Origin of the sequence: Pseudomonas mosselii (assembly GCF_003205295.1) — a bacterium.
Classification (GTDB): Bacteria; Pseudomonadota; Gammaproteobacteria; order Pseudomonadales; family Pseudomonadaceae; genus Aquipseudomonas; species Aquipseudomonas mosselii_B.
In genome coordinates, this window is sequence record NZ_QJRP01000016.1 from 57,084 (window position 1) to 111,930 (window position 54,847).

General features: G+C 63.9%; 58 protein-coding genes and 3 tRNA genes (1 of these 61 running past the window's edge). 42 read left to right on the forward strand and 19 right to left on the reverse strand.

The annotated features are described in order from the left end of the window. The 5 genes from truD to rpoS form a co-directional block, all read left to right on the forward strand. Positions 1 to 28 carry the 3' portion of a tRNA pseudouridine(13) synthase TruD gene (gene truD / locus DMX06_RS16260; protein ID WP_110738414.1) on the forward strand. The gene continues 1,031 nt to the left of window position 1, outside the view, so only the last 28 of its 1,059 coding nucleotides appear in the window; its start codon lies off the left edge, out of view; it ends in the stop codon at positions 26 to 28. Beyond that, on the forward strand, positions 16 to 765 hold the full coding sequence (surE, locus tag DMX06_RS16265) for a 5'/3'-nucleotidase SurE (RefSeq protein ID WP_110738415.1): 750 nt from the start codon (positions 16 to 18) through the stop codon (positions 763 to 765). The genes truD and surE overlap by 13 nt, the downstream gene beginning before the upstream one ends. A gap of 38 nt (positions 766 to 803) precedes the next feature. Beyond that, entirely contained in the window at positions 804 to 1,442 is a 639-nt protein-coding gene (locus tag DMX06_RS16270; RefSeq protein WP_162175259.1) for a protein-L-isoaspartate(D-aspartate) O-methyltransferase, read from the forward strand. 184 nt (positions 1,443 to 1,626) lie between these two features. Then, positions 1,627 to 2,481 (forward strand): peptidoglycan DD-metalloendopeptidase family protein, encoded by an 855-nt coding sequence (locus DMX06_RS16275; RefSeq protein ID WP_110738416.1) that lies wholly within the window; start codon positions 1,627 to 1,629, stop codon positions 2,479 to 2,481. Positions 2,482 to 2,586: 105 nt separating this feature from the next. After that, complete coding sequence (gene rpoS, locus DMX06_RS16280; RefSeq protein WP_011535249.1) at positions 2,587 to 3,594, forward strand: RNA polymerase sigma factor RpoS; 1,008 nt, start codon at positions 2,587 to 2,589, stop codon at positions 3,592 to 3,594. A 600-nt stretch (positions 3,595 to 4,194) separates the two neighbouring features. On the opposite strand, the gene fdxA is transcribed toward rpoS, so the two are convergent. Then, positions 4,195 to 4,518: a ferredoxin FdxA gene (fdxA, locus tag DMX06_RS16285; protein ID WP_050704429.1), complete on the reverse strand. Its 324-nt coding sequence runs from the start codon at positions 4,516 to 4,518 to the stop codon at positions 4,195 to 4,197. Positions 4,519 to 4,658: 140 nt separating this feature from the next. Beyond that, positions 4,659 to 7,232, reverse strand: coding sequence for a DNA mismatch repair protein MutS (gene mutS / locus DMX06_RS16290; protein ID WP_110738417.1), 2,574 nt, complete (start codon positions 7,230 to 7,232; stop codon positions 4,659 to 4,661). A gap of 151 nt (positions 7,233 to 7,383) precedes the next feature. Here mutS and DMX06_RS16295 point away from each other — a divergent pair, with 151 nt between their 5' ends. The 27 genes from DMX06_RS16295 (at position 7,384) to recX (ending at position 29,163) form a co-directional block, all read left to right on the forward strand. Beyond that, entirely contained in the window at positions 7,384 to 8,130 is a 747-nt protein-coding gene (locus DMX06_RS16295) for a LexA family transcriptional regulator (protein WP_110738418.1), read from the forward strand. A 463-nt stretch (positions 8,131 to 8,593) separates the two neighbouring features. Further along, a complete protein-coding gene (locus tag DMX06_RS16300; RefSeq protein ID WP_110738419.1) occupies positions 8,594 to 8,941 on the forward strand; it encodes a phage holin family protein in 348 nt (115 codons plus the stop codon). Positions 8,942 to 8,966: 25 nt separating this feature from the next. Next, entirely contained in the window at positions 8,967 to 9,155 is a 189-nt protein-coding gene (locus tag DMX06_RS16305) for a Com family DNA-binding transcriptional regulator (RefSeq protein WP_110697792.1), read from the forward strand. Between the two features lie 10 nt (positions 9,156 to 9,165). Next, positions 9,166 to 9,996 (forward strand): putidacin L1 family lectin-like bacteriocin, encoded by an 831-nt coding sequence (locus DMX06_RS16310; protein ID WP_110738420.1) that lies wholly within the window; start codon positions 9,166 to 9,168, stop codon positions 9,994 to 9,996. Positions 9,997 to 10,058: 62 nt separating this feature from the next. Continuing rightward, positions 10,059 to 10,556, forward strand: a complete 498-nt coding sequence (locus tag DMX06_RS16315; RefSeq protein WP_110738421.1) for a hypothetical protein — start codon at positions 10,059 to 10,061, stop codon at positions 10,554 to 10,556. Then, on the forward strand, positions 10,553 to 11,113 hold the full coding sequence (locus tag DMX06_RS16320; RefSeq protein ID WP_110738422.1) for a phage baseplate assembly protein V: 561 nt from the start codon (positions 10,553 to 10,555) through the stop codon (positions 11,111 to 11,113). Before DMX06_RS16315 ends, DMX06_RS16320 begins: the two co-directional genes overlap by 4 nt. Before the next feature lie 19 nt (positions 11,114 to 11,132). Then, a complete protein-coding gene (locus DMX06_RS16325) occupies positions 11,133 to 11,777 on the forward strand; it encodes a hypothetical protein (protein ID WP_110738423.1) in 645 nt (214 codons plus the stop codon). Between the two features lie 137 nt (positions 11,778 to 11,914). After that, positions 11,915 to 12,247 carry a hypothetical protein gene (locus DMX06_RS16330; protein WP_110738424.1) on the forward strand — a complete coding sequence of 111 codons (333 nt, stop codon included), beginning with the start codon at positions 11,915 to 11,917 and terminating at the stop codon, positions 12,245 to 12,247. Between the two features lie 103 nt (positions 12,248 to 12,350). Then, positions 12,351 to 12,677: a GPW/gp25 family protein gene (locus DMX06_RS16335; RefSeq protein ID WP_028690641.1), complete on the forward strand. Its 327-nt coding sequence runs from the start codon at positions 12,351 to 12,353 to the stop codon at positions 12,675 to 12,677. Then, on the forward strand, positions 12,674 to 13,555 hold the full coding sequence (locus DMX06_RS16340; protein WP_110738425.1) for a baseplate assembly protein: 882 nt from the start codon (positions 12,674 to 12,676) through the stop codon (positions 13,553 to 13,555). The genes DMX06_RS16335 and DMX06_RS16340 overlap by 4 nt, the downstream gene beginning before the upstream one ends. 1 nt (position 13,556) lies before the next feature. Beyond that, the gene (locus DMX06_RS16345) at positions 13,557 to 14,168 is read left to right on the forward strand and encodes a phage tail protein I (RefSeq protein ID WP_110738426.1); all 612 of its coding nucleotides are present in this window, start codon (positions 13,557 to 13,559) and stop codon (positions 14,166 to 14,168) included. Then, positions 14,161 to 17,145, forward strand: a complete 2,985-nt coding sequence (locus DMX06_RS16350; RefSeq protein ID WP_110738427.1) for a phage tail protein — start codon at positions 14,161 to 14,163, stop codon at positions 17,143 to 17,145. Before DMX06_RS16345 ends, DMX06_RS16350 begins: the two co-directional genes overlap by 8 nt. Continuing rightward, positions 17,142 to 17,522, forward strand: a complete 381-nt coding sequence (locus DMX06_RS16355) for a phage tail assembly chaperone (protein ID WP_110738428.1) — start codon at positions 17,142 to 17,144, stop codon at positions 17,520 to 17,522. Before DMX06_RS16350 ends, DMX06_RS16355 begins: the two co-directional genes overlap by 4 nt. Further along, positions 17,519 to 18,403: a phage tail protein gene (locus DMX06_RS16360; protein ID WP_110738429.1), complete on the forward strand. Its 885-nt coding sequence runs from the start codon at positions 17,519 to 17,521 to the stop codon at positions 18,401 to 18,403. Before DMX06_RS16355 ends, DMX06_RS16360 begins: the two co-directional genes overlap by 4 nt. A 120-nt stretch (positions 18,404 to 18,523) precedes the next feature. Beyond that, complete coding sequence (locus DMX06_RS16365; protein ID WP_110738430.1) at positions 18,524 to 19,690, forward strand: phage tail sheath subtilisin-like domain-containing protein; 1,167 nt, start codon at positions 18,524 to 18,526, stop codon at positions 19,688 to 19,690. A gap of 13 nt (positions 19,691 to 19,703) precedes the next feature. After that, positions 19,704 to 20,213, forward strand: coding sequence for a phage major tail tube protein (locus DMX06_RS16370; protein ID WP_023628885.1), 510 nt, complete (start codon positions 19,704 to 19,706; stop codon positions 20,211 to 20,213). A 12-nt stretch (positions 20,214 to 20,225) separates the two neighbouring features. Further along, positions 20,226 to 20,528: a phage tail assembly protein gene (locus tag DMX06_RS16375; protein WP_110738431.1), complete on the forward strand. Its 303-nt coding sequence runs from the start codon at positions 20,226 to 20,228 to the stop codon at positions 20,526 to 20,528. A 125-nt stretch (positions 20,529 to 20,653) separates the two neighbouring features. After that, positions 20,654 to 22,942 carry a hypothetical protein gene (locus tag DMX06_RS26150; protein WP_146232213.1) on the forward strand — a complete coding sequence of 763 codons (2,289 nt, stop codon included), beginning with the start codon at positions 20,654 to 20,656 and terminating at the stop codon, positions 22,940 to 22,942. Positions 22,943 to 22,951: 9 nt separating this feature from the next. After that, positions 22,952 to 23,797, forward strand: coding sequence for a phage tail protein (locus tag DMX06_RS16385; RefSeq protein ID WP_110738432.1), 846 nt, complete (start codon positions 22,952 to 22,954; stop codon positions 23,795 to 23,797). Then, entirely contained in the window at positions 23,772 to 23,978 is a 207-nt protein-coding gene (locus DMX06_RS16390; RefSeq protein WP_110738433.1) for a tail protein X, read from the forward strand. The genes DMX06_RS16385 and DMX06_RS16390 overlap by 26 nt, the downstream gene beginning before the upstream one ends. 15 nt (positions 23,979 to 23,993) lie before the next feature. Further along, the gene (locus DMX06_RS16395) at positions 23,994 to 25,028 is read left to right on the forward strand and encodes a phage late control D family protein (RefSeq protein ID WP_110738434.1); all 1,035 of its coding nucleotides are present in this window, start codon (positions 23,994 to 23,996) and stop codon (positions 25,026 to 25,028) included. Positions 25,029 to 25,246: 218 nt separating this feature from the next. After that, positions 25,247 to 25,798 (forward strand): glycoside hydrolase family 19 protein, encoded by a 552-nt coding sequence (locus DMX06_RS16400; protein WP_110738435.1) that lies wholly within the window; start codon positions 25,247 to 25,249, stop codon positions 25,796 to 25,798. A gap of 32 nt (positions 25,799 to 25,830) precedes the next feature. Beyond that, a complete protein-coding gene (locus DMX06_RS16405; protein WP_110738474.1) occupies positions 25,831 to 26,292 on the forward strand; it encodes a lysis system i-spanin subunit Rz in 462 nt (153 codons plus the stop codon). Positions 26,293 to 26,416: 124 nt separating this feature from the next. Next, positions 26,417 to 26,989, forward strand: coding sequence for a hypothetical protein (locus DMX06_RS16410; RefSeq protein ID WP_110738436.1), 573 nt, complete (start codon positions 26,417 to 26,419; stop codon positions 26,987 to 26,989). A 30-nt stretch (positions 26,990 to 27,019) separates the two neighbouring features. Then, entirely contained in the window at positions 27,020 to 27,502 is a 483-nt protein-coding gene (locus tag DMX06_RS16415) for a CinA family protein (RefSeq protein WP_110738437.1), read from the forward strand. Between the two features lie 104 nt (positions 27,503 to 27,606). Beyond that, positions 27,607 to 28,683, forward strand: coding sequence for a recombinase RecA (gene recA / locus DMX06_RS16420; RefSeq protein WP_028690616.1), 1,077 nt, complete (start codon positions 27,607 to 27,609; stop codon positions 28,681 to 28,683). Between the two features lie 9 nt (positions 28,684 to 28,692). Next, the gene (gene recX / locus DMX06_RS16425) at positions 28,693 to 29,163 is read left to right on the forward strand and encodes a recombination regulator RecX (RefSeq protein WP_110738438.1); all 471 of its coding nucleotides are present in this window, start codon (positions 28,693 to 28,695) and stop codon (positions 29,161 to 29,163) included. A 52-nt stretch (positions 29,164 to 29,215) separates the two neighbouring features. Here recX and DMX06_RS16430 read toward each other — a convergent pair whose 3' ends face one another. Next, positions 29,216 to 30,334: an LOG family protein gene (locus tag DMX06_RS16430; RefSeq protein WP_110738439.1), complete on the reverse strand. Its 1,119-nt coding sequence runs from the start codon at positions 30,332 to 30,334 to the stop codon at positions 29,216 to 29,218. A 303-nt stretch (positions 30,335 to 30,637) separates the two neighbouring features. On the opposite strand from DMX06_RS16430, the gene DMX06_RS16435 reads away from it, so the two are divergent. Next, positions 30,638 to 30,844: a hypothetical protein gene (locus DMX06_RS16435; protein ID WP_110738440.1), complete on the forward strand. Its 207-nt coding sequence runs from the start codon at positions 30,638 to 30,640 to the stop codon at positions 30,842 to 30,844. 1 nt (position 30,845) lies between these two features. Here DMX06_RS16435 and DMX06_RS16440 read toward each other — a convergent pair whose 3' ends face one another. Then, positions 30,846 to 31,265 (reverse strand): quorum-sensing-regulated virulence factor family protein, encoded by a 420-nt coding sequence (locus tag DMX06_RS16440; protein WP_110738441.1) that lies wholly within the window; start codon positions 31,263 to 31,265, stop codon positions 30,846 to 30,848. Positions 31,266 to 31,479: 214 nt separating this feature from the next. On the opposite strand from DMX06_RS16440, the gene DMX06_RS16445 reads away from it, so the two are divergent. From DMX06_RS16445 to DMX06_RS16455, 3 genes are all read left to right on the forward strand, one after another. Beyond that, positions 31,480 to 32,190, forward strand: a complete 711-nt coding sequence (locus tag DMX06_RS16445) for a tRNA-uridine aminocarboxypropyltransferase (RefSeq protein ID WP_110738442.1) — start codon at positions 31,480 to 31,482, stop codon at positions 32,188 to 32,190. Between the two features lie 257 nt (positions 32,191 to 32,447). Continuing rightward, the gene (gene erdR, locus DMX06_RS16450; protein WP_110738443.1) at positions 32,448 to 33,098 is read left to right on the forward strand and encodes a response regulator transcription factor ErdR; all 651 of its coding nucleotides are present in this window, start codon (positions 32,448 to 32,450) and stop codon (positions 33,096 to 33,098) included. Positions 33,099 to 33,176: 78 nt separating this feature from the next. After that, a complete protein-coding gene (locus DMX06_RS16455) occupies positions 33,177 to 33,542 on the forward strand; it encodes a diacylglycerol kinase (RefSeq protein ID WP_110738444.1) in 366 nt (121 codons plus the stop codon). A 4-nt stretch (positions 33,543 to 33,546) separates the two neighbouring features. Here the strand turns inward: DMX06_RS16455 and finR are convergent, their stop codons facing one another. Further along, positions 33,547 to 34,473, reverse strand: a complete 927-nt coding sequence (gene finR / locus DMX06_RS16460; RefSeq protein WP_110738445.1) for a LysR family transcriptional regulator FinR — start codon at positions 34,471 to 34,473, stop codon at positions 33,547 to 33,549. A gap of 120 nt (positions 34,474 to 34,593) precedes the next feature. Here finR and fpr point away from each other — a divergent pair, with 120 nt between their 5' ends. Continuing rightward, positions 34,594 to 35,373, forward strand: coding sequence for a ferredoxin-NADP reductase (gene fpr / locus DMX06_RS16465; RefSeq protein WP_110738446.1), 780 nt, complete (start codon positions 34,594 to 34,596; stop codon positions 35,371 to 35,373). A gap of 171 nt (positions 35,374 to 35,544) precedes the next feature. Here the strand turns inward: fpr and tsaA are convergent, their stop codons facing one another. The 5 genes from tsaA to rimO form a co-directional block, all read right to left on the reverse strand. Beyond that, a complete protein-coding gene (gene tsaA, locus DMX06_RS16470) occupies positions 35,545 to 36,240 on the reverse strand; it encodes a tRNA (N6-threonylcarbamoyladenosine(37)-N6)-methyltransferase TrmO (protein ID WP_110738447.1) in 696 nt (231 codons plus the stop codon). A gap of 6 nt (positions 36,241 to 36,246) precedes the next feature. Next, positions 36,247 to 36,708 (reverse strand): DUF1456 family protein, encoded by a 462-nt coding sequence (locus tag DMX06_RS16475; protein WP_110738448.1) that lies wholly within the window; start codon positions 36,706 to 36,708, stop codon positions 36,247 to 36,249. Positions 36,709 to 36,758: 50 nt separating this feature from the next. Continuing rightward, the gene (locus DMX06_RS16480) at positions 36,759 to 37,469 is read right to left on the reverse strand and encodes an rRNA pseudouridine synthase (protein WP_110738449.1); all 711 of its coding nucleotides are present in this window, start codon (positions 37,467 to 37,469) and stop codon (positions 36,759 to 36,761) included. A gap of 121 nt (positions 37,470 to 37,590) precedes the next feature. Beyond that, positions 37,591 to 38,049 (reverse strand): GNAT family N-acetyltransferase, encoded by a 459-nt coding sequence (locus tag DMX06_RS16485; protein WP_110738450.1) that lies wholly within the window; start codon positions 38,047 to 38,049, stop codon positions 37,591 to 37,593. An 85-nt stretch (positions 38,050 to 38,134) separates the two neighbouring features. Further along, positions 38,135 to 39,466, reverse strand: a complete 1,332-nt coding sequence (gene rimO, locus DMX06_RS16490) for a 30S ribosomal protein S12 methylthiotransferase RimO (protein WP_110738451.1) — start codon at positions 39,464 to 39,466, stop codon at positions 38,135 to 38,137. A 235-nt stretch (positions 39,467 to 39,701) separates the two neighbouring features. Between rimO and DMX06_RS16495 the strand changes: the two genes are divergently transcribed. Beyond that, the gene (locus DMX06_RS16495; RefSeq protein ID WP_110738452.1) at positions 39,702 to 41,600 is read left to right on the forward strand and encodes a potassium transporter Kup; all 1,899 of its coding nucleotides are present in this window, start codon (positions 39,702 to 39,704) and stop codon (positions 41,598 to 41,600) included. A 102-nt stretch (positions 41,601 to 41,702) separates the two neighbouring features. On the opposite strand, the gene DMX06_RS16500 is transcribed toward DMX06_RS16495, so the two are convergent. The 5 genes from DMX06_RS16500 to DMX06_RS16520 form a co-directional block, all read right to left on the reverse strand. Continuing rightward, positions 41,703 to 42,995, reverse strand: a complete 1,293-nt coding sequence (locus tag DMX06_RS16500; protein ID WP_110738453.1) for a virulence factor family protein — start codon at positions 42,993 to 42,995, stop codon at positions 41,703 to 41,705. After that, entirely contained in the window at positions 42,995 to 45,637 is a 2,643-nt protein-coding gene (gene mprF, locus DMX06_RS16505) for a bifunctional lysylphosphatidylglycerol flippase/synthetase MprF (RefSeq protein ID WP_110738454.1), read from the reverse strand. Before mprF ends, DMX06_RS16500 begins: the two co-directional genes overlap by 1 nt. Before the next feature lie 259 nt (positions 45,638 to 45,896). Further along, positions 45,897 to 45,973, reverse strand: a tRNA-Met gene (locus DMX06_RS16510). Between the two features lie 125 nt (positions 45,974 to 46,098). Beyond that, positions 46,099 to 46,175: transfer RNA gene (locus DMX06_RS16515), tRNA-Met, on the reverse strand. A 134-nt stretch (positions 46,176 to 46,309) separates the two neighbouring features. Further along, positions 46,310 to 46,386 (reverse strand) — tRNA-Met (locus DMX06_RS16520). 209 nt (positions 46,387 to 46,595) lie between these two features. Between DMX06_RS16520 and dinB the strand changes: the two genes are divergently transcribed. Beyond that, positions 46,596 to 47,654 carry a DNA polymerase IV gene (gene dinB / locus DMX06_RS16525; RefSeq protein WP_181427845.1) on the forward strand — a complete coding sequence of 353 codons (1,059 nt, stop codon included), beginning with the start codon at positions 46,596 to 46,598 and terminating at the stop codon, positions 47,652 to 47,654. Between the two features lie 114 nt (positions 47,655 to 47,768). On the opposite strand, the gene DMX06_RS16530 is transcribed toward dinB, so the two are convergent. From DMX06_RS16530 to DMX06_RS16540, 3 genes are all read right to left on the reverse strand, one after another. Further along, positions 47,769 to 48,722: a hypothetical protein gene (locus DMX06_RS16530; RefSeq protein WP_110738456.1), complete on the reverse strand. Its 954-nt coding sequence runs from the start codon at positions 48,720 to 48,722 to the stop codon at positions 47,769 to 47,771. Between the two features lie 21 nt (positions 48,723 to 48,743). Continuing rightward, positions 48,744 to 50,459, reverse strand: a complete 1,716-nt coding sequence (locus DMX06_RS16535; protein WP_110738457.1) for a proline--tRNA ligase — start codon at positions 50,457 to 50,459, stop codon at positions 48,744 to 48,746. 157 nt (positions 50,460 to 50,616) lie between these two features. After that, a complete protein-coding gene (locus DMX06_RS16540) occupies positions 50,617 to 51,921 on the reverse strand; it encodes an OprD family porin (protein WP_110738458.1) in 1,305 nt (434 codons plus the stop codon). Positions 51,922 to 52,683: 762 nt separating this feature from the next. Between DMX06_RS16540 and DMX06_RS16545 the strand changes: the two genes are divergently transcribed. Together DMX06_RS16545 and DMX06_RS16550 are read left to right on the forward strand one after the other, a co-directional pair. After that, positions 52,684 to 53,103, forward strand: a complete 420-nt coding sequence (locus tag DMX06_RS16545; protein WP_110738459.1) for an HIT family protein — start codon at positions 52,684 to 52,686, stop codon at positions 53,101 to 53,103. A gap of 2 nt (positions 53,104 to 53,105) precedes the next feature. Beyond that, positions 53,106 to 53,318 (forward strand): SlyX family protein, encoded by a 213-nt coding sequence (locus DMX06_RS16550; RefSeq protein WP_050704471.1) that lies wholly within the window; start codon positions 53,106 to 53,108, stop codon positions 53,316 to 53,318. A 19-nt stretch (positions 53,319 to 53,337) separates the two neighbouring features. On the opposite strand, the gene DMX06_RS26675 is transcribed toward DMX06_RS16550, so the two are convergent. Beyond that, entirely contained in the window at positions 53,338 to 53,931 is a 594-nt protein-coding gene (locus tag DMX06_RS26675) for a cold-shock protein (protein WP_110738460.1), read from the reverse strand. 267 nt (positions 53,932 to 54,198) lie between these two features. Here DMX06_RS26675 and DMX06_RS16560 point away from each other — a divergent pair, with 267 nt between their 5' ends. Next, positions 54,199 to 54,672: a Dps family protein gene (locus tag DMX06_RS16560; protein WP_110738461.1), complete on the forward strand. Its 474-nt coding sequence runs from the start codon at positions 54,199 to 54,201 to the stop codon at positions 54,670 to 54,672. The last annotated feature ends 175 nt before the right edge of the window (positions 54,673 to 54,847 follow it).

A 54,847-nucleotide genomic window follows, 5' to 3' on the forward strand; every position in this document is an offset into this window, starting at 1 on the left:
GCAGACGGACAGCCCATGCGTATTCTGATTTCGAATGACGACGGTGTTACCGCACCCGGCATCGCCGCGCTGCATGAAGCGCTGGCGGATTACGCCGAGTGCGTGGTGATTGCCCCGGATCAAGACAAGAGCGGCGCCAGCAGTTCGCTGACGCTTGACCGGCCGCTGCACCCGCAGACCCTGGCCAACGGCTTCATCAGCCTCAACGGCACGCCCACCGACTGCGTGCACCTGGGGCTCAACGGCCTGTTGCCGGACACCCCCGACATGGTGGTGTCCGGCATCAACCTGGGCGCCAACCTGGGGGATGACGTGCTGTATTCCGGCACGGTCGCCGCCGCGCTGGAAGGGCGCTTCCTCGGCGGCACCTCGCTGGCCTTTTCGCTCTTGTCGCGCCTGCCCGACAACCTGCCGACCGCTGCCTATATCGCCCGGCGTCTGGTCGAGGCGCAGTCACGCCTGGAGCTGCCGCCGCGTACCGTGCTCAACGTCAACATCCCCAACCTGCCGCTGGAGCACATCCGTGGCATCCAGCTTACCCGCCTGGGGCACCGGGCGCGTGCTGCGGCGCCGACCAAGGTGGTCAACCCGCGGGGCAAGGAAGGCTACTGGATTGCCGTGGCCGGCGATGCCGAGGACGGCGGGCCGGGCACCGATTTCCATGCGGTGATGCAAGGCTACGTGTCGATCACGCCGTTGCAGCTGGACCGCACCTTCAACGATGCCTTCGAGCGCCTCGACGGCTGGCTGGAGGGCCTGCTCTGATGCGTGAACAGGACGATCTGCAGCGTCGCGGCATCGGCATGACTTCCCAGCGTACCCGGGAGCGGCTGATCCAGCGCCTCTACGAAGAAGGCGTGTCGAACGCCAAGGTACTCGAGGCCATTCGCCGCACCCCGCGCCACCTGTTCGTCGATGAAGCCCTGGCCCATCGTGCCTACGAGGACACGGCGCTGCCGATCGGCCACAACCAGACGATCTCCCAGCCGTTCATGGTCGCTCACATGAGCGAGCTGTTGCTGGAGGCCGGGCCCCTGGACAAGGTGCTGGAGATCGGCACCGGCTCGGGCTATCAGACGGCGATCCTGGCCCAGCTGGTGGAACGGGTGTTTTCGGTGGAGCGGATCAAGGTCCTGCAGGACCGGGCCAAGGAGCGCCTGGTCGAGCTCAACCTGCGCAACGTGGTGTTCCGCTGGGGCGACGGCTGCGAAGGTTGGCCGGCGCTGGCGCCTTACAACGGCATCATCGTTACCGCGGTCGCCCCGGAGGTGCCCCAGGCACTGCTCGACCAGTTGGCGCCGGGCGGGCGCATGGTGATCCCGGTCGGGCCGGCGGGGGAGACCCAGCAACTGATGCTGATCGTGCGTGAGGAACATGGCTTCTCGCGCCGGGTGCTCGGGGCCGTGCGCTTCGTGCCCCTGCTCAACGGCCCGCTGGCCTGAGCGGCGCAACGGAATATTTGCGCCGGCGACGAATTCTTGCGCCTGGCCCCTGTCTATCTGGCGTGGCGTTTTTCGTACACCAATCAGGCCAATTGCGAGTCACCCCTGGCAGGGTGGCTCGGTTATAATTGAAACAATATTGCATTTTGTATCGTCATTATTTGACAGCATGAGGGGAGCGCGGGTGGGTCACACAGGCATGCGGCAGCGCAAGGATCGGTCGGTATTGAAGCTTCTGGTGATTGCGCTGGCCATGGGGACCCTGCTGGCTGGCTGTTCCAGCACCAGCTCCAACGGCGCCCGCGTGGTTGATCGCAACAACGCCGCGCCCAAGCGCCCGACCGTTACCTCGGGGCAGTACATCGTCAAACCCGGTGACACATTGTTCTCCATCGCCTTCCGCTATGGCTGGGACTACAAGGAGCTGGCGGCGCGCAACAACATTCCCGCTCCCTACACCATTCGCCCAGGTCAGCCGATTCGTTTCAGCAGTGGCGCGGGGGGGAGCACCACGGTCGTCAGCAGCCCTTCTTCGTCGAGCAAGACCACCGTCATCCGCCGACCGGTTGCGACCACCGCGCCGGCGACCGGTAATGGCAAAAGTGCCACTACTGCCCCTTCCACCACCTCGCAAACGGTTGCCCAGGTGCCCGCCGCAGAGCGCGCCGTCGGCGGTTGGACATGGCCGGCGAGCGGCGTGCTGATTGGTAAATTCGCTTCAAACGGTAGTTTGAATAAAGGCATTGATATCGCCGGTGATTTGGGACAGCCTGTTTTTGCTGCGTCTGATGGAGCGGTGGTCTACGCCGGCAGTGGCTTGAGGGGCTATGGCGAGCTCATCATCATCAAACACAGCGATACCTACGTCAGTGCCTACGGTCACAACCGCAGGCTTTTGGTTCGGGAGGGGCAGCAGGTCAAGGCAGGGCAGACGATCGCAGAAATGGGGTCCACGGGCACTGATCGGGTGAAGCTGCATTTCGAGATTCGCCGCCAGGGCAAACCCGTCGATCCTCTCCAGTTCCTGCCACGCCGTTGATCATTGTCCCGGCCTGTTCCTTGGATGTAGAGGGGACAGGCTCCAGCGCTGCCATGGAAGGGTGACGCTCGAGTCTGAGTTCGAACTCAGCAAAGGACTATAACAATGGCTCTCAGTAAAGAAGTGCCGGAGTTTGACATCGACGATGACCTCCTTCTCATGGAGACTGGCATCGTTTTGGAAACGGATGTGGTGTCAGACGAACCTGCTGTACCTTCGGTTCGGACCAAGTCGAAACAGGGCGCGTCGCTCAAGCAGCACAAGTACATCGACTACAGTCGCGCACTTGATGCCACTCAACTCTATCTGAATGAAATCGGCTTCTCGCCCCTGCTTTCGCCAGAGGAAGAAGTGCATTTCGCGCGCCTGTCGCAAAAAGGCGACCCGGCTGGTCGCAAGCGCATGATCGAAAGCAACCTGCGCCTGGTGGTCAAGATCGCCCGCCGTTACGTCAATCGTGGCCTGTCGTTGCTCGACCTGATCGAGGAAGGCAACCTGGGCCTGATCCGTGCGGTGGAGAAATTCGACCCCGAGCGGGGCTTCCGCTTCTCGACCTACGCGACCTGGTGGATCCGCCAGACCATCGAACGGGCGATCATGAACCAGACGCGCACCATCCGCCTACCCATCCACGTGGTCAAGGAGCTCAACGTCTACCTGCGCGCTGCCCGCGAGCTGACGCAGAAACTCGACCACGAGCCATCGCCGGAAGAAATCGCCAGCCTGCTGGAGAAACCGGTGGCCGAGGTCAAGCGCATGCTCGGCCTGAACGAGCGGGTATCCTCGGTGGATGTCTCGCTCGGCCCTGACTCCGACAAGACGCTGCTCGACACGCTCACCGACGATCGCCCCACCGATCCGTGCGAATTGCTGCAGGATGACGACCTGTCGCAGAGCATCGACCAGTGGCTGGGCGAGCTGACCGACAAGCAGCGCGAGGTGGTAGTGCGGCGTTTCGGCCTGCGCGGGCATGAAAGCAGCACCCTCGAGGATGTCGGCCTGGAGATCGGCCTGACCCGCGAGCGCGTGCGGCAGATCCAGGTCGAAGGCCTCAAGCGCCTGCGCGAGATTCTCGAGAAGAATGGCCTGTCCAGCGAGTCGCTGTTCCAGTAGTCACTGACGTGCACCAGGCAAACGCCCCGACTTGTTCGGGGCGTTTGCGTTTTAGATTGGCTGATCTGACGCCATCGCGGGGCAAGCCCGCTCCCACGCTGCTTTTGCGGGCTGGACGCGAAACCTGTAGGAGCGGGCTTGCCCCGCGAAGGTGTCCTCAATCCCAACCCCATAGCCTGCTCCCCTGCGAAGTATTTATTTCTCCACCCTCGTAGCATCGCGTGTAAGCATTTGCTCACTCGTCATGTAAGTGATCGCTGTAGGGATCAGTAAATCAATGTCGTTTCCAGTGGCGTATTTTTTCTAACTGCATGAAACATATAGGTTTTATAAATGCAAAAAGATGTGTCACCTGAATCATCCTGAGATATTCGCCGCTTGTTCCCTACCGGGGAATCGCTAGTATTCGAACTGTGTCAAGGGACAGACACAGGCCTTCAAGGATGACGGCCAGGGACATCGCGGGACGCGATTCATCAGGATGATGATTGGGACATACAGGGACTACGGAAAAAATGTGGGCGGGTCAAACCGCCCCTTTTTTTTGCCTGGCGAAAATGAAAAAAGGCCCTTTCGGGCCTTTTTCGCAACTGGGCGCGATCAGCGCTCCAGGTCGGCAATCTTGCCCGTCTTGCCATCCCACTCTTCGGCGTCCGGCAGGGCGTCTTTCTTCTCGGTGATGTTCGGCCAGATCTCCGCCAGCTCGGCGTTCAGCTCGATGAAGTTCTCCATGCCGGACGGCACTTCGTCTTCCGAGAAAATCGCCTGGGCCGGGCACTCCGGCTCGCACAGCGCACAGTCGATGCACTCGTCCGGGTGAATCACCAGGAAGTTCGGGCCTTCGTAGAAGCAGTCCACCGGACAGACTTCCACGCAGTCGGTGTACTTGCATTTGATGCAGTTGTCGGTGACGACGAAGGTCATTTCTAATTCTCTCCTCAGGCGACGGCAGCTTGCCCTTCCTTACCAGGGCAGCGCGGTTCACGGTGCTGGCTGCAGGCCAGGCTAATAACCTGCAGTGCTCGCAAACCGCGCCGGATTCTACCAGCTTGCGCGGTGGGCCGTTATAACAGGTTTTTCAGTTGATATAGCATTTCGATAGCTTGGCGCGGCGTCATGTCGTCCAGGTCCAGCTTGCCCAGCTTCTCGATGGCCGGGTGTGGCAGGCTGGCGAACAGGTCGCTCTGGTGCGGCACGTGAGGCATGTTGTCGCGGGCTGGCGTGACCGGCGCTTCGTGGGGCAGGCTGGCGGTCTCCAGCCGGCCCAGGTGCTCGCGGGCACGCTGGATCACCGTCGCCGGCACGCCCGCCAGCTGCGCCACGGCCAGCCCGTAGCTCTGGCTCGCAGGGCCCGGCAGGACGTGGTGCAGGAACACGATGCGTTCGTTGTGCTCGGTGGCGTTCAGGTGCACGTTGGCCACCAGCGGCTCGCTGTCCGGCAGCACGGTCAGTTCGAAGTAGTGGGTGGCGAACAGCGTGTAGGCGCGCAGCTGGGCCAGGCGCTCGGCGGCGGCCCAGGCCAGCGACAGGCCGTCGAAGGTGCTGGTGCCGCGGCCGACTTCGTCCATCAGCACCAGGCTGCGGTCGGTGGCGTTGTGCAGGATGTTGGCGGTCTCGCTCATCTCGACCATGAAGGTCGAACGCCCGCCGGCCAGGTCATCGCTGGAGCCGATACGGGTGAAGATGCGGTCGACCGGCGACAGTTCGCAGGCGGCTGCCGGGACGAAGCTGCCGATATGCGCCATCAGCACGATCAGCGCGGTCTGGCGCATGTAGGTGGACTTACCGCCCATGTTCGGGCCGGTGATGATCAGCATGCGCGTGCTGTTGTCCAGGCCCAGGTCGTTGGCCACGAACGGCGTGGTCAGCACCTGTTCGACCACCGGGTGACGGCCCTGCTCGATACGCAGGCACGGCTCGTCGACGAAGCTTGGGCAGTTCAGGTCCAGGTTCAGGGCGCGCTCGGCCAGGTTGCTCAGCACATCCAGCTCGGCCAGGGCGGCGGCGCTGTCCTGCAGCGGCGCCAGGTGTTCGATCAGGGTTTCGAGCAGGGCGTCGTAGAGCATTTTCTCGCGGGCCAGGGCGCGGCTCTTGGCCGACAGTGCCTTGTCCTCGAACGTCTTGAGCTCGGGGGTGATGAACCGTTCGGCACCCTTGAGCGTCTGCCGGCGGATGTAGTCGGCGGGCGCCTGCTCGGCCTGCTTGGTCGGCAGCTCGATGAAGTAGCCGTGCACGCGGTTGTAGCCGACCTTGAGATTGGCCAGGCCCGTGCGGGCCTTCTCGCGGGCTTCCAGGTCGATGAGGAACTGGCCGGCGTTCTCGCTGATCGCCAGCAGCTCGTCCAGTTCGCTGTCGTAGCCGGTCTTGAGCACGCCACCGTCGCGGATCACCGCCGGTGGGTTGTCGATGATCGCCCGCTCCAGCAAGCCGGCCAGCTCCGGGTAGGTACCGGTGATCGCGGCCAGGCGCGCCAGGTGAGGGGCTTCCAGCTCGGCCATGGCGTTCTGCAGCTCGGGCAGGGCGCCGAGGGCATCGCGCAGGCGCGCCAGGTCACGGGGACGGGCGTTGCGCAGGCCGATCCGCGCGAGGATCCGCTCGATATCGCCGATTTCCTTGAGCTGCGGCTGCAGCTTCTCGAAGCGGTAGCCGTCGAGCAGGCAGCGGATCGAATCCTGGCGAGCCTTGAGCACCTTCAGGTCGCGCAGCGGACGGTTCAGCCAGCGGGTCAGCAGGCGGCTGGCCATGGCGGTCTGGCAACGGTCGATGACCGATTGCAGGGTGTTGTCGCGGCCACCACCCAGGTTGATGTCCAGCTCCAGGTTGCGGCGGCTGGCGGCATCGAGGATGACCGTGTCGTCCATGCGCTCGTGGCGCAGGCTGCGAAGGTGGGGCAGGGCGGTGCGCTGGGTTTCCTTGGCGTAGGTCAGCAGGCAGCCGGCGGCGCCGATGGCCAGGGTCAGCTTGTCGCAGCCAAAGCCCTTGAGGTCCTGGGTGGCGAACTGCTGGCAGAGGCTCTTGCGCGCCGTGTCGCGGTCGAAGTCCCACGGTGCGCGGCGCCGGGCGCCGGGGCGCTTCTCGGCCGGCAGGCCCTGCGGCCAGTCGTCGGGGATCAGCAGTTCCACCGGGTTGATGCGCTCGAGCTCGGCCAGCAGGTTCTCCCAGCCCTTGATCTCCTGCACGCTGAAGTTGCCGCTGGTGATGTCCAGCACCGCCAGGCCGAACAGCCGCTCGTCACCCAGCAGGGCGGCGATCAGGTTGTCGCGGCGCTCGTCGAGCAAGGCCTCGTCGCTGATGGTGCCCGGGGTGATGATACGCACCACCTGGCGCTCCACCGGGCCCTTGCTGGTGGCCGGGTCGCCGATCTGCTCGCAGATCACCACCGACTCGCCGAGCTTGACCAGCTTGGCTAGGTAGCCTTCCAGCGAGTGGAAGGGAATCCCGCACATGGGAATCGACTGGCCCGCCGACTGCCCGCGGGCGGTCAGGGTGATATCCAGCAGTTTCGCGGCTTTCTTCGCATCTTCGTAGAAGATCTCGTAGAAATCGCCCATGCGGTAGAACATCAGCTGGTCCGGGTGCTGGTTCTTCAGCTTCCAGTACTGCTGCATCATCGGGGTGTGTGCGGAGAGATCAGACATTCAGGGCCTTACAGCGGGTGGTCTGGTGGCAAATTTCGAAACCGCTAATGGTACAGGCTTTTTCCAGCCGACGCAGGCCGGATGGGTGGGGCAAATCTGCGCAGGTTGACTGTTGCAGGGACCATTGCATTTTCGTTTCCACGGTTGCATTATGCGCATTATGCAAAAACGCAACGTAGCCTCCGTACTCAGAGAACTGCTCGCCCGCCACGGCCTGTCCCCCACAGAGCTGCATCGGCGCACGGGCGTGCCTCAATCCACCCTGTCGCGGATTCTCAGCGAGAAGATCGTCGATCCTTCGGACAAGCACGTCTCGAAGATCGCCGAGTACTTCGGCGTGAGCACCGACCAGTTGCGCGGCCGCGTCGAACTGGGCGAGTCCCGTGACGCGGCTCCGCTCGTCCAGGGCCACGCGGCCCTGAGCGATATCAGCCTGTGGGACGATGAAACCCCCGTCGAGGATGACGAGGTCTCCGTTCCTTTTCTTCGTGAGGTCGAGTTGGCAGCAGGATCAGGAAGATTCGTCATCGAGGAAAGCGAGAACGCTCGCTTGCGCTTTGGCAAACGCAGCCTGCGCCACAATGGCGTGCAGTTCGACAACGCCAAGTGCGTGACGGTACGTGGCAACAGCATGCTGCCGGTGCTGCGCGATGGCGCCACGGTCGGGGTCAATACCGGTAAAAGCACCATCGGCGACATCATCGACGGTGACCTTTATGCCATCAACCACAATGGCCAGCTGCGGGTGAAACAGGTGTACCGCCTGCCTACCGGCATTCGCCTGCGCAGCTTCAACCGCGACGAGCACCCCGACGAGGACTACAGCTTCCAGCAGATGCAGGAAGAACAGATCAGCCTCCTTGGCCACGTCTTCTGGTGGGGCATGTACGCCCGTTGATCCCCAGCCCTCGATAAAAACCCGCCTCGGCGGGTTTTTTTTCGCCCTCAGAAACCCCCTACAGCCACGTCAGATCAGGCCTTCCATGCATAGAAGCAAAAGCTGATGCATAGAAATTTGAATTTGTGCATTGACTGCATATGCATGAATGCATAAAATGTATCCCAAGCCGGACGCAAACCGGTCGAGATACAGGCAGCGATGAACAGGCCTCGACTGTTCAGAGGGTTGGCAACTGGCCCGGGTGTGCAGCGTAAAGCACCACGATCAGTTATCCGGCGGGCAGGCGGCCGCGGTCGGAGTCACCAATTTGAAGCGCAACCGCACGGCGTCACCAGTCGTGGCCGGCGGTTACACCGCGCATTACTGAAAAGCCTGCAGGGCGGGCTTTTTGGAATGCCGAGTCAAGCCAATCACGATCCGCCGGCATGTCGCCGGCGGGCAACACACAGGAGGCAGGAATGTGACGAACGAGCAACAGGCGTTGCTGGAGATGCCGCTCTGGCTGGTGATCCTCCTGGCATTGCTGGGCGGGCTTTCCGGCGAGATGTGGCGCGCCGACAAGGCCGGTGCCCGTGGCTGGGGGCTGCTCAGGCGGCTGGCGCTGCGCTCCGGGGCCTGCATGGTCTGCGGGGTGTCGACGGTCATGCTGCTGTACGCCAGCGGCATGTCGATATGGAGTGCCAGTGCCTTCGGTTGCCTTACCGCCATGGCCGGCGCCGACGTAGCCATCGGCCTTTATGAGCGCTGGGCCGCTCGGCGGCTGGGGTTGGGCGAGCAGCCTGCAGCTGTACGCCAGGACGAAGAATGAACGCGGTAACAAGGAAGAAAAGCGGATGTTCAACGAGTTTCGCTGCGGTAAATGCAACCGCTTGCTGGCCCGCATCGGCGGGTCGGCGCTGGTCCAGATCAAGTGCTCGCGTTGCGCGACCTTGAACCACATGAAGGCCACGGGCCTCGACAACGTGCCGACGAGCGATCAGGACGGGCCGCAGAGCCCGGCTCCCCTTCAATCGATCCAGTAGGAGAAATACCATGGCAGGTCGTACCCGCATTCCTTTCAACGGCGTCGGCACTTCGGTGCTGCCCGCCTACCAGACCCTGTCGGCAGGCCAGTACCTGCTGTCGCCCAACCAGCGCTTCAAGCTGCTCCTGCAGGGCGATGGCAACCTGGTGATCCAGGACAACGGTGCCACCGTCTGGGTCGCCAATGAACAGCAACCCTTCAGCTCGACCATCCCCCTGCGCAACAAGAAGGCCCCGCTGGCTTTTTACGTGCAGTACGGCGCATTCCTCGACGACTACTCGCGGCGCCGGGTGTGGCTGACCAATAACAGCACCTTTACCAGCAACGACCAGTGGAACCGCACCCATCTGGTGCTGCAGGACGACGGCAACATTGTGCTGGTCGACTCGCTGGCGCTGTGGAACGGCACGTCGGCCATCCCGCTGGTGCCTGGCGCGGTCGACTCGCTGCTGCTGGCGCCCGGTACCGAGCTGGTACAGGGCGTGGTGTACGGCGCGGGCGCCTGCAAGCTGGTGTTCCAGGGCGACGGCAACCTCGTGGCCTATGGTCCGAACGGCGCGGCCACCTGGAGCGCCGGCACTCAAGGCAAGGGCGCTGTGCGCGCAGTGTTCCAGGGTGACGGCAACCTGATGGTCTATGGTGCCGGCAACGCGGTGCTGTGGCATTCGCACACTGGTGGCCATGCCAGCGCGGTACTGCGTCTGCAAGCCAACGGCAGCATCGCCATCCTCGACGAGAAACCGGTATGGGCGCGTTTCGGCTTCCAGCCGACCTATCGCCATATCCGCAAGATCAACCCTGACCAGAAGCCAATCGACATCTGGACCTGGCACTTCTGAGCCGGGCGCCGGGCTTTCTCGGGCCCGACCTTCGCCGAACCGAGCGTTCAAGGAGCACAAGCATGAGCGAACTGGCCCAGTTGTACGCGGCCGTCACCTCCACCCTGCGGGCGGCGTTGCCGGCCTTCGCCACGGTCGCCACGGAGGGCGACGTCACGCTTGAGCCAGCCCTGCCGGCCTTGGTGCATGGCGTGTTGCGCATGCGTGGCGATGAGGCGCTGCGTGACGGTCGCTCATTGCTGATGGCGACCTTCGAGGCCCGCGTCACCGCCCAGGGCGCCCCCGCGCAGGCACGGACGCAGGCCGGCGTGCTGGCGGCGCAGCTGATCGATGTGCTGCGTCAGCAGTCCTGGGGCCTCGATTACGTCGAGGGCGCACGGGACATCCTCGCCGAAGCCGAGGGCACCACCTGGCGGGTGCAATGGGAACAACCGGTCCTGCTGGGGACTGTCCATTGGCCATGGCCCGACCAGCCGCCGGGCAGCCTGATGCTGGGCTTCGCCCCGGACACCGGGCCCGGCAACGAGGGCAAGTACCTGTCACCGGAGGACCTGGCATGAGCTACGCCAGTGCCATGCACGATCGCATGCTGGCGAGCCTGGTGATCCCCTGTCGGGTGGTCGCGGTCGACCTGGCAGCAGCCCGGGTGCGGGTGTCCGACGGCGGCGGCTGGACCAGCGCCTGGGTGCGCTGGCATGCCCAGGCTGCCGGCAAGGCCCGCCACTGGCGGGTACCGAGCCTGGACGAGCAGGGCGTGCTGATCAGCCCCAGCGGCGAACCCGCCCTGGGCACCTTCGTCCCAGGGTTGTACGGCAATGCCGGGACAGCGCCGGACAACCGCGACCATGTCGAGGTCTGGCGCTTCGACGACGGCGGCTCGCTGGCCTACGACTGGCAGGCCAAGCGCTATGACATCCAACTGCCCAGCGGCCAGGCCACGGTCAAGGTCGGCGCCAGCACCCTGGTGGTCAGCGACAACGCCATCACCCTCGACGCTGCGTCGATCACCTTGACCGGCACGGTTGCCATCAACGGTCCGCTGACGGTCAGCGGCGACATCAACGGCGGTGGCCGGATCATCGACACGGCCGGCAACACCGCCAATCACAAGCACTGAACAAGGAACTGATCAGACCATGAAAAAGCTCAAACCTACCTTAGTTGCGCTCACCCTGCTGTGCAGCGTCATGACCCCTGCAGCCTGGGCGGCGACTGCCCAATCGTGGAATCTCGCCCGGGACATGTATATCGCCACCCAGAGTGCTGCAGTCGACTCCCCCTGGACGTTCATGCAGAACAAGACTGGGGTCAACGTGCCGGCCAACTACACACCACTACCGACGTTCGTTGCCGATAACTGCAGTGGCGCCAACGTCACTTGCTGGCGCGATGACACCAATAGCGCGTACGTGAGTGTCATCAAGAAGAGCTTCACCTTCAGCGGCTCGGGTGGCAGCTTCGTCTTCAAGCAGGGCGATGTGGCCACCCATCCGGGCGGCGACAGCCAGAGTATCGTGCGCTGGGCCAGCCCGATCAGTGGCCGGGTCAACGTGCTGGGCCGGGTCAACGATCTGCACAGCGCGTGCGGCGACGGCATCGCCTGGTCGCTCAACCTGGGGGACCGCGTGGTGCAGTCGGGCGACCTGGCCAATGGCGGTAGTGCGGTCATCAAGGCCAATGACATCGAAGTGAGCGCTACCTCGATGCTCTATCTGGTCATCGACAAGAAGACCAGCAACGCCTGTGACGCCACCAGTCTGGATCTGCTGATCACCAACTGATCTCTGCCCCCGAGCAGTGCCTGGACGTGCGCCTGCGTCATCGCACCGGGTGTCTCCAGCGAAACGCGATCGCCTGTGAGCGACATGTCTTGCGCAATGGTGCGCATCTGATCATTCGACTCAAAAGGTATAGCAACATGGAAGCAGTAAAAGTCGGCAAGCATTTCTTCAACGCCCACCCAACCGCTGTCAGCCAGGTTTTCAGCGCGGCGGACAACAAGGATGGCGTGTACCTGCGCACCGCCACCCTGTGCACCGGCGGCGGCATCCTCAACCTGTACACCGGCCCGAAGGCGCCGGCCTACATTGGCGACATGAGCGTCCACGCCATCATGGGCGGGATCAACGGCGGCATCGACTCGCAGTACACCCTGCCTTATCCGCTGTTCATCCCGGCGGGTTACGGCCTGTGGACCGTCGCCAACAACGCCACGGCGGCCATCGCCCTGACCTACGACTTCGTCTCCTGAAGCGGCTGCCCGGCTTGTCCGGGCAACTCACTCCTGCCTGCGAGGTGATAACCATGCGCTATCCGAACAGGCTACCTGGAGCCTCAATTCCAGGAGGTGCCCCATGATCGGCATGGACCGCCGCACCGGCCAGCCCCTGTCGGGCGTGGCCCACCTGCGTCAATCCATCGAGGATATCCTCACCACGCCGCTGGGCAGCCGGCGCATGCGCCCGGAGTACGGCAGCCAGCTGCGCCGCTACGTCGATCTGCCGGTCAACGAAGGCTGGAAGAGTGCGGTGCAGGCCGAGGTGGCCCGAGCCCTGGGGCGTTGGGAGCCGCGTCTGAAGCTGGAGCGGGTCAAGGTCGTCGCCGTGCTCGACGGCCAGGTCAGCCTGGCCTTGAGCGGCCGTTACCTGGGGGATGACGCCCTGGTGGAGGTGACCGTATGAGCCAGGTCGACCTGTCGAAACTGCCCGTCCCGCAACTGCTCGAAGACCTCGACTTCGAGGCACTGTACCAGGAAGACCTGGGCAGCTTCCGCGCCCAGTTGGGCGACGGCTGGACCGCCAACCTGGAAAGCGACCCAGTCACCAAGCTGATCGAGGTTGGCGCCTACCGCAAACTGCTCAACCGGGCACGGATCAACGACGCGGCCAAGGCCCTGTTGCTGGCCTATGCCCAAGGCAACGACCTCGACCAGCTGGCGGCCAACGTCAGCCTGCAACGCCTGGTGATCCAGGCCGCGGACCCGGGCACGATCCCACCGACCGAAGCCGTGCTCGAATCCGACGACGCCCTGCGTGAGCGGGTGCAACTGGTCTACGAAGGCCTGACCACCGCCGGCCCGCGCAACAGCTACATCCTCCATGCCCGCAACGCTTCGGGGCGGGTCGCCGACGCGACCGCCGAAAGCCCTTCGCCGGCGGTGGTGGACGTCACTGTGCTGAGCCTGGACAACGACGGTGTGGCCAGCCCCGAGCTGCTGGCGCAAGTAAACGCGTACCTCAACGACGATGATATCCGTCCGGTCGCCGACCGGGTCAATGTGCGCAGCGCCGAGGTGTTGCCCTACCGCGTCGAGGCGGTGCTACACATGGCCGACAACGGCCCGGAGTTCGAGGCGATCCTCAGCGAGTGCCGGCGCCGTCTCCAGGCCTGGGTCAATCCACGCCGACGCCTCGGCGTCGAGGTCGCCCGCTCCGGAATCGACGCACAGTTGCACATCGATGGCGTGAGCCGTGTCGAGCTGGTCGGCTGGAGCGACATTCGCCCGAGCAAGGCCCAGGCGGCCTGGTGCACCGGCATCGAACTGCGGCGGGGTGGCTGACATGCACAGCCTTCTGCCGCTCAACCGCACGCCGCTGGAACGGGCCATCGAGGTGGCGGCCGACGAGGACCTCAAGGTCTCGTTGCGCACCCTCTACAACCCCGACACCTGCCCGGCGCACCTGCTCTACCAGCTGGCCTGGGCCTGGTCGGTTGACCGCTGGGACGACAGCTGGAGCGAGGCGATCAAGCGCTCGGTGATCCGCTCGGCATTCTTCGTCCATGCCCACAAGGGCACCCTCGGCGCCCTCAGGCGGGTGGTCGAGCCATTCGGCTACCTGATCGAGGTGCAGGAATGGTGGCAGACCCAGCCTGCCGGGGTGCCGGGGACCTTTGCCCTGAAGGTCGGGGTGGCGGACAGCGGCATCGACGAACAGACCTACCAGGAGCTTACCCGCCTGATCGAGGACGCCAAGCCGGTAAGCCGGCATCTGGTCGGCCTCGACATCAGCCTGGAAAGCCTCATCCCCGCGTATCAGGCTGTTGCTCTCTATGAAGGTGAGCTGCTGGAGGTGCATCCCTGGCAGGCATCGGACATCGATGTGCATGTGGCCGCCTACAACCTGGTGAGCGACCAAACTCTGGACATACTGGACATCTACCTCAATGGCTAACTCAACCACGCAATTCGGTGGGTTCCTGACCAACGTGGGCATTGCCCAGCAGGCCAATACCGCCGTGCTGGGGCTGCCCTGGAACATCACCCACATGTTGATCGGTGATGCCGGTGGCGAGCCTTCGCAAACGCCGGACCCTACACCGAAACCTACCCAGACCGCGCTGGTGCGCCAGGTCTACCGGGCGCAACTGAACGCCCTCTATCAATCGCCTGCCGATCCCGGCGTGCTGGTCGCCGAACTGGTCTTGCCGCCGGAAACCGGCGGCTGGTGGATCCGCGAGCTGGCGCTGGAGGATGCCAGCGGCAACTTCATCGCCGTGGCCAAACCGGCGCCCAGCTATAAGCCACTGCTGGCGCAAGGTTCCGGACGTACCCAGACCATTCGCATGCACGTGGTGTTCGGCAACCTCGCCAATGTCACGTTGAAAGTCGACCCGAGCATCGTCCTTGCGACACGTGACTATGTGGACAAGGCCCGCGAAGCGGCCGAGCTCTACGCTCGCAACCAGCTCAAGGCGCACGTGGAGGCCGCCGACCCGCACCCGCAGTACCTGCGCCGCGCCGATGCGGCCAAGGACGTCGGACCGCTGGCGTGGCTGGGTGTCGCCACTGGCACCGCCGATGCCCTGACGCTGAAGCTCAAGAGCGGTGAGTCGGCCCTGGCGGCCTATGCCCCTGGCCAGCGCTTCCAGTTCCAGGCAAGCGCCACCAACACCGGCGCCGTGACGGTGCGTATCAATGGTTTGGCTGCCGTGGCAGTGAAGAAGTCCGGCAATAGCGGCCTGGTCGACCTAGTGGGTGGTGACATTCGTAGTGGCGTCCTGTACGACCTGAACTATGACGGGACCTGCTTCCAGCTCGGCGGTGGTGTCGGTGCCAGCAAGGCGTTCGAGCGCTTCTCGTTCGAGGCGTCGGTCGGCCAGACCGTCTTCAAGCTGGCGCATACCGTTGGCAGCACCATCGTGCTGCGCAATGGCCGTGAGATCACCGACTACCTGTCCGATGGACTGACGATCACCTTCAAGGCGCCATGCAGCCTTGGCGAGGCGGTCGAGATCCTGGCGTTCAGCTCGTTCTCAGCGGCCAACACCTACACCAAGGCCGAAGTCCAGACGCTGCTGACTACTGCTTCGGCGCTGCCAGTGGGCAGTATGTTGCCGTTCCCCAAGGGCACGGTGCCGCCGGGGTTTCTGGAGGTTGACGGTAGCGTGCAGAGCGCGACGGTTTACCCAGACTTGGCCGCTTATCTGGCTGGCTCCTTCAACAAAGGGGATGAGCCGGCGGGTTACTTCCGACTGCCGGACTCGCGGGGCGAGTTCCTGCGCGGCTGGGACCATGGGCGGGGGGTCGATCCGGGCAGGGGTGTAGGGAGCTGGGCAGCCGACTCTCTGCTCGACCACTACCATGCGGTGTATTCCGCCGAGCCAGGCTTTGGGAAGCTGCCGATTGACGCCAATGTCGTCGGAAGTGCGGGGGATCTGGGGTCGATCGTCAAGCCCGCCGGCAGCTCCGTTCTCGATGCGACTCTCACCTCGAACGTGTTCCTCCCAAATGCCGCGAAAGGCGGTAAGGAAACTCGCCCCCGCAGCCTGGCAGTCATGTGGTGTGTCAAGGCCTGGAACGCGCCGGTGAACCAAGGGCAGATCGATGTCGCAGCCCTCGTCGCCGAACTGACGGCATTGCGCTCCTCGACACCAGTTGGTGCGATCCTGCCGTTCCCAAAGGCCGAGGTACCAGCCGGTTACCTTGAGCTCGATGGCAGCCTTCAAAGCGTGGCGACCTACCCGGACCTGGCTACTTACCTGGGCACGACTTACAACACGGGTAGTGAACCAGCGGGCTATTTTCGGCTGCCTGATTACCGAGGGGAGTTTCTGCGCGGCTGGGACCACGGGCGCGGCATTGACTTCGGGCGAGCGGTCGGAACTGTCCAAACTGATGCCCTGCAGAACATCACCGGAAAAATGGGTGATTTCACGCGTTCACCTGCGAATACGGCGGCATTCGGTGAAGGCGCTATTAACGCCAACCTGACCGGTACCGGTGGAAGCGCGGACGGCGCAGGCGTTAACTACTTCCAGCTGACACTTGATGCTTCGCGCGTGGCGCGAACCGCTAACGAAACCCGACCGCGCAACCTGGCGGTCATGTGGTGCATCAAGGCTTGGAGTGCCCCCGTCAACCAGGGCCATGTTGATGTGGGCTCGTTGGTGGCTCAGGTGAAGGCGATGATGCTTGTCTCAGCTACCGTGGGCGAGTCGCGTGGGGCACGGATGGACGTTCTGTCTCCGTCTACGACGGCCACCTTTCAGGCGGATGAGTTGGTCGTCAAAAGCGCCTTGGGTGGTGCGGGCTGGTCTTTACCTAACGTAGCGGTGCAGGTGAATCTGGCCACTTTCGGGGTCGGTGGGATGAATGCCGGAGCTGCGCCGGTCAACGGTTTTGTAGCCCTTTACGTGCTCTATAACCCACAGTCTGGAACGACTGCAGCGCTGGCCGTGAACGCCGGTGCCGATGTGCTACCCGAAGTGTATGCAGGGAACTGGCCGAGCGGGTTCACCGCTTCGGCATTGGTTGCGGTGGTTCCTACCGATGGAGGCGGCAGAATGCTGCCCGTGGTCGTCAGAGGGCGGTCGGTCGCGCCGCCGCCCACACAACCGTATCTTGGAGCTGCCGCAGTCAGCATGGCACCTATTTCTCTGGCTCGATCCGTGCCACCTAATGCCATTTCAATCGAAGGATTGTTCTCGGTCCGAAGTTCTCAGGCGGGCGCAATTTCCATTGAACTGTACTCGACCCCCAATTCGAATGGCATCAAGCGAAACACCGCGACTGTTCCAGCAAATGGAGCAAGCTCCATCATGTTCGAAAGCTTACCACTTGTGACGCGCCAACTTATGTACATGACTACTGTAAATCAAACAGCAGGTACTCCGGAGTACAGCGTCTATATCACAGGGTATCGCATATGAAATACTTGAATATTGCTGGGGGAGAGGTGGCCTGTGTCTTCTTGTGCCCCCAGTCAGCTGAGTATTGGTCGGAAGTTGTCGAGGTGGAAGATGATGATCCACGCTACCTCGCTTTCGTAGATCAATGGCAGCCTGCTGCACGGAGGGATGAACGTGTGTGGCGTGACGCCGAACTGGTCGAAATAGCCTGGCTTCGAGATCGGCATCGTGACCAGGTTGAAATTGGTATCGACCCTACGCTGACTGGTGAACAATACAAATCTCTGATGATGTATCTGCAGAGCTTGCGTGATTGGCCACAGTCCTCCGATTACCCTGATGCCAGCCACCGCCCGATGGCACCAGCCTTCCTTGAACTGCAAGGGAGGCCTGCATGAGTCGCAGCGACGTACTGGCCGCAATTGAGAGCGGCATGCTCTCGGTACAGGGCATCAACAACAAAATTATCCGCGGCAACACGGTCCTCACCGTGCATGAGACCGGATTTCTTCTGGCTGACGCTTCGGCGGGCCAGGTGAAGATCACCTTGCCGCAGTCGAGCAAACCGATGGACGTGCGTATTCAACGTCTGGACAACACAGCAAACCGCTTGTTGGTGTACGCCGCCGACGGGGAGAGGATCAAGTTCCATACACACCTGCGTCCTGAAGGCTATCCGTTCTGCATGGTGTTGGGTGGTGGTGACTTCTGGCATCTACGCAGTGATGGCGCGGGCAGTTGGTTGCTGCTGGACCGCCTGGACAATACCTCGCTGGGGCGCATGGTTTTCGAGACATCGACAGCATTGAGTCCGGGTGGTTGGGATATTCCCAATGCCAGATTGTTGAGTCGAAGCGACTGGCCATGGCTCTGGGATCACGCTCAGCAGTCCGAAATGCTGGTAAACGATGCTCAGCGGGCCGGGATGGAAGGTGGATGGACTCGTGGTGACGGGACCAGCACTTTCCGTATCCCCGAGATGCGCGGTGAGTTCATGCGCTCGCTTGACGAGGGGCGCGCAGTGGATCCGACACGAACACCTGGTTCATACCAGTCTGCTTCGCTGGTACATGGTGAGATCGTCGATGCAGTTTCGTCATTCCGGCGAATGCAAAACATGAAACCCAAGTTCTTCGATGTCGCTGATACAAACGAAACCGTAGCGGTGTCGACGACGACGGCTACCGTCACTACACAAACCATTGCGGCGAACAGTGTTTACTTTGGCGCCGTAAGACCTCGCAACATAGCCTATCCAAGCCGTATCAAACTGATCTGAACAGGCTTCGTATAAATCGATAGACACCTGCCTACTCAGGGCAACTCTTTGCCTGAGTCAAGCCCTTCCAGGCCCCGCACCCGCGGGGCTTTTTCATATCTGAATCTGGAGCAAACCTACATGAGTGGATTCTTCCACGGCGTCACCGTGACCAACGTCGACACCGGCGCCCGCAGCATCGCGCTGCCGTCGTCCTCGATCATCGGCCTGGTCGACACCTTCACCGAAGGCCCGGGCGTCACCGCCAAGGCCAATGACTTGATCCTGATCACCAGCGAGCGCGAAGCGGTCGCGGCGTTCGGCCAGGACGCGGCGATCACCAAGGCCTGCCGCGCCATCTACAGCCGCGCCAAGGCGGTCATCGTCGCCTGCGGCGTGGCCAAGCTCGAAGACGCCGCCGAGCAGACTTCGGCGATCATCGGCAACGTGCTGGCCGACGGCAAGCGCACCGGCCTGCAGGCGCTGCTCGACGGCAAGAGCCGTTTCAACGCCCAGCCACGCCTGCTGGTCACCCCCAAGCACAGTGCCACCCAAGCCGTCGGCACCGCCCTGGTGGCCCTGGCCGACAAGCTGCGCGCCATCGCCATCATCGACGGCCCCAACACCACCGATGAAGCGGCCATCGCCTACGCCAAGAACTTCGGCGCCAAGCGCGCCTTCCTGGTCGATCCGGGCGTGCGCTACTGGGACAACGCCGAGGAGGCCACCATCGACGCGCCGGGTTCGGCCTGGGTCGCCGGCCTGTTCGCCTTCACCGACCGCGAGTACGGCTTCTGGGCTTCGCCTTCGAACAAGGAGTTCGTCGGCATCACCGGCACCACCCGCGCCGTGGAGTTCCTCGATGGCGACGACACCTGCCGCGCCAACCTGCTGAACAACGCCAACATCGCCACCATCATCCGCGACGACGGCTTCCGCCTGTGGGGCAACCGCACGCTGTCGAGCGACCCGAAATGGGCCTTCGTTACCCGCGTGCGGACCATGGACATCGTCATGGACGCGATCCTCTACGGCCACAAGTGGGCCGTCGACCGCTCCATCACCGCCACCTACGTCAAGGACGTCACCGAGGGCCTGCAGGCCTTTATGCGCGACCTGAAGAACCAGGGCGCGATCATCAACTTCGAGGTCTTCGCCGATCCGGAGCTGAACACCGCCAGCCAGTTGGAGCAGGGCAAGGTGTACTGGAACATCCGCTTCACCGATGTCCCGCCTGCCGAAAACCCCAATTTCCGCGTCGAAGTCACCAACCAATGGCTGACCGAAGTCCTCGATTCCGCCGCTTAAGGAGCGCATCCACATGGCAATGATTCCCGAAACACTGGCCAACCTGAACCTGTTCGTCGATGGCGTCAGCTTCCAGGGCGACGTGCCCAGCCTGACCCTGCCCAAGCTCACCCTGAAGATGGAAGAGCACCGCCCCGGCGGCATGGACATGCCGGTCGAGATGGACCAGGGCATGGAGAAGCAGGAAGCCGCCTTCACCACCACCGGCGTGCGCCGCGAGTCGCTGAAGTTCTTCGGCCTGGCCGACGGCACCGCTTTCAACGGCACCTTCCGCGGCGCCTTCAAGGGCCTGAAGGGCAAGATCAACCCGGTCATCGTCACCCTGCGCGGCTCGCTGAAAGAGATCGACATGGGCGACTGGAAGTCCGGCGACAAGGCCGAGATCAAGCACAGCGTCGCCGTCACCTACTACAAGCTCGAAGTCGATGGCCGCCTGGTCTACGAAATCGACGCCCTGGGCATGAAGCGGGTGATCGACGGCGTCGACCAACTGGCCGCCCAGCGCGCCGCCCTGGGTCTTTAAGGAGAACGCTCGATGGCTCAAGCGAAGAAACTTCCACAATGGCTGACCGTCGATGCCGAGCGCGTGACCGTGCGCCTGTCGCGCCCCAGCGAAGCCAACGGCGTGCAGGTCGACAGCCTGTCGCTGCGCGCACCAACCGTGCGTGACATCCGTAACGCCCAGGTCGGCGGCGTGGCTGACGACGAGCAGCGCGAACTGAACCTGTTCGCCTCGCTCGCCGAAGTTGGCGTCAAGGACCTCGAAGGCCTGGCCCTGAAGGACTACAGCCGCCTGCAGACCGGCTATTTTCGCCTGGTGCAGGACGACGAGGTTTGACCCTGCCCGGCAGAAGGCCGCCGCCAGGCGGCTGGCCAAGGAGCTGAACTTTTCCGCCAGCGAGATCATGACCATGTCGTACAGCGACATGGTCTGGTGGCTGGCTGAGTGACAAGGAGCAAGCCATGGCGAACACACAGGTGTTCACCCTCGGCGTCACCAGCGACCCGGCATTGGGCAGGTCCGTCGACAGCTTGCGTGGCCAGGTCGAGCGCCTGCGCAGGCAAGCGGACGGGACCCGGCTCGGGCGGTTGATCGGCGAGGTCATCCGCCTGGGGCTCGAGCTGGACAAGGTGGGCCAGGCCGAAAGGCAGCTGGATGACGACCAGACATGGGCACATGAGGCGCAGATCGACCGATTGCGCCGTGAGGGGAACGAGGTCGAGCGCTTGCGCAGGCTGTACCTGTCCCTTGGGCGCAAGCCGTTGGAACTGCGTGCGATGGTGGTGGCCTCGAGTGCGGCCGCCGCCAAAAAATCACCAGTCCCCACGTTGGAGCAGCGCAAGGCGGCCTTGCTGGAGGGGACGAGCCCCGCGCCACGGCCGGCCCGGGGTGATCCGCCCGAGGCGCGCAGTGTGGAGCAGGGGCGTGTGCCTCTGGAGTCGGCTAATGCAGGTTTGGCGGTGCTCAAGGCTGGAGCGGTCGGCGTCGGTACAGTCGCTGTAGCCGCTGGCACTGCCTGGGGAGCACGTTCGTATTATCAAAGCCGAACGCCCGAAAGACAAAGCGAGATCACCAAGGGCCTGAAGGAGAACGGCGGCAAGGCTGCCGCCAAGGGCGTCACCAAGCTTGGCCTGGCCATGCTCAAGGACAAGGGCGAGGACAAGGCCGAGGCGGCAGGTGCAGCGCTTGGAGGCGTACTCGGCAATCTGGGAGCGGAGCTCCTGGGCGGCCTGACCAAGAACAAGCAGATCCAGAAGTACGGTGGTGAGATCGGCGAAATGATCGGCGAAGGTGTCGGCGGATTTTTCGGCAAGACAGTCTTCGGCTGGTTCTCCGATACGCCCGCCGCCAACGATGCCGCAGGCAAGGACAAGGCTGCGCCCGACACTTCAGCGCAACGTTCTGTCGATGTGCCCGAGGAGACCGCCACACCGCCAGGAGAGGCCCGAAGCGCCGTACCCGAGAGCGCTGCTGCAGCTCAAGAACGCCCCCCCGAAGGCCCCGCCAATGGCGCTCGGGAGATCATGAAGGGCGGATTGATCGCGGCAGGCGCACTGGGCGGTACCGCGTTTGCCGCCTGGGGCGCACGGAGCTACCAAGGGCAATCTCCTGAGCGACGCAGCGAGATCTCTAGCGGTCTTAGGGAGAACGGTGGCAAGGCCGCCGCCAAGGGCGCCACCAAGCTTGGACTGGCCATGCTCAAGGACAAGAGCGAGGACCAGGCCGAAGCGGTGGGTGCCGCCTTCGGGAGCGTACTGGGGAGCCTTGGGGCGGAACTGCTCGGAGGCGTGACCAAGAACAAGCAGATCCAGAAATACGGCGGTGAGATTGGCGAAATGATCGGTGAAGGTCTCGGCGGCCTGGCTGGCAAGACGCTTTATGGATTGTTCTCCGACAAGCCCGCCGCCAACGACGCTCCTGCCGACAAGGCCAAGGCTCCTGCCGCTCGCATGCCCAAAGCGAGTGACGATGCCGAGGAGCCGGAGGAAGAGGAGGAGGAAGAAGAGGTCGACGAAGCCGAGGACGAGGCGGCCTTCTTCGAGGCTCAGGAAACGGTCCCGGACAGCACGCCAGCCACTGCCTCTGCAGCCAGCGCGGTCGGGCTCGCCGGTACTGCGGTCACGGGCCTGGCGGGCAGGGCAGGGATCGGCAATGCCGGCGCCTCGGTGGCGAGGCGAGTGTTCAGGCGCATCCCGGGTGCCGCCTTGCTCGACACCGGCCTGCAACTTGCCGAGACCTACAACAGCGATGTCACCCCCGAGAAGAAACTCGAGGGTTATGGCACTGCCGTTGGTGGCCTGGGAGGTGGCCTGGCCGGTGCTGCGGCAGGTGCCGCCATCGGGTCGGTGGTGCCGGTGATCGGCACCGCGATCGGAGGCCTGATCGGTGGCGTGCTGGGCAGCATGGGAGGTGAACGCATCGGTGGCTGGCTGGGCAAGGCGCTGGGTTCGGGTAAGGAAGAGCCCGCCGCCAAGCCGGGTCTGGGGGAAGCGGTACGGGCAATGGATAGCCCGGCAGCACAGCCGCCGCTACCCGCGCCACCGGTAGCGACGGCAACGCCAGCGGTCCCGCCCGCGCCGATCAACCAGCAGTTCACCTTCACCGCCAACATGCCGGTCACGTTCAGCAACAGCCTCGACGACCCTTCCGTGTTGCAACAACTGGAGGCCATCGCCCGTCGTCAGTTGGAAGAACTGATGCGCCAGGCCCGTTCCGCGCAGTTGGCCGACACCCCACATATCGCACTTTAAGGAGGATCCATGACCTATCTGGAGCAGCTGCAAGCCACGCTGCACGCCCTGGTCAAGGCGGGAGAGGCAGGGCGTCGGCGTGCCGACGCCATGCTCGATCCGATGAACGACGCGATCGTCCATATACAGGGCGCGGTGGGCGAACTGGAAGGTTTGCCAGTGGTTGGTCCGATCATCGGTGCCAAGCTGCAACGCACCATGCGCGCTATCACCAATGCCCAGGCCCGGGTTGCCAAGGTGGTAGCCAAGTACGACCAGGCGGTGGCGGTGGTGCGCCAGGTGCGTGATCGCATCGACGGTTTCGCCGCTCATGCCGCCAAGGCCGGTGCGGCGATTCGCCGTGTGGTGGGGGAGGTGCGCTCGACCGTCAATAGCGTGCTGTCGACGCTGGGCTTCGCGCCCGAGGCGACGCCCGCCGCCGAAGCGATAAAACCGTTCCCGCACCTGCTGGTGCTGCAACCGCTCAAGGCGGGCGCGGCGCCGTACTATTTCAACCTCGACACCGCCGCCTTCGACCAGTTGCGCCGGCAGACGCGCTTCCGCTGGGCCGGGCAGGAACGCCTGAGCCGCGAGAGCGCCCAGCAGGCGGTCAGCCTGGGCGAGGAGAGCATCAACATCCGTGGCGCGATCTTCCCCGGGTTCAAGGGCGGCCTCGGCCAGTTGCAGACGCTGCGCAGCATCGGCCGCCAGCTGCTGCCGCTGTCGTTGATCACCGGTTATGGCGAGGTGCTCGGCACCTGGTGCCTGACCAGCATCGAGGAAGAGCAGAGCGTCCTGCTGGCCGGCGGCATTCCGCGTAAACAAGGGTTTTCACTGGAGTTCGTGAGCTATGGCCAAGACCTGCACAACGTCTGAGGGTGACCTGCTCGACACCCTTTGCCAGCACTACTACGGCCATCTGTCCGGCACGGTCGAGGCCGTGCTGGATGCCAACCAGGGCCTGGCGGACGAGGCGCAGCCGCTTCGCGCCGGGGTGAGGATCCTGTTGCCGGAACTGCCGATGACGACGAGCGATACCGTGCAACTGTGGGACTGATCTGGAGCCTCAATCGTGCAACCCCAATTTCGTATCACCGCCGATGGCAACGATATCACCACCCTGATCAACGACCGTTTGCTGCTGCTGCGCACCACCGACAAGCCGGGCCTGGAGTCCGATGAGTTCGAACTGCGCCTCGATGCGCGGGACGGCGCCCTGGCCTTGCCAGCCAGGGGTGCAATGCTCGAAGTGCACCTGGGTTACGCCGGGCAGCCGTTGAACCGTCTGGGCCGCTACACGGTGGATGAGGTCGAGCTGTCCGGCCCGCCGGACACCCTGGTGATCCGCGGCAAGGCCAGCGACCTGCGCGGCAGTGGCAAGACCATTCGCAGCGGCAGCTGGGAGAACGCGACGCTGCAGCGCATCGTCGCCGAGATCGGTGCCCGCAATGGCTGGCAGGCCGTGTGCCCGTTGGCCGTGCAGGTGCCGCGGGTCGACCAGTACAGCGAGTCGGACTTCAACTTCATCACTCGCCTGGCGCGCCAGCACGACTGCACCGCCAAGCTCGCCAACGGCCAGCTGCTGGTGCTGCCACGCCAGGGTGGCCAGAGCGCCAGCGGCAAGCCCCTGGATGTGGTAGGCATTGCCCGTAGCGAGGTCAGCCAGTGGCAGTTTCGCCTGGCCGACAAGAGTACCCACAAGGCCGTCAGGACCCGCCACCAGGACAGCGCCAGCGGGCGCCTGCAAGCGGTGGAACTGGTCAATGGCGATGCGCCGGACGGCCTTCAGCCGGTCTACACCGACCGCCACCTGTACCCCAATCGCGCGGCGGCGGAACAGGCCGCCCGCGCCCGCCTGGCCAGCTTCAACCGCGACACCGCCAGCGTACGCCTGGACATGCCCGGGCGCACCGATCTGTTCGCCGAGCGCGCCATCGATGTCCAGGGCTTCCTGGCCGGGCTCGATGGCCACTACCTGATCGAATCGGTCGAGCAGGTATTCACCAGCAGTGGCTGGCGCACCACCGTGCAGTGCAACGGCGGTCGCCAGGGCAAGGCCAAGGCCAAGGGTTCCGCGCCTCGGCGGACGGGTTCACCCAAGGCCTGAGACCGGGCGGAGAGGGTTTCCCGGTGCCTGCCGGCGGCGGCGCTCCCTATAGTCGCCGCTTGCCGGTTCGCATCACCCTGTTTCCGAGCTCCAGATCAGGTGCGGTGGTCGCCACACCTTGACCCCTGTGAAAGCCATGCGCTTCGAGCCATCGCCCATGAGCGAGCCACAGGCGGCACCGGCCGCCTTTCGATCAGACCGCAATGGAGAATGCACCGATGCCGCTCACTGAACAGCAACTCAAACAGATCTACCCGCTCGCCGGCCAGCGCGTCACCGCCTTCCTGCCGGCGCTGAACACGGCCATGGCCAACTGGGAGATCGACCACCCCAAGCGCATTGCCGCGTTCCTGGCCCAGGTCGGCCATGAGTCCGGCCAGTTACGCTACGTCAAGGAGCTGGGCAGCGACCGCTACCTGGCCCGCTACGATACCGGCAGCCTGGCCCTGCGCCTGGGCAACACCCCCGAAGCCGATGGTGACGGCCAGCGCTATTGCGGCCGTGGCCTGATCCAGGTGACAGGGCGCAACAACTACCAGGCCTGCAGCCGTGCGCTGTTCGGCGACGAACGCCTGCTGGCGCAACCGCAGATGCTCGAACAGCCGCGCTGGGCCTGCGAATCGGCAGCCTGGTTCTGGCACTCGCGCGGGCTCAACGCCCTGGCCGACCAGGGTGAGTTTAATCGCATCACCCGGCATATCAACGGCGGCCTGAATGGCCTGTCGGAACGGCTCGAGCTGTGGGCGCGAGCGCGGGAGGTGCTGTGCTGAGCCGCCTGCAATTGACGCTGTGCATCGGTTTGATGGCGGTGTCCGCGACGCTGGCCTGGCAACTGCAGGGCTGGCGCCTCGGGCGTCAACTGGCCGAGCAGGAGCAGGCGCTGGTGCAGCAGCGCCTCGACCAGGCCGAAGCGCTGCACGGCCTGCTGCTTGCCGAACGCGATCAACGCCTGGGCCTCGAACAACGCCTGCACGACAGTGAAACGAAGCATTTCCAGGAGCTGACCGATGCCCAACAGACTCAGGCTCGCCTGCGTGACCGCCTTGCTACTGCCGATCTGCGCCTGTCGGTCCTGGTCGAGCGCGACACCGCCTGTTCCCCAGTGCCTGCCGCCGCCGGCGCCGGCGGCGTGGATCATGGCCCCGTACGCGCCCGACTTGACCCGGCGCATGCTCGACGAATTGTCGCCATCACCGACGACGGCGACCGTGGACTGATCGCCTTGCGGGCTTGCCAGGCCTACATCCGTGCGCTGTCGCGCTGACCGGCCAAGCCTCGCGTGGACTGGACAGGGCGACCCAGGGCGATAACATGACGCGCTTTGGCGGGGGCTTCCCAGGGCGCCGCCGGGGCTGGTCGACGTTATCGCACGCAATGAAAAGGATGTCATGCAAACCATTAAAACGGCTGGACTGCTCAAGCTCTGCCAGTGGCTGCTCATACCGGTGAGCGTGCTGCCAATCTTCGCCATCGCCCTGTGGTTGCCAACCCAGGCCCAAGGCCCGCTGCCGGCCATGCTCGAGCGGTTTCTGCTAGAGGACCTGCTGGGGCGTGTAGGCCCCTGGTCATCGAACTTTCCGCTTGAATCCATGGCCATCGCCAATTACATCGCGATTGCCGCCCCCGTGTTCGCCGCCGTACTTGCCGTGATCTTCCTGCAGCCCGGTGCCGGGTTGCCAGCGCGCTTGCCCGTCCTTGCCTGGCATCGCTACCTGTTGCTGTACCTCGGTTGGGCCGCGCTCGTCGCATTCATGGTCCATTACAACTACTTCACCTATGTGGACTTTGCCCATCACCGCAGGAAGTTCAGCTGGGTCGGTGTGAACCCGGCGCTGTTTGCGTTCTTTGCCGCGACCATGCTGATGGCATTGGAATACCTGCTGTGCGTGAGCTACCTGCTTTTTGTCCATTACCCGGCCGGATGGCTGGCACGATGTCTGGACAAGTCTCCAGGATGTTAGGGTAGAGCCCATTCCCAGAAGGAGCCCGTCATGGACCCGATCACCGTACTCTCCACCCGCCTGGGCGAACACCTTCGGCGCTTCAACGCCCAGGTGACCACCGCCGAGTCCTGCACCGGCGGCGGTGTCGCCGAGGCCATCACCCGTATCCCCGGCAGTTCGGCCTGGTTCGAAGCGGGCTACGTCACCTATTCCAATGCCCAGAAAACCCGCCAGTTGGGCGTCCCCGAGGCGCTGTTCGCCCAAGTGGGGGCGGTCAGCCAGGAAGTGGTCGAGGCCATGGTGCGGGGCGCCCAGGCCGCCAGCGGGGCGCGCTTCGGCGTGGCGGTCAGCGGCGTGGCCGGGCCAGACGGCGGTTCGCCGGCCAAGCCTGTGGGCACGGTGTGGCTGGCCTGGGCCGACGGAACCCATGTGAGCAGCGAGCGCCGGCACTTCGACGGCGACCGTGAAGCGGTGCGCCGACAGACGGTGATCGCCGCGTTAGACGGCTTGTTACAGCTTGGCGCGGAGTAAATCGCCCGACGGGGGTTTGCGGAAACGAATCGCTGTGGAATAATACTGGCTACTTATACAGTTATTCCGGCCGTCAGGGCCACGTCGAACACGTGAGGATTTCAATGGACGACAACAAGAAGCGCGCCTTGGCTGCGGCCCTGGGTCAAATCGAACGCCAATTCGGCAAGGGCGCGGTCATGCGCATGGGCGACCACGAGCGCCAGGCCATCCCCGCCATCTCCACCGGCTCCCTGGGCCTGGACATCGCCCTGGGCATCGGCGGTCTGCCGAAAGGCCGTATCGTCGAGATCTACGGCCCGGAATCCTCGGGTAAAACCACGCTGACCCTGTCGGTCATCGCCGAAGCCCAAAAGAACGGCGCCACCTGCGCCTTCGTCGACGCCGAGCACGCCCTTGACCCTGAGTACGCCGGCAAGCTGGGCGTCAACGTCGACGACCTGCTGGTCTCGCAGCCGGACACCGGCGAACAAGCCCTGGAAATCACCGACATGCTGGTGCGCTCCAACGCCGTCGACGTGATCATCGTAGACTCCGTGGCCGCCCTGGTACCGAAGGCCGAGATCGAAGGCGAGATGGGCGACATGCACGTCGGCCTGCAGGCCCGCCTGATGTCTCAGGCCCTGCGCAAGATCACCGGTAACATCAAGAACGCCAACTGCCTGGTCATCTTCATCAACCAGATCCGCATGAAGATCGGCGTGATGTTCGGCAGCCCGGAAACCACCACCGGTGGTAACGCCCTGAAGTTCTACGCCTCGGTGCGCCTGGACATCCGCCGTACCGGCGCGGTCAAGGAAGGCGACGAAGTGGTCGGCAGCGAAACCCGCGTCAAGATCGTCAAGAACAAGGTTTCGCCGCCGTTCCGTCAGGCCGAATTCCAGATCCTCTACGGCAAGGGCATCTACCGTAACGGCGAGATCATCGACCTGGGTGTGTCCCAAGGCCTGGTGGAAAAATCCGGTGCCTGGTACAGCTACCAGGGCAACAAGATCGGTCAAGGCAAGGCCAACGCCGCCAAGTACCTGCAAGAGAACCCGGCCATCGGCAGCGAAATCGAGAAGCAGATTCGCGACAAGCTGCTGACCGCTGGTGCCGCCGCCGCTGCAGCAGCTGCCGCCAAGGCCGGTGCAGCCGAAGCCGATGCCGACGACCTGGCTGACGCCGACGCCGGTTATTGATCTGCCTCCATGTCCGTCGTACTCGACACCCCCGTCGCCGTTCGGCGGACAGCCATGGACCTGCTCGCACGCCGCGAGCATGGTCGCGTCGAGCTGACCCGCAAGCTGCGTCAGCGCGGTGCTCCGGATGAGCTGATCGAGCCTGCGCTCGATCGGCTGGCCGAAGAAGGGTTGCTCAGTGAGGCCCGTTATCTGGAGAGTTTCATTCGCTATCGGTCCAGTGCCGGCTACGGCCCCGCGCGAATTCGCGAGGAACTTGGTCAGCGTGGTCTGAACCGCGGCGATATCGACCAGGCCCTGCGCGACAGCGAAGTGGACTGGGCGACGCAACTGCGCGATGTCTGGCAGCGCAAGTTCTCCGGGCAACACCCGCAAGATCCACGCAGCCGGGCGCAGCAGACGCGTTTTCTCGCCTACCGTGGTTTCCCCATGGACATGATCGGTCGGCTGCTCAGCGGACGCGATCTCGATGATTATTGATGCCCTGTACGGTTGACGCCCATGCGTGTCAGCCGTACAGGGCATTTTGCGTTCAGCTGACCCGCAACGCTTCCCGGGCGCGCTGGGTGGTGTGCATCGGCTGGGGTTTGGCCCAGTTTTCCGGCAGGTTGATGAAGTCCACCAGTTCGCGCAGGCGCCCCTGGTCGCGGCCGTTGAAGGCGAAGGTCAGGCGCGTCAGGTGGCTGAAGTTGCCTTCCTCGTGTTCGGCGCCGCTGTCCGGTTGCTGGTGGTACCTGCCGCTCAGGCGCAGGTCGGCGAAGCCTTCTTCAACATCATGCAGGGCCGCCTCGCTCAAGGGGTGGTGCATGCGGATCACGAACTGGCTCTTCAGCCAGCGGCTGGAGTGGTAGTTGCTGTAGAACTGGTTGATCTCCTCGACTGCCTCGTCAGCGCTGTGCACCAGGCGTACCAGCTTGAGGTCGCTGGGCAGGATGTAGCGGTTCTCTTCGAGCTGGCGACTGATGAAGCCCAGGGCGTCCTGCCAGAAACTGCCGCCGGGCGAGTCGAGCAGCACTACCGGCACCAACGGGCTCTTGCCGGTCTGGATCAGCGTCAGTACCTCCAGTGCCTCGTCGAGGGTGCCGAAGCCACCCGGGCAGAGCACCAGTGCATCGGCTTCCTTGACGAAGAACAGCTTGCGAATGAAGAAAAAGTGGAATGGCAGCAGCTTGTCGCTGCCGTTGACCGTGGCATTGGCGTGCTGTTCGAACGGCAGGGTGATGTTGAAGCCCAGGCTGTGGTCGGTGCCCGCGCCTTCGTGGGCGGCCGCCATGATGCCTCCACCGGCGCCGGTGATGACCATCAGGTCCGAACGCGCCAGTGTTGCGCCCAGTTCCCGCGCCAGGGCGTACATGGGGTGCTCCAGCGGCGTACGCGCCGAGCCGAATACGGTTACTTTGCGCCGCCCCTTGTAGTGCTCGAGGGTGCGGAAGGAGTGGTCCAGCTCGCGCAGGGCCTGCAGGGTGATCTTGGCGTTCCAGCGGTTGCGATCGTCGTGGGCCATGCGCAGCACGGTCAGCAGCATGTCGCGGTACAGCGGCAGGTTGGGGCTGTTCGGCGCGACCAGTTGCAGTTGTTCGTCAATCTTGCTCAGGTCGATGCCGTTGTCCCTGAAATAGGTGAACAGCTGCTCGTTCGATTGGTAAGGCATTCAACGTCTCCTTCTGCAGCAAAACCTCTGACCGGGTCGATGGCGTGTCCCGGCCGCGACACTGCGTGTGTCGCTGGCTGCTGTGGCTCGAGTGTGCCCCCCGAGCGTTGCAGTGGGCCTTCAAGGCCATGTTGCAGTGGCAATTCCATCGCGTTGTCGTTGTTATGGGTACTCGTTATCAATCTAGACGCTGGCGCGGCATCGTGCCGCCACAGACGCGCGTTACCGCCGGTCAGGCAGAAACCAGTGAAGGCGGGGCTTTGGTTAACTGGAGGCAGCAGGGCGATACAGCGAGGTGGCGGTATGCACCGGCTGGTGATCGAGGTGGATGGGCAACTGTTGCAGTTGCTCGAGCACGAGGCCAAGGCTCATCACCTGAGCCTTGAGGGGGAGTGCCTGCGCCGGCTGCAGGGGGCCGAGGCGCATTCGCGTTACCTGCAGGCCCTGCTGGCCGAATTGCGCGCCGATGATGAGCAGCGGCGCGCCAGAAACAGCGATCAGTTGGCCTGAATCACTTCTTCTTGTTGCCGGCCGCGCAGCTGGCGGCGTCGAAGGCCTGGTCCATGACCGGCTGGTTGGTCTTGTAGACAGTGAAGCGGTAGACCATCACGGCGCCCTTGGACATCAGCTGGCGGTAGCCGTTGTTGCGGCACACGCTGTCACCCAGCTGGCTGCGAACCTGCGCGGGATTGCCCTGCATGCGCTGGGCGTGCTCCTGGCGTACGCTCAGGTGATTGACCAGTGCCTTGCCTTCGACGGTGTAGCCCTGGTCGAGGATGTCTTCGTTGATGGCCCTTGGGGTGCCGACGCTGCTTTCCTTGGCGACCTTCTGCAGCATCTGGTTCAGCTCGTACTCCTGCTTGGACGCAGCCTGGGCGGCCAGCGGCAGGGCGAGCAGCAGGCTCAGGGTCGGGACGATAAGACGCAGCATGGATCTCTCCTGGTTCGATGACTGGCGCTTTGACCAGCGCCGGCGGGCGGCGTTCCATGAAACCGCAGGGTTTCCAGGCCGCCAGAGCTTGCGATTATAAAGGAGCGGCGCCGTTGGCTGCACGGCAAATGACGTGGGCTCTGGTAGACTGGCCGCCTTGTTTTCATCGAGTTGTCGCCGTGCCCCTCCCACTTCCCTGCCAAGGCCTGTTGCCATGAGCCACGCGGTAGCGCGCCTGCGCGCCGAGCGCCTGGCGCGCAGCATCAAACCCTTTGTCGCTCGAGGCTCGCGCGCCGAGCGCTGCCCGGATTGCCGGGTGATCGCCACGCACTGCCTGTGCGCCTGGAAACCCCGGGTGCCGGCCGAGTCCGGCATGTGCCTGCTGATGCACGACACCGAGCCATTGAAGCCGACCAACACCGGTTGGCTGATCGCCGATGTGATCGAGGACACCTCGGCCTTCGGCTGGCTGCGCACCTCGGTGGACGAGAGTCTGCTGGCGCTGCTGGACGACCCCCGCTGGCAGCCCTACATCGTCTTTCCGGGCGAGTTCGTCAAGGAAGATCGGGTGGTCAGCGAGGTCGTGCGGGAACCGGGCAAGCGCCCGTTGTTCATCTTGCTCGACGCCACCTGGACCGAGGCGCGCAAGATGTTCCGCAAGAGCCCGTACCTCGACCGCTTCCCGGTGCTGAGCCTGCAACCGGAGCAGATGTCGCGCTACCGCCTGCGCCGTTCCAAGCGCGACGATCACTTCTGCACCGCCGAAGTGGCCGCCATGTGCCTGGAACTGGCCGGTGACGGCCAGGCCTCGCAGGCCCTGGACGCTTACCTGGACGTCTTCAGCCTGCACTACCTGAGCGGCAAGCGGCGCCTGCCGCTGGACGAGCAGGACGAGGTCCACCAGCGTTTGCATACCTTCCTATAGTCCAAGGGGCAGGCGCGACGGATTGGTTCATACTGTCGGGGCTGGCAGCCAGGGTAGGCGGGTTCGACCGGGCAATTGGCTTGACCACCCGGGGCGTGCTCGGCATCCTTGGCGCCGCTTCGGGCACGACGAAGCTGCTGTTACCCCGGACTTCGCCGTGCCATCCCGGCCGGCGGCCCTGCCGTTCGCGCCATGAGTTGCCCGCCAGGCGTCTCCCGTATCCCCTGCGCCTGGCACAGAACAGGATCCATAGATCGATGGCCACATACGAAATCCTGATTGCCGATGACCACCCGCTGTTTCGCAGCGCACTGCGCCAGGCCGTTACCCTCGGCCTGGGCCCGGACGTGCGCCTGGTCGAGGTGGCGAGCATCGCCGAACTGGAAACCAGCCTCACCGAGAAAGCCGACTGGGACCTGGTCCTGCTGGACCTGAACATGCCCGGCGCCTATGGCTTCTCCGGCCTGGTCCTGCTGCGCGGCCAGTACCCGCAGATCCCGGTGGTGATGGTTTCGGCCCAGGAAGAGGCGGCAGTCGTGGTCAAGTCCCGCGAATTCGGCGCCAGCGGCTTCATTCCCAAGTCCAGCGAGCTGGGCAAGATCCAGGAAGCGGTGCGCAACGTGCTCGACGGCGATGTCTGGTGGCCGCCGCAGGCCTTCGACAAGGTCGATGTGTCGGCCGAGGCCAAGGCCGCCAGCGAAGGTTTGGCCAGTCTTACCCCGCAGCAGTTCCGCGTGCTGACCATGGTCTGCGAAGGGCTGCTGAACAAGCAGATCGCCTATGAACTGAACGTTTCCGAGGCGACCATCAAGGCCCACGTGACGGCGATCTTCCGCAAGCTGGGGGTGCGCACGCGAACCCAGGCGGCGCTGCTGCTGCAACAACTTGAATCGGTTTCGGCCAGCTAAGTACCTGTGCATTCACGCTTTTTTGACTCCGGTTGGAATAGCCTGCCGGCCTTATCTCCGGTGAAGTGACGGACACACATGTCGCCATTCAAAGGCCAGACCGGCCTCAAACGTATCGTCAACGCCGCTGGCTACTCGCTGGACGGCCTGCGCACCGCCTTCAAGGGCGAGGCCGCCTTCCGTCAGTTGGTGCTGCTCAACGTGGTGCTGGTGCCGCTGGCCTTCTGGCTGCCAGTCAGCCGCGGTGAGCGGGCGATCCTCATTGCCGTGTGCCTGCTGGGGCTGATCGTCGAGTTGCTCAATTCGGCGGTGGAGGCGGCCATCGACCGCATTTCCCTCGACCGCCACCCACTGTCGAAGAACGCCAAGGACATGGGCAGCGCCGCGCAGCTGGTGGCCATGAGCATGGTCGCGGCGGTCTGGGGCGTGATCCTGCTCGGTTGAGCCTTCAGGCGATCGGTGGCAGCACGATCTCGTCGCTGCGCCGCACGCCGGCGGTGAAGCTGCGGCACAGCTCGAGAAATTCGCGCATGGCCGAGGTCTGATACTTCTGCTTGTGCCAGATGAAGTAGAACTGCCGCGCCAGGTCCAGGGCCGGGGTCTCCACCGGCACCAGGCTGCCACGACGGAAGGCGTCGCGCAGGGCCAGGCGCGAGATGCAGCCGATGCCCAGGCCCGACTCCACGGCGCGCTTGATCGCTTCGGTGTGTTCCAGCTCCAGGCGGATGTTCAGGTTGGCGCGGTGATGGCGCATGGCCTGGTCGAAGGTCAGGCGCGTGCCCGAGCCCTGCTCGCGCAGGATCCAGGCTTCATGGGACAACTGCTCGATACCGGCATGGCCGACCTTGGCCAGGGGATGCTGGGGCGCGCAGAACACCACCAGTTCATCCTCCACCCAGGGCTGCACCTCGAGATCGGGGTGGTTGCAGTCGCCTTCGATTAGACCCAGGTCAATTTCATAGTGGGCGACCTGTTGCACGATATGCGCAGTGTTCTGCACGTGCAGCTTGACCTGGCTTTCCGGGTGCACCTGCATGAAGCTGCCGATCAGCAGGGTGGCCAGGTAGTTGCCGATGGTCAACGTGGCGCCGACAGCCAGCGAGCCGAACCCTGACTTGCCGTTGAGCAGGTCTTCGATTTCCTTGGCCTGGTCGAGCAGGGCCACGGCCTGGGGCAGCAACTGGTGGCCCAGAGCGTTGAGGCTCAGGCGCTTGCCGGCACGGTCGAACAGCTGGCAGCTGGACTGGCGCTCCAGTTCGGTGATCGATGTACTTGCCGCAGATTGCGACAAGGCGAGGACGCCGGCGGCCCGGGACACGCTCTGGTGCTGGGCGACGGCGACGAAGACCTGGAGTTGACGAAGTGTGAATCGCATATCTATATAACCGATAACACATATCTTGATAATTCAGTTAACAGATATTGTCGCTGCCCCTAAACTATCGCGCAACTGCGCGTCTTGCGCGCGCCGCGTTTTCCTTCAGGAGCCCCATCGATGAGCAACATGAACCACGAACGTGTCCTCAGTGTGCACCACTGGAACGACACCCTGTTCAGCTTCAAGTGCACCCGCGACCCGGGCCTGCGCTTCGAGAACGGTCAGTTCGTGATGATCGGCCTGCAGCAGGAAAGCGGCCGTCCGCTCATGCGCGCCTACTCCATCGCCTCGCCGAACTGGGAAGAGCACCTGGAGTTCTTCAGCATCAAGGTGCCGGACGGCCCGCTGACCTCGCAGCTGCAGCACCTGAAGGAAGGCGACGAGATCATCATCAGCAAGAAGCCTACCGGTACCCTGGTGCTCGACGACCTCAACCCGGGCAAGCACCTGTACCTGCTGAGCACCGGCACTGGCCTGGCGCCGTTCATGAGCGTCATCCAGGACCCGGAGACCTACGAGCGCTTCGAGAAAGTGATCCTGGTCCACGGCGTGCGCTACGTCAACGAAGTGGCCTATCGTGAGTTCATCACTGAGCACCTGCCGCAGAACGAGTTCTTCGGAGAATCCGTGCGCGACAAGCTGATCTACTACCCGACCGTGACCCGCGAGCCGTTCGAGAACCAGGGCCGCCTGACCGACCTGATGCGCAGCGGCAAGCTGTTCAGTGACATCGGCCTGCCACCGATCAACCCGCAGGACGACCGCGCGATGATCTGCGGCAGCCCGAGCATGCTCGACGAGACCAGCGAAGTGCTGGACAGCTTCGGCCTGAAGATCTCCGCGCGCATGCGCGAGCCGGGTGACTACCTGATCGAGCGTGCGTTCGTCGAGAAGTAAGGCGAATCGTAGTAACGAAAAACGCAGACCTGAGTCTGCGTTTTTTTATGCCTGCAGGATCTAGGTTGGCGGTGCCGGCCTCTTCGCGGGTAAACCCGCTCCCACAGATTTTGCGCAACCTGTGGGAGCGGGTTTACCCGCGAAGAGGCCTGGCCTGAAAACGAAAGAGCTTCAGCTTTCCCGCACCACTTCCAGCACCCGGATCCGATCCGGTTGCGGGTAGTGCCACCTGACTTGCACATCCCAGAACTTTACCCCGTAGACCCGCTCCGCAGGCGGTACCTGGTAGGCCGGTCGCGGGTCCTGCGCAAGACACTGTTCGATCAGCTCCACCAGTGGCTGATCCAGGCGCAGTGCATGGTCGCGGGCTTGGGGCAGGGCGCTTTCGCTCCATTCGACGGCAATCGCCTCTGGTGCATCATTGGCCATCAGGTTGCTCGCGCCGGCAATGCTGTCCGCATAGGGCACATAAGGCTTGATATCCAGCACCGGGGTGCCGTCCAGCAGGTCGATCCCCGACAGCAGCAGACGCCCCGGCTCGACGCCTTCCAGGCGCACCACCGACTGACCGATGCCATTGGGCCGGTGGGTGGCCCGGGTGGCGAACACTCCCATGCTCTTGTTGCCGCCCAGGCGCGGTGGACGCACTTTCAGGCGTGGCTTGTCTTCCAGTGCCTGGTGGAACAGGAACAGCAGCCACACATGACTGACCTGCTCCAGCCCTTCGACGGCATCGCCCTGGTCAAAGGGCGGCAGCAGCTCCAGCACGCCACGGGCGGCCGGCGCCAGCTGGGGCTGGCGCGGGATGGCGAACTTCTCCTTGAAACAGGAGCGGACAATGCCGACCGGCGAGACGGTATGCTGCATCCTGGCTCAGCCGCGCACGCGAAGGGTCAGGCCCTTGAGGAAGTTGCGCAGCAACTGGTCGCCGCAGGGGCGGTAGTTGTCGTGGCCGACCTTGCGGAACAGCGCGCTCAGCTCGGGCTTGGACACCGGGAAGTTGACCGACTTGAGCACCGCGTGCAGGTCGTCCTCCTTCAGCTCGAAGGCCACCCGCAGCTTCTTGAGCACGGTGTTGTTGGTCACCGGCACTTCGATCGGCTGCGCTGGACGGCTGTCGTCACGGCCGCGACGGTGGATTACCAGGCCGTCGAGGAAGTGCGCCATGACCTTCTCCGGGCAGCGCACGAAGCCGGGTTCCTCTTCCTTCTTGACGTAGCCGGCGATGGCCTCGACCGAAACCTCCAGGCCCGAGAGCTTGATGATCTCGGCCAGCTTCTGGTCGTTGGCCTTGAGCATGTAGCGCAGGCTGCGCAGTACATCGTTGTGGTTCATTGCAGCGAATCCTGTTCTGTTGCCGCGTCAGTCATTGCGCGGCGGTAATGCTAAAAGCGTTCGGTGGCGGCCACATAGCGCCACTGGCCCACTGGCAGCTTGCCCATCGACACGCCGCCCAGGCGAATGCGGCGCATCGCCAGGACCTTGAGGCCGGCGGTCTCGCACAGTTGTTCGATCAACCCGGGCTGCGGGTTCTTCAGGACCATGCGCAGGTGTTGCTCGTTCTGCCAGCTGGCCTTGGCCTTCGGCAGTTCGACGCCCTTGCGCTCGACACCGCGGGCCAGGCGGTCGAGAGCCCCCGGCTTGGCCTGGCCGCTGACCTGGACAATGTATTCCTGCTCCATGCGGCGCAGGTCGGCGTCGAGCTTGCGGGTCACCCGCCAATCCTGGGTGAACAGTTGCAGGCCGCTGGCGCCGGGCAGTAGCGGAGCGACACAGGCCTGGCGGGCGAAATGCCCGTGCAACGGGCGCACGCCTTCGCGGTGTGCTTCGCTGAGGCTGGCCATGTTCATGCCCGCCTGGGCGCTGGCGGCGTCCTGTCCGGCCTGCTGGTTGAGCAGCAGGGTCACCGGCTCCAGCGTTTCGGCGCGGGCCCCCGGGAGCAGTTCGACGCGGTGCCCGGCGACCTTGAACTGCGGCTGCTCGACCACCTCGCCATCGACCGTGACCCAGCCTCCTTCAATGTACAGTTCGGCCTCTCGGCGAGAGCAGCCAAGCTGTTCGATGAGGTGTTTGGAAAGACGAATGGGTTCGGACATGGACACGGGCATCACGCGGCAGGGAAAGCTTTCATTGTACCTGCCTGCGCAGGTTAGCGGCTGCAAATCGATGTCATTTCCGCCATTTCGGAGCGGGGTGGTGGTTTCCTTGGCTTTTGTCCTAGGACGTTGTACGAACTAGCCTCATATGCAGCAGGGGATAGGGCTGTCCCAGGCCGTCGGTTTCAGAGCGTCCGTACACCTCGAAGCCCTCGTGCAGGTAGAAACCCAGGGCCTGCGGGTTCTGCTCGTTGACGTCCAGGCGTTCTGCGTTGAGCTCGCTTACCGCGTGTCTCAGCAGGCGCTGGCCGATACCCTGGCCACGGTGCTCCGGCGCGACGAAGAGCATGTCGACACGGCCATTGGCCACGCCGGCGAAACCGAGGATGCGTCGCCTGTCATCCTTGCAGCAGACCAGCATCACCGCGTCGAGGTACTTGCGCAGCACGTGCTCGCGCAGCAGCACGATGTAGCCGTCGGGCAGGAAGTCGTGGGTGGCGCGCACAGATGCCTCCCACACCCGCACCAGTTCGGGGTAGTCACTCAGGTGGGGCGTTTGCAGCGTGACGGTGGGCGACATCCTGTGATCCTCGGGGCCATTGAGGAAAACATAGATGCAAAAAAATACCCCGCCAGTGGGCGGGGTATCTTCAGGCGAACATCGCTCAGACGGGCTCGGCCCACATGTCGTACTCGTCGGCATCGACGATGCGGCAACGGACCTTGTCGCCCGGCTTGAAGCCGTGGTCGCCGTCGATGAACACGCTGCCGTCGATTTCCGGCGCGTCGAAGAAGCTGCGGCCGACCGAGCCCTGTTCCTCGACTTCGTCGATCAGCACTTCGATCTCCTTGCCGATACGCTGCTGCAGGCGCGCGGCGCTGATCGCCTGCTGGTGCGCCATGAAGCGGTCCCAGCGTTCCTGCTTGACGTCGTCCGGCACTTCATCCAGGCCCAGGTCGTTGGCCGGGGCGCCTTCGACCGGCGAATACTGGAAGCAGCCGACGCGGTCGAGCTGGGCTTCGGTCAGCCAGTCGAGCAGGTACTGGAAGTCCTCTTCGGTCTCGCCGGGGAAGCCGACGATGAAGGTCGAACGGATCACCAGCTCAGGGCATTGCTCGCGCCAACTCTTGATGCGCGCCAGGGTGCGGTCTTCGAAGGCCGGGCGCTTCATCGACTTGAGCACCTTGGGGCTGGCGTGCTGGAACGGAATGTCCAGGTACGGCAGGATCTTGCCGGCGGCCATCAGCGGGATCACGTCGTCGACGTTCGGGTACGGATAGACATAGTGCAGACGCACCCAGGCACCCAGGCTGCTCAGGGCCTCGCACAGCTCGAGCATGCGGGTCTTGACCGGGCGGCCGTTCCAGAAGTCGGTCTTGTACTTGACGTCGACGCCGTAGGCGCTGGTGTCCTGGGAGATCACCAGGATCTCCTTGACGCCGGCCTTGACCAGGCGCTCGGCCTCGCTCAGCACTTCACCGACCGGGCGACTGACCAGCTTGCCGCGCATCGACGGGATGATGCAGAAGCTGCAGCTGTGGTTGCAGCCTTCGGAAATCTTCAGGTAGGCGTAGTGGCGCGGGGTCAGCTTGACGCCCTGCGGTGGCACCAGGTCGATCAGCGGGTTGTGGTCCTGGCGTGGCGGCACTACTTCGTGCACGGCGTTGACCACCTGCTCGTACTGCTGGGGGCCGCTGACCGACAGCACGCTGGGGTGCACATCGCGGATGTTGCCTTCCTCGACACCCATGCAGCCAGTGACGATGACCTTGCCGTTTTCCTTGATTGCCTCGCCGATCACTTCCAGCGACTCGGCCTTGGCGCTGTCGATGAAGCCGCAGGTGTTGACCACCACCACGTCGGCATCCTCGTAGGTGGGCACGACTTCATAGCCTTCCATGCGCAGCTGGGTCAGGATGCGCTCGGAATCGACCAGGGCCTTGGGGCAACCCAGGGAAACGAAGCCGACCTTTGGGGTGGCGGGAGTGGTGGACATGGCTAACCTCGGTATTGAATACAGGTCGCCCGGCCGGTAACGGGGGCGATCCTGGCGGACGCTTTTGGCGCCTCTGATCAAAAAGTGCGCAATTCTAGCGAGCGCAAGGTCGCTTTACCAGCAGAAATACGACGAACGCTGCGCTATGCTTCGCGCCGTTGCGCCGGGGCATCCGGGATGGCCCGGCGCGGGTAGGAATTCAACCGGTCTAGATGGCCGTCTGCGGGAGTGGTCGATGGTTCAGGCAAGCAGTCACGCCGAAGGCGGGCAGGGCGCGGCACGGCCGCTGGGCCTGCTGGTGGCCGCTGTTGGGGTGGTCTATGGCGATATCGGCACCAGTCCGCTTTACACCCTCAAAGAGGTCTTTACCGGCGGCTATGGCGTACAGGTCAACCATGACGGGGTACTGGGCATCCTGTCGTTGATCCTCTGGTCGCTGCTGTGGGTGGTGTCGTTCAAATACGTGATGTTCATCCTGCGCGCCGACAACCAGGGCGAGGGCGGAACCATGGCCCTGACCGCGCTGGCGCGGCGGGCTACGGCGCAGTACCCGCGGTTGCGCATGCTGATGGTCGGCTGTGGCCTGATCGGCGCTTCGCTGTTCTACGGCGACAGCATGATCACCCCGGCGGTGTCGGTGCTGTCGGCGGTGGAGGGCATGGGCCTGGCGTTCGAGGGCATCGACCATTGGGTGGTGCCGATTTCGCTGGTGGTGCTGGTGGCGCTGTTCCTGGTGCAGAAGCACGGCACGGAGAAGATCGGCAAGGCATTCGGCCCGATCATGGTCGCCTGGTTCCTGGCCCTAGCGGCGCTCGGGGTGCATGGCATCTCGCAGAGTCCGGAAGTGCTCAAGGCGTTCAATCCGGGCTGGGCGCTGAACTTCTTTATCGTTCACCCAGGCATGGGTGTGGCCATTCTCGGCGCCGTGGTGCTGGCGCTGACCGGCGCCGAGGCGCTGTACGCCGACATGGGCCACTTCGGTCGCAAGCCGATCGCCCGCGCCTGGTTTGCCCTGGTGCTGCCGGCGCTGGTACTCAACTATTTCGGCCAGGGTGCGATGTTGCTGCAGAACCCCGAGGCGGCGCGCAATCCGTTCTACCTGCTGGCGCCGAGCTGGGCGCTGTTGCCGCTGGTCGGGCTGGCCACCATGGCCACGGTCATCGCCTCCCAGGCGGTGATCTCGGGGGCCTTCTCCCTGACCCGCCAGGCCATCCAGCTGGGCTACGTACCGCGCATGCAGATCCAGCACACCTCCAGCGACGAGCAGGGGCAGATCTACATCGGCGCGGTGAACTGGACGCTGATGGTCGGCGTGGTGCTGCTGGTGATCGGCTTCGAGTCGTCCGGCGCCCTGGCGGCGGCCTACGGCGTGGCGGTGACCGGCACCATGCTGATGACCACCATCCTGGTCTCGGCGGTCATGCTGCTGCTGTGGAAGTGGCCACCGGTGCTGGCGGTACCGCTGCTGGTGGGCTTCCTGTTCGTCGACGGATTGTTCTTCGCCGCCAACGTGCCGAAGATCGTTCAGGGCGGCGCTTTCCCGGTGCTGGCGGGGATCGTGCTGTTCGTGCTGATGAGCACCTGGAAGCGTGGCAAGCAGATCCTGGTCGACCGTATCGATGAAGGCGCGCTGCCGTTGCCGGTGTTCATCGGCAGTATCCGCGTGCAGCCGCCGCACCGGGTCGAGGGTACCGCGGTGTTCCTCACCGCCCGGCCCGATGCCGTGCCCCATGCGCTGTTGCACAACATGCTGCACAACCAGGTGCTGCACAGCCAGGTGGTGCTGCTGACGGTGGTCAGCGAAGACCGGCCACGGGTGCCGGAGCATGAGCGGTTCGAGGTGGAAGCCTATGGTGACGGGTTCTTCCGGGTGCTGCTGCACTTCGGTTTCATGGATGAGCCGGACGTGCCGGCGGCGCTGAAGCTGTGCCACTTGGACGAGCTGGACTTCAGCCCGATGCGCACCACCTACTTCCTCAGCCGGGAAACGGTGATTGCCTCGCGCCTTGAAGGCATGTCGCGCTGGCGCGGGAACCTGTTCGCGTTCCTGCTGAAGAACGCCAACGGCAATCTGCGGTTCTTCAACCTGCCGCTCAATCGGGTGATCGAGCTGGGCACGCAGGTCGAGATCTGATGGTGCAAACATCGCGGGGCAAGCCCGCTCCCACAAGGCCTATGTAATCCTCGTGGGAGCGGGCTTGCCCCGCGATGGGCCGCAATGTGGCCCCTTTCCCTATCATTTCTCAGCGACGTTGGCCTTTCCCTGGCGGGTCTCGATCTCGCCGATCAGGCGCTTGGCCAGTGCCGGATAGTTCTCGTCGAAGTGATGGCCGCCCGGCAGCTTCATCCGCTCGCCCACGGCAGTCTTGTCGGTGCAGCCGCTTTCGTCGGTCTCTTCGACGCCATAGATGCATACCACCTTCGCTGCCGGCAACCTGGCCATCTCAGGCCCGGTCGGGGCCTCCTGACCTTCCTTGCCCAGCCAACCCTCGACCTCGATCTCGAAGCTGCCGCTGCGGGCGAAGGCCAGCAGGATGACCGCGTCGATGCGTTTCTGGTCTTCCGCGGACAGGCGGTTGTAGATGGCCGGCAGCACGTCGGCGCCGAACGAGTAACCGGTCAGCACGAAGCGCTTGGTGCCCCATTTCTGGCGGTAGTGCTGCATCAGTTCGGACAGGTCGGCGGCGCTCTGTTCCGGGGTCTTGTGCTGCCAGTAGTAGCGCAGGGTGTCGATACCCACCACCGGGTAGCCGAGCTTGGCCATCTCGCCGGCCACATCGCGGTCCAGGTCGCGCCAGCCACCGTCGCCGGAAAGGAACAGGGTCACGGTGTCGGTGGTCTGCCCGGCAGGGACTTCCACTACAGGAATCGCCAGGGCGTTGCCGTCGTGGCCGACCAGGGCCTGGGTCAGCTGGGCCTTGAGTACCTGGGGCAAGTGAATGTCGTAGTCGGCAATGCTGGTCTCGGCGTTGGCCTGGTCGCGCACGAAGGCGGCGCTGGCGTCATCCGGGTTGTCGTTCCAGGCCACGTTCCAGTGGCCGTGGGCGGCGGACTTGGGCAGGGCGGCCTGGCAGCCGGGTTGTTCCAGGGTGAAGTCCACCGAGATCGCCCGGGCCTTGTCGTCACCTTGCGCGGCCAGCCAGCGCCAGGCCTGGGCTGCGCCCGGGCCGATGCCGGCGACCAGGGTCGGCTTGTCGGCCAGGCGGGTGAGGGCCTGGTCCATCGCCGCCTGCTGCTTGGCGCAGTCGGCGGGTGGCAGGATCACCTGCACCAGTTGGGCCTCGCCGGCCTGGCTCAGGTCGAGCAGTTGCTTGTCGGTCAGGGCCTGGTCCTGGGGCACGCCGATGGCCACCCGGGCCTTGGCATGCACGCCGGGGGTGGCGCGGGTCAGGGCGCTGCCGTCGTCGAGGGTGAGGTGTTCCAGGCGCGCCTCGGGCGCCGGCCGGGTCCACAGCCAGAAGGCCGCGCCGCCGGCCAGCACGGCCAGCAACAGGGGAATCAGTACGTACAGCCAATAGCGTCGGATCATCAACGTTTCACCAATCCAGTCAGGCCGCCAGCGATCAGGGCGGCGGTGTCAGCCAGTGCCACCAGCGGGTCGAGCCCGGCCGGCACGGCCATGTAGCGGGGTTCCCAGTCCGGCTGGAACTTGTCCTTGAAGCGCCGCAGGCCCTGGAAGTTGTAGAGCTGCTCGCCGCGCTGGAACACCATCGAGCCCAGGCGCTGGGTCAAGGGGGCGCCACGGCGCGGCTGCAAGCCGGAGAGGGGGACCATCCCCAGGCTGAAGCGGCCATAGTCATGGCTTTTGTAGTGCAGGATCAGGCCGACCATCATGAACTCCATGGTCAGTTTCGGCGCCTCCGGGTGCGCGCGCATCAGGTCGAGGCTGGCCAGCTCGTTGCTGTGGGTTTCCAGCAGGTTGGCGAAGGCCACCGGGCGGCCCTGGAAGCGGATCAGCGCGATGCGGAAATGCTGCAAGTACTCGGGGCTGAAGCGGCCGAGCGAGAAGCCTTTCTCGCGTACGTTCTTGCCGCCGAGCCAGGCATCGGAGATTTCCTTGAGCTCGGCCAGCGGCGCCTGGCCAGGCTCGTGGATCTCCAGGCTCAGGCCGTCGCGCCCGCCCCGGTTCCAGGTGTAGCGCAGGTCCTTCATCTCCTTACCCTTGGCCTCGATGTCGAAGCGCCGCAGGTCGACCCGGGCCTCTTCGCCGAGCTTGATCGCGGTCAGGCCGATGTCCATGTAGAACGGCAGGTTCTCCGCACGCACCTGGTAGAAGACCGGGCGGGCGTGGTGCAGGTCGCACAGGTCGCGGAACTGCCAGATCATCTCGGCGCGTTCCTGGGCCGGACCGATCGGATCGTACAGGGCCACCAGGCTGCGACCGCGGCGGGCGTACATGAGGAAGGCGTTGTCGTTGGGGTGGAACAGCAGCGCCTTGTCGCCGGTCAGGGCCAGGCCGCCATCGGGCTGGTCGGAGGCCAGCAGGATACGATTGGCGCGTTGCAACTCGTCCTCGGATGGCAGGTGGATGACCGGGCGGGCGGTGCGCAGCAGCCAGGTCAGGGCAACGATCACCAACAGCACGGCGCTGCCGAGGGCGGCGCGCAGGCCGCGCGGAGCGTCGGCGTCGAGGGTGAACTGCCACCACAGCTTGTGGGTGTAGGGTACGTCCTGGTAGGCGAATAGCAGCAACCACACCGAGGCCCCGACCACGCAGGCGCTGGCCACCAGGTATACCGGCGAGAAGGGCAGTTCCAGCAGGCGGCTGGGGCGATAGAACGAGCGGCGGAACAGGGCGAGCAGGGCGGCGGTGAAGCACATCAGGCTAGCTTCTTCCCAGTCGAAGCCCTTGAGCAGCGACAGTACCGCGCCCACTAGCAGCAGCACCGTGGTCAGCAGCCAGGCGGCCGACAGGCGCCGACGCAGGCCCTGGGCGAGCAGCAGGCAGAGCACGCCGATCAGGCTGGCGCCGAAGTGCGAGGCATCGATCAGGCGGTGCGGGATGAGGAAGCCCATGTGTTCCAGGCGGCTGTCGATTTCCGGGGTGGCGCCGGAGAACAGCAGCACTACGCCGGAGAGAAACACCAGGATCGCCAGTACCGGCGCGGCCAAGCCGGAGGCTGCGCGGATCGCCTGCTGGGCGACCATCAGGCGGCGGGCCTCGTTGGCCAGCAGCAGCACGCAGGCAACCAGCAACGGCAGGACCACATAGATCAGCCGGTACAGCAGCAGTGCGGCGGCCAGTGGCGCGGCGCCCAGCTGGTTGGCGAAGGCCGCCAGCAGGATCGCCTCGAACACCCCGACACCGCCCGGCACATGGCTGAGCACCCCTGCGGCAAGAGCGAGCAGGTACACCAGAACGAAGGCGCCGAACGGCGGTGCCTCTGGCAGCAGCAGGTAGAGCACGGTGGCGGCGGCGGCGACATCCAGGGCAGTGATCAGCAGTTGCAGCGCGGTCAGGCGTTTGCCCGGCAGGCGCAGGGTGCGGCGGCCGAACTGCACCAACAGGTTGTCCGCCAACGGTTGTTCAGGCAGACGACGGCGATACAGGCCCATCACCAGGGCTGCGGCCGCTACCAGTACGGCGATTGCGATACCGCCCAGCAGCGGCGCGGGCAGGCGCAGCGCGGTTGCCGCCGCCGGCAGGTCGCTCAGGGTGGCCAGTGCCGCCAGGGGCGGGAGTGCGCAGCCCAGCGAGAGGCTGGCAAATACCGTCATGCGGGCGACTTCCGCGGCGCCCAGGCCTTGGCGAGCGTAGAGGCGATATCGTACCGAACCGCCGGACAGCATCGACAGGCCTATGGCATTGCCGATGGCGAAGGCACTGAAGCCGCCGAGCACCAGGGTGCGGGGCGGCAGTTGCACGGCCGCGTACCGACTGGCGGACCATTCATAGCCCAGCAGGATCACGAAGCCGACCACGGTGGCCAGGACCGCGCCGAGCAGCGAATGGGCCGGCACGCTGAGCATGGCATCGTGCAGGGCATAGATGTCCAGCTCGCTCAGCAGGTGACGACAGGCGATCAGGCCCATGGCAAACAGCACCAGGGTCACTGCCAACCCCAGCGGCTGGCGGTACTTGCTCAGGCGTTCGAGCCAGGGCAGGCGGTGGGCTGCCGCGGGCAAGGCCGCTGTCAGCGGTGCCTGGGTCTCGGGAGTGGGGGCGGTCATGGGGTGCCTCGTGCGGTCAGCGCGAGGTGGAGGCAAGGTACGGCCAAGTGAAAGTCCCTTTGGAAAAACGTATCCGAATATTACTCCGGGCCGACGGCTTAATCTGTTTCAGGATAGTTAAAGATAGTTCATTCAGCCGCAAGGGAAGGGCGGCGAGGGGGCACGTAGCGATGGGGGGAAGGGCGCTTGGCTTTAACTGAACCTGAATGCAACAAACCCCGCACTGTCTTGCGACAGGCGGGGTTTGTTCTGACGAATATGGTTGCGGGAGCCGGATTTGAACCGACGACCTTCGGGTTATGAGCCCGACGAGCTACCAGGCTGCTCCATCCCGCGTCAGAGGGGCGCATTCTACGGATTCGCCGTGCGTTGTCAAGTGCTTATGATGAGCCCATAGTCATTTTACTGAACAGCAGGCAATAAAAAAGGCCACTGCGTAAACAGTGGCCTTTTTCTGAATCTGGTTGCGGGAGCCGGATTTGAACCGACGACCTTCGGGTTATGAGCCCGACGAGCTACCAGGCTGCTCCATCCCGCGCCTGTGGGATCGAATTCTACGGATTTCGTACTGAGTGTCAAGCGTTACTATTTGATTTTTCGAAAGTTTTTACTGATCGAGAATCGAAAGGCAAAAAAAAGGCCACTGTCGAAACAGTGGCCTTTTCTTGAATCTGGTTGCGGGAGCCGGATTTGAACCGACGACCTTCGGGTTATGAGCCCGACGAGCTACCAGGCTGCTCCATCCCGCGCCTGTGAGATCGAATTCTACGGATTTCCGTGGCAGTGTCAAGCATTAACTCAAAAAATCCTTTTTTGTTCAAACCCTTAGCGTGGCAGATCGGCACGCGGCTCAGTCGTGACGGGGCTTGCAGGGCGATCCTTGCGCGCAGGCTGTTTCGTGGCGGGGGCATGGGATACTATCTGTATGAATTTACAGTAGTGGCTGTCGTCCATGTCCCTGCGCAAGATCATCCACATTGATTGTGACTGTTTTTACGCCGCCATCGAGATGCGTGACGACCCGCGCCTGGTCGGCCGCCCCATGGCAGTGGGCGGGCAGCCTGGCCAGCGTGGGGTCATCGCCACCTGCAACTATGAAGCGCGTGCCTATGGGGTTCGTTCGGCGATGGCGTCCGGGCATGCCATGAAACTGTGCCCGGACCTTGAAATCGTCAAACCGCGCTTCGAGGCCTATCGCGAGGCATCGCGGGAGATCCACGCGATCTTTCGCGACTACACCGAGCTGATCGAGCCGTTGTCCCTGGACGAGGCGTATCTGGATGTCAGTGACAGCCAGTGGTTTGCCGGCAGCGCCACGCGCATTGCCGAGGACATTCGCCGGCGGGTGGCCCAGCAACTGCACATCACGGTGTCCGCCGGGGTGGCGCCGAACAAGTTCCTGGCCAAGATCGCCAGTGACTGGCGCAAACCCAACGGTCTGTTCGTCATTACCCCGGATCAGGTGGAAGAATTCGTGGCCCACCTGCCGGTTGCGCGTTTGCACGGGGTCGGCAAGGTGACGGCGGACAAGCTGTCGCGTCTGGGTATCGACACTTGTCTGTCGCTGCGCGACTGGTCGAGGCTGGCGCTGGTTCGCGAGTTCGGCAGTTTCGGCGAGCGGCTGTGGGGGCTGGCGCGGGGGATCGACGAGCGGGCAGTGCAGAACGATAGCCGGCGGCAGTCGGTCAGTGTCGAGAACACTTACGACCAGGACTTGCCTGATCTGAACAGCTGTCTGGAAAAACTGCCCGAGCTACTGGTCAGTCTGAACGAGCGGATAGCGCGGATGGACAGCAGTTATCGGCCCGACAAGCCCTTCGTCAAGGTCAAGTTCCATGACTTCAGCCAGACCACGATGGAGCAGGCGGGGGCGGGAAGGGATCTGGAGAGTTATCGTCAGTTGCTCAGCCAGGCGTTTGCCCGGGGTGGCAAGCCGGTGCGGTTGCTGGGTGTGGGGGTGAGGCTGCGTGATTTGCGCGGGGCGCATGAGCAGTTGGAGTTGTTCGACGATAAATAGAAGAGGGGCCGCTTTGCGGCCCATCGCGGGGCAAGCCCGCTCCTACAAAGCCAACACAGGACCTGTAGGAGCGGGCTCGCCCCGCGATGGGCTGCAAAGCAGCCCCTTTTCTGTTTACTGCACGCCTGGATCGGCTACCAGGCGCCCGGTGGCCTTGGTCAGCGTCTGCAGGAACTCCTGTTGCAGTTCCGGATCGTTGCGGGTCAGTTCGATCAGGCTCTGCTCCAGTTCGCTGGCTTCTTCTTCCAGGCCAAGTTCCGACAGGCGCTTGACCCGGTGGACCCACTGGCCGACATCATCGTCCTCGAGATCGTCGAAGATCAGCTCATGAGCCTCGAGCAGCTTGCCACGCAGGTTGCCGCTGACCAGCAGGCTGGCATCGCCGCGCACCTGGTTGTCCTCGTCGACCACCTGCAGGTGCAGGGTGCCGATGTGGTTGAGGTTCTGCTCGGAGAACGGGCTGTCGAGCAGGTTCAGGCGCAGTACGCCGTTCTTGTCGGTGGTCAGCTCGTGGGTCATCTTGCCGGCTTTGACCTCGACCAGACGCTCGTTCCACGGCAGGCTGATGGACTCCTCGCGCTTGCCCTTCTCGACCTCGTCGATACCGGCCAGGTTCTGCTGGGCGCGACCATTGGACGGTACGTTCATGAACGGGTTGACCCCCGCCACGCCATAGCTGAGCCAGTCGTGGGTGACGCTGTCCGGCAGGTTGCCCAGGGCGAACACGTTGACCACGTTGGCACCGATACCGGCCACCACCGCTACCGCACCCAGCGGGATCTCGTAGATCTCCCGCCAGGGTTGATAGGGGGTGTAGCGGTCGTAGCGGCGGGTCACCTCGAACTCGGTGACCTCGAAGCGCTTGAGCTCATGGACGCGCACACGTCGTTGCGGAAGCTCCATCACCTTCGGCTCGCCGACATCGATCTGCAGACTGTGCTCGAGCAGCTTGCGCTCGACGCGCTCCTCGTGGTCGCTGCGCTGGGACATCTGGTTGGCGCAGCCGCCGAGGAGCAGGGCGCCGCACAGTGCGGCGCCCCCCAGGGTGTAGGTACTTCGCTTGGACATGATCACTCGCGTAACGGGTTATCAGCGGCGGATGCGGGCCTGCAGGAAGGTCAGCACGTCCTCGAGTGGCAGTGCCTGGGCCTCCGATTCGGTGCGGTGCTTGTATTCCAGGTTGCCTTCGGCAAGGCCGCGGTCGCTGACGACGATGCGGTGCGGAATACCGATCAGCTCCATGTCGGCGAACTTGATGCCGGGGCTGGTCTTCTTGTCGCGGTCGTCCAGCAGCACTTCGAAGCCGGCAGCGGTCAGTTCGGCATACAGCTTGTCGGTGGCTTCGCGGACCACATCGGTTTCGTAGCGCAGCGGTACCAGGGCGATCTGGAACGGTGCCAGGGCGTCGTTCCAGATGATGCCTTTTTCGTCATAGCTCTGCTCGATGGCGGCAGCGACCACACGGGACACGCCGATGCCGTAGCAGCCCATGGACAGCACGACAGGCTTGCCGTTCTCACCCAGCACCTGGCACTTGAGCGCCTCGCTGTACTTGGTGCCGAGCTGGAAGATATGGCCGACTTCGATGCCGCGCTTGATTACCAGGGTACCCTGGCCGTCCGGGCTCGGGTCGCCCTCGACCACGTTGCGCAGGTCGGCGACCTGTGGAACCGGCAGGTCGCGCTCCCAGTTCACGCCGAAGTAGTGCTTGTCGTCGATGTTGGCGCCGATGCCGAAGTCGCTCATCAGGGCGACCGAGCGGTCGATGATGCACTCCAGTGGCAGGTTCAGCGGGCCGAGGGAGCCTGCGCCGGCACCGATGGCGGCGCGCAGCTCGGCGTCGGAAGCCATCACCAGCGGGTCGGCGACCTGTTCCAGCTTGGCGGCCTTGATCTCGTTCAGCTCGTGGTCGCCACGAACGATCAGGGCGACCAGCTTGCCTTCCTCGGCGCCATGCACGATCAGGGTCTTGACGGTCTTCTCGATCGCCAGGCCGAAGTTTTCCACCAGTTCGGCGATGGTCTTGGCGTTCGGGGTGTCGACCAGTCGCAGCTCTTCGGTCGGGGCCGGGCGCACGGTTTCACGCGGGATGGCCTCGGCCTTCTCGATGTTGGCGGCGTAGTCGGAACTGTCGCTGAAAATCACGTCGTCCTCGCCGGAGGAGGCGAGCACGTGGAATTCATGGGAGTAGCTGCCACCGATGGAGCCGGTGTCGGCCTGCACCGGACGGAAGTCCAGGCCCAGGCGGGTGAAGATGTTGGAGTACGCCAGGTGCATGCGGTCGTAGGTTTCCTGCAGGGAAGCCTGGTCGGCATGGAAGGAGTAGGCGTCCTTCATGATGAACTCGCGACCGCGCATCAGGCCGAAGCGCGGACGGATCTCGTCACGGAACTTGGTCTGGATCTGGTACATGTTCAGCGGCAGCTGCTTGTAGCTGGACAGCTCGTTGCGCGCCAGGTCGGTAATGACCTCTTCATGGGTCGGGCCGACGCAGAAGTCGCGCTGGTGACGGTCCTTCAGGCGCAGCAGCTCGGGGCCGTACTGCTCCCAGCGGCCGGATTCCTGCCACAGTTCAGCCGGCTGGATGCTCGGCATCAGCACTTCGAGGGCACCGGCGGCGTTCATTTCCTCGCGGACCACGGCTTCGACCTTGCGCATCACCCGCAGGCCCATCGGCAGCCAGGTGTACAGGCCGGAGGCCAGTTTGCGGATCATGCCGGCACGCAGCATGAGCTGGTGGCTGATGACCACTGCATCGGCCGGGGTTTCTTTCTGGGTGGCGAGCAAATATTGACTGGTGCGCATGGTGGGCCGTGTCGATTGCCTGAATGTGAAATGACCCCGCATTGTACGGGGGCGAAACGAAAGCGTACAGAATGCAGCAGTCAGGCGTTTCTGTCAGCCAGGAAAAAGCCCGGCGATTGCCGGGCTTCTTCATTTGCGCAGCGATGCAAGCACAGGCTTACAGGATGCTCAGCGGGTACTCGACGATCAGGCGCAGTTCGTCCAGCGAGTTGGAGTAGACCGCGTCGGAGGAGCGGTAGGTGGCCTGGCGGACACGGAAGCTCAGGTCCTTGGCCGGGCCTTCCTGCAGGACGTACTTGATGTCTACGTCGCGTTCCCATTCCTTGCCGTCGTTGGTGTCGGCGGTGTGGGCGCCGGTGCCGCGGACATAGCGGGTCATGAAGGTCAGGCCTGGCACGCCGAACTCGGCGAAGTTCAGGTCGTAGCGGACCTGCCAGGATTTTTCACCCTCGGCGTTGAAGTCCGAGCGGGCCACCGAGTTGGCCAGGAAGATACTGCCGCCACCATCGATGCCGTATGCATATTCGCCGTCACCGGTGACTTTCTGGTAGGCCAGGGTGAAGGTGTGGGCGCCGATGTTGTAGGCGCCGGAGAAGCTGTAGGCGCGGTTATCGAGCTTGTCGCCATCGGCGGAGGCGCGGTAGAAGTTGTCGCCTTCACCCTTGGTGTCATAGATGTTGAAGTCAAAGACCAGGCCTTGCTTGTCCGAGATCGGCAGCGCCCAGTTGACGTTGGCGTAGTATTTGCGCCAGTAGTCCTCGACCTTGGAGTAGTAGAGGCTGGTCGACAGGCTGTCGGTGAAGGCGTAGGAACCACCGAATACGTCAGCTTCCTTCAGGCCGCGGCGGCTGAGGCCGTCACTGATACTGTCGCGGTCAGTCTCGGACTGGGCGGTCATGCTGGTGAATCGGCCGGCGTGCAGGGTCAGGCCCTTGATCTCGTTGCTGGTCAGCAACGCGCCTTCTGCGGTTTCAGGCAGCAGGCGGCTGTCGTCGGTGGCGAAGACTGGCAGCGCGGTGAACTGGTCGCCGACTTTCAGCACGGTATCGGAGATGCGGAACTTGATGGCGGCGCCGCCCTTGGAGTAGTCGTCCTGGGAGCGACGGTCTTCGCCGGTAGGGAACAGGCCGGTGCCCGAGTAACCGCGACCGCTGTCAAGCTTGAGGCCCAGCAGGCCGATGGCGTCGACGCCGACGCCGACGGTGCCTTGGGTGAAGCCCGACTCGAAGGTGCCGATGAAGCCCTGGCCCCATTCGCGCTGGTCGTGCCGCACGTTGGCCAGCCTGTTGGCGTTCGACTCGGTATTGCGATAGTCCCGGCTGAAGTACAGGTTGCGCATCTTGACATTCAGCTTGCTGTCTTCGACGAAGCCCTTGGACTCATCCTGCGAAGAGGCGATAGCCAGTTGCGAGGTCCCTGCCGCTACGGCCAGGGCGATCATGCTCCACTTCATCACGCGCATCGTGATTTGCTCCTTTGGTTTTTAGGAAGAGTACCGCCGCACCCGGGTATTTTAGTTATGGGGCCGGCTCTTTCTTGTTATGTCGGCGAAAATGTATATCACGCGGACTATTATTGGCGATATGGGCAGAAACAACCTTTCGGTAACTTTATGGCCATGTCGCTGTCGGTTGTCTCCATGTCGCAAATCACGCCTGTTATATAAGGGCGTACAACCCCAGCGCTGTCTCGAAACCGTCATATTTGTATAAATACAAAGTGCGGCTTGTGAAACTCCGTGGTTTATCCGATGCCGCTGTTGTTATTTGTCGCGTTCACCCTGTGATGCAGGGGTCGTGCCGACTTGGCGTGGAACGAATGCAACAAGCGTGCTCAAAATTGCGAACGGTTGATGAAATTTTCACATTTTCCCCGACAGGTCCCGGGAAAGCTCCGAAAACACGGGCTGTGACCGGTGTGTCGGCGGGTTGCGATCATCCCTTGCGTTTGCGCTTGAAGCTGCCTTCCAAGTCAAGGTGTTACCGACGATTGTTTATCCTGGCTGTTTTATGTGACGGATGTGTGGTGGAGTTCTGACGAGCGGCATCATTTTGGTGCGAAAAGTAGCGCAGTGTTACCGAAGCGGGGCGTTGATGTTGTCATTCGCGTGCCACAAATGTCTCGGATCGACGTCGGCGGGTGTGGCGGCGGTCGAAGCGGGGTATCCTTGCGCGCTTGTGCCCGACCGCTCGGGAGGGCTGTATCGCTTGTAAGGAGGTTTGCCGTGTTTACCCTCGATTCGCGTCTGCAGGAGGATTCCCTGGTGCTGGGCGACCTGCCGCTGTGCCGCCTGCTGCTGAGCAAGGATGCCAACTACCCCTGGTTCATCCTGGTGCCGCGTCGCGCCGATATTACCGAAGCGTTCGAACTCGAGGAGGCGGACCAGCAGCAACTGTGGGTGGAGACCACAGCCCTGGCTGAAGCGCTGAAGGATGCCTTCGCCGCCGACAAGATGAATGTCGCGGCCCTGGGCAACGTGGTCAGCCAGTTGCACATGCACGTGATCGTGCGTCGCCAGGGCGATGCTGCCTGGCCTGCCCCGGTCTGGGGCAAGGTGCCGGCCATCGGCTACACCCAGGAACAGATCGACGGCATTCGCCAGCAAGTGCGTGCGCTGCTGGGCGAAAGCTTCAAGGAGGCTTGAGGATGTCGCAGGAGCTGGAAATGCGCATGGTCGAGCTGGAGACCCGCCAGGCGTTTCAGGATGACAGCTTGCAGGCGCTCAATGATGTGATTGTCGAGCAGAGTCGAGTGATTGAACGCTTGCAATTGCAGATGGCGGAGCTGATCAAGCGCTACGAGGAGATGGCCGGCCAGCAGGGCGGCGGGGGAGAGGAAGCGCCGCCGCCGCACTATTGAGCACGGTGGCGGCAAGGGGTCAGCGGCGCGCGACGGCGACCACGTCTTCGGCCTGCAGGCCCTTGTCGCGGTGCATCACCGAGAACTCCACGCGCTGGCCTTCGACCAGCACCCGGTGGCCCTCGCCGCGGATGGCGCGAAAGTGCACGAAGATATCGTCACCGGAATCGCGGGAGATGAAGCCAAAGCCCTTGGAAGTGTTGAACCACTTCACGGTGCCCGTGTCGCGATTGCCGGCGCCCTGCGGCGTGCCTTGGCCGGAGCGGGCCTTTCGCGTGCCGCGAGAGAAGCCGGCTAGCAGATGCAGGGCGCTGGCCAGGAGGGCGCTGGCCAAGGCTGGCAGGTTGCCCAGCTCCGGGCGGGCCAGCAGGGTGAGGGTCTGCAGCACCACGGCCAACACCAGCAGCAGGCTGGCAGCGTGTTGCAGTTGCTGGCGCAGGCCTTTGTAGTACTGCGGCAGTACCGGGGCGATGACCAGGTTGAGCAGCCCGAGCAGCGCCAGGTAGACGGCCTCGGGTTGTTGCACGAAGGGTGTTGCGTCAGCTTTCAGGCTGGGCATGAGCGATAGCAGCAACGCTGCCAGGCCCGTCACCAGATGGACGATCTTGAACATTGGTTTGGCTCACATTGATAAGGCCGATCACAGGATGAGCTGGTCGCACGGTGCGCGTGAACGGTAGGCGCGAAAACGTGGCGGGCCAGCCTATGCACCCGGCACTGACAATCCGCACGGGTGGCACACTGCCTATTTAACAGCAAAGGCGCAGGCTTCTCAAACCGGCTGGCGCGGGCGGCCTTGTGCCGCATGCGCCAGCCGGCAACTCTTGTTAGAGTGTTTGCTGCCCGCTTGATGATCAAGCCTTATGGAAAGGGGAGCTTCATGGCAATCGATATCGGTATCAGTGAAGAAGATCGCAAGTCCATCGTCGATGGGTTGTCCCGCCTGTTGTCGGATACCTATGTACTGTATCTGAAAACCCATAACTTCCATTGGAACGTCACCGGTCCATCGTTCCGCACCCTGCACCTGATGTTCGAGGAGCAATACAACGAACTGGCCCTGGCGGTCGATTCGATCGCCGAGCGCATTCGCGCCCTGGACTTTCCGGCGCCAGGTTCCTATGCCTTCTATACCCGCCACTCCTCCATCAAGGAAGAGGAGGGCGTGCCGCCCGCCGAGGAAATGATCCACCAGCTGGTGCAGGGGCAGGAAGCGGTGGTGCGCACCGCTCGCAGCATCCTCCCGTTGGTGGACAAGGTCAGTGACGAGCCAACCGCCGACCTGCTGACCCAGCGCATGCAGGTCCACGAGAAGACGGCGTGGATGCTGCGGGTCCTGCTCGACGGGAAATGATTGCCGGTTGCCTGTCGTCGGATCTCGTGAACCCGGGCCCGATACCGCTGGCGGTATCGGGCCCGCGCGTTTGCGGGGAAGGCTTTGCCGCTGCTATCGGCCTGGTCGGTGGCGCTTCATGACGGTCATGGACCCGTTCGGCTGACGAGCGGGGTATGGTTTCGTGACGATGGAG

Coding starts and splice junctions, on each gene's coding strand:
- surE (WP_110738415.1), top strand. CDS start 16: ATGCGTATTCTGATTTCGAATGACGACGGTGTTACCGCACCCGGCATC.
- DMX06_RS16270 (WP_162175259.1), top strand. CDS start 804: ATGACTTCCCAGCGTACCCGGGAGCGGCTGATCCAGCGCCTCTACGAA.
- rpoS (WP_011535249.1), top strand. CDS start 2,587: ATGGCTCTCAGTAAAGAAGTGCCGGAGTTTGACATCGACGATGACCTC.
- fdxA (WP_050704429.1), bottom strand. CDS start 4,518: ATGACCTTCGTCGTCACCGACAACTGCATCAAATGCAAGTACACCGAC.
- mutS (WP_110738417.1), bottom strand. CDS start 7,232: ATGTCTGATCTCTCCGCACACACCCCGATGATGCAGCAGTACTGGAAG.
- DMX06_RS16295 (WP_110738418.1), top strand. CDS start 7,384: ATGCGCATTATGCAAAAACGCAACGTAGCCTCCGTACTCAGAGAACTG.
- DMX06_RS16305 (WP_110697792.1), top strand. CDS start 8,967: ATGTTCAACGAGTTTCGCTGCGGTAAATGCAACCGCTTGCTGGCCCGC.
- DMX06_RS16310 (WP_110738420.1), top strand. CDS start 9,166: ATGGCAGGTCGTACCCGCATTCCTTTCAACGGCGTCGGCACTTCGGTG.
- DMX06_RS16315 (WP_110738421.1), top strand. CDS start 10,059: ATGAGCGAACTGGCCCAGTTGTACGCGGCCGTCACCTCCACCCTGCGG.
- DMX06_RS16320 (WP_110738422.1), top strand. CDS start 10,553: ATGAGCTACGCCAGTGCCATGCACGATCGCATGCTGGCGAGCCTGGTG.
- DMX06_RS16325 (WP_110738423.1), top strand. CDS start 11,133: ATGAAAAAGCTCAAACCTACCTTAGTTGCGCTCACCCTGCTGTGCAGC.
- DMX06_RS16330 (WP_110738424.1), top strand. CDS start 11,915: ATGGAAGCAGTAAAAGTCGGCAAGCATTTCTTCAACGCCCACCCAACC.
- DMX06_RS16335 (WP_028690641.1), top strand. CDS start 12,351: ATGATCGGCATGGACCGCCGCACCGGCCAGCCCCTGTCGGGCGTGGCC.
- DMX06_RS16340 (WP_110738425.1), top strand. CDS start 12,674: ATGAGCCAGGTCGACCTGTCGAAACTGCCCGTCCCGCAACTGCTCGAA.
- DMX06_RS16345 (WP_110738426.1), top strand. CDS start 13,557: ATGCACAGCCTTCTGCCGCTCAACCGCACGCCGCTGGAACGGGCCATC.
- DMX06_RS16350 (WP_110738427.1), top strand. CDS start 14,161: ATGGCTAACTCAACCACGCAATTCGGTGGGTTCCTGACCAACGTGGGC.
- DMX06_RS16355 (WP_110738428.1), top strand. CDS start 17,142: ATGAAATACTTGAATATTGCTGGGGGAGAGGTGGCCTGTGTCTTCTTG.
- DMX06_RS16360 (WP_110738429.1), top strand. CDS start 17,519: ATGAGTCGCAGCGACGTACTGGCCGCAATTGAGAGCGGCATGCTCTCG.
- DMX06_RS16365 (WP_110738430.1), top strand. CDS start 18,524: ATGAGTGGATTCTTCCACGGCGTCACCGTGACCAACGTCGACACCGGC.
- DMX06_RS16370 (WP_023628885.1), top strand. CDS start 19,704: ATGGCAATGATTCCCGAAACACTGGCCAACCTGAACCTGTTCGTCGAT.
- DMX06_RS16375 (WP_110738431.1), top strand. CDS start 20,226: ATGGCTCAAGCGAAGAAACTTCCACAATGGCTGACCGTCGATGCCGAG.
- DMX06_RS26150 (WP_146232213.1), top strand. CDS start 20,654: ATGGCGAACACACAGGTGTTCACCCTCGGCGTCACCAGCGACCCGGCA.
- DMX06_RS16385 (WP_110738432.1), top strand. CDS start 22,952: ATGACCTATCTGGAGCAGCTGCAAGCCACGCTGCACGCCCTGGTCAAG.
- DMX06_RS16390 (WP_110738433.1), top strand. CDS start 23,772: ATGGCCAAGACCTGCACAACGTCTGAGGGTGACCTGCTCGACACCCTT.
- DMX06_RS16400 (WP_110738435.1), top strand. CDS start 25,247: ATGCCGCTCACTGAACAGCAACTCAAACAGATCTACCCGCTCGCCGGC.
- DMX06_RS16405 (WP_110738474.1), top strand. CDS start 25,831: ATGGCGGTGTCCGCGACGCTGGCCTGGCAACTGCAGGGCTGGCGCCTC.
- DMX06_RS16410 (WP_110738436.1), top strand. CDS start 26,417: ATGCAAACCATTAAAACGGCTGGACTGCTCAAGCTCTGCCAGTGGCTG.
- DMX06_RS16415 (WP_110738437.1), top strand. CDS start 27,020: ATGGACCCGATCACCGTACTCTCCACCCGCCTGGGCGAACACCTTCGG.
- recA (WP_028690616.1), top strand. CDS start 27,607: ATGGACGACAACAAGAAGCGCGCCTTGGCTGCGGCCCTGGGTCAAATC.
- recX (WP_110738438.1), top strand. CDS start 28,693: ATGTCCGTCGTACTCGACACCCCCGTCGCCGTTCGGCGGACAGCCATG.
- DMX06_RS16430 (WP_110738439.1), bottom strand. CDS start 30,334: ATGCCTTACCAATCGAACGAGCAGCTGTTCACCTATTTCAGGGACAAC.
- DMX06_RS16435 (WP_110738440.1), top strand. CDS start 30,638: ATGCACCGGCTGGTGATCGAGGTGGATGGGCAACTGTTGCAGTTGCTC.
- DMX06_RS16440 (WP_110738441.1), bottom strand. CDS start 31,265: ATGCTGCGTCTTATCGTCCCGACCCTGAGCCTGCTGCTCGCCCTGCCG.
- DMX06_RS16445 (WP_110738442.1), top strand. CDS start 31,480: ATGAGCCACGCGGTAGCGCGCCTGCGCGCCGAGCGCCTGGCGCGCAGC.
- erdR (WP_110738443.1), top strand. CDS start 32,448: ATGGCCACATACGAAATCCTGATTGCCGATGACCACCCGCTGTTTCGC.
- DMX06_RS16455 (WP_110738444.1), top strand. CDS start 33,177: ATGTCGCCATTCAAAGGCCAGACCGGCCTCAAACGTATCGTCAACGCC.
- finR (WP_110738445.1), bottom strand. CDS start 34,473: ATGCGATTCACACTTCGTCAACTCCAGGTCTTCGTCGCCGTCGCCCAG.
- fpr (WP_110738446.1), top strand. CDS start 34,594: ATGAGCAACATGAACCACGAACGTGTCCTCAGTGTGCACCACTGGAAC.
- tsaA (WP_110738447.1), bottom strand. CDS start 36,240: ATGCAGCATACCGTCTCGCCGGTCGGCATTGTCCGCTCCTGTTTCAAG.
- DMX06_RS16475 (WP_110738448.1), bottom strand. CDS start 36,708: ATGAACCACAACGATGTACTGCGCAGCCTGCGCTACATGCTCAAGGCC.
- DMX06_RS16480 (WP_110738449.1), bottom strand. CDS start 37,469: ATGTCCGAACCCATTCGTCTTTCCAAACACCTCATCGAACAGCTTGGC.
- DMX06_RS16485 (WP_110738450.1), bottom strand. CDS start 38,049: ATGTCGCCCACCGTCACGCTGCAAACGCCCCACCTGAGTGACTACCCC.
- rimO (WP_110738451.1), bottom strand. CDS start 39,466: ATGTCCACCACTCCCGCCACCCCAAAGGTCGGCTTCGTTTCCCTGGGT.
- DMX06_RS16495 (WP_110738452.1), top strand. CDS start 39,702: ATGGTTCAGGCAAGCAGTCACGCCGAAGGCGGGCAGGGCGCGGCACGG.
- DMX06_RS16500 (WP_110738453.1), bottom strand. CDS start 42,995: ATGATCCGACGCTATTGGCTGTACGTACTGATTCCCCTGTTGCTGGCC.
- mprF (WP_110738454.1), bottom strand. CDS start 45,637: ATGACCGCCCCCACTCCCGAGACCCAGGCACCGCTGACAGCGGCCTTG.
- DMX06_RS16530 (WP_110738456.1), bottom strand. CDS start 48,722: ATGTCCAAGCGAAGTACCTACACCCTGGGGGGCGCCGCACTGTGCGGC.
- DMX06_RS16535 (WP_110738457.1), bottom strand. CDS start 50,459: ATGCGCACCAGTCAATATTTGCTCGCCACCCAGAAAGAAACCCCGGCC.
- DMX06_RS16540 (WP_110738458.1), bottom strand. CDS start 51,921: ATGCGCGTGATGAAGTGGAGCATGATCGCCCTGGCCGTAGCGGCAGGG.
- DMX06_RS16550 (WP_050704471.1), top strand. CDS start 53,106: ATGTCGCAGGAGCTGGAAATGCGCATGGTCGAGCTGGAGACCCGCCAG.
- DMX06_RS26675 (WP_110738460.1), bottom strand. CDS start 53,931: ATGTTCAAGATCGTCCATCTGGTGACGGGCCTGGCAGCGTTGCTGCTA.
- DMX06_RS16560 (WP_110738461.1), top strand. CDS start 54,199: ATGGCAATCGATATCGGTATCAGTGAAGAAGATCGCAAGTCCATCGTC.